Source organism: Flavobacterium pokkalii, from assembly GCF_014596575.1.
In the GTDB taxonomy this organism is placed as follows: Bacteria; Bacteroidota; Bacteroidia; order Flavobacteriales; family Flavobacteriaceae; genus Flavobacterium; species Flavobacterium pokkalii.
The window spans coordinates 1-57,671 of the sequence record NZ_NASZ01000010.1 but is presented as its reverse complement, the minus strand read 5'-3'; the positions used below and the strand labels follow the sequence as shown (position 1 = coordinate 57,671).

General features: G+C 37.2%; 39 protein-coding genes (1 of these 39 running past the window's edge). 21 read left to right on the top strand and 18 right to left on the bottom strand.

The features are described from left to right. The 16 genes from B6A10_RS08215 to B6A10_RS08140 form a co-directional block, all read left to right on the top strand. Window positions 1–1,840: the 3' portion of a DUF6298 domain-containing protein gene (locus B6A10_RS08215; protein WP_188220494.1), read on the top strand. It extends 1,313 nt beyond the left edge of the window; the window shows 1,840 of its 3,153 coding nt (coding positions 1,314–3,153); the start codon falls outside the window, past its left edge; it ends in the stop codon at window positions 1,838–1,840. A gap of 18 nt (window positions 1,841–1,858) precedes the next feature. Next, a complete protein-coding gene (locus B6A10_RS08210) occupies window positions 1,859–3,265 on the top strand; it encodes a glycoside hydrolase family 140 protein (protein WP_188220493.1) in 1,407 nt (468 codons plus the stop codon). Between the two features lie 33 nt (window positions 3,266–3,298). Next, complete coding sequence (locus B6A10_RS08205; protein ID WP_188220492.1) at window positions 3,299–4,876, top strand: glycoside hydrolase family 28 protein; 1,578 nt, start codon at window positions 3,299–3,301, stop codon at window positions 4,874–4,876. An 18-nt stretch (window positions 4,877–4,894) separates the two neighbouring features. Next, entirely contained in the window at window positions 4,895–5,818 is a 924-nt protein-coding gene (locus B6A10_RS08200) for a glycoside hydrolase family 43 protein (protein ID WP_188220491.1), read from the top strand. Between the two features lie 137 nt (window positions 5,819–5,955). Then, the gene (locus B6A10_RS08195) at window positions 5,956–7,830 is read left to right on the top strand and encodes an exo-alpha-sialidase (protein ID WP_188220490.1); all 1,875 of its coding nucleotides are present in this window, start codon (window positions 5,956–5,958) and stop codon (window positions 7,828–7,830) included. 61 nt (window positions 7,831–7,891) lie between these two features. Further along, complete coding sequence (locus B6A10_RS08190) at window positions 7,892–10,678, top strand: glycoside hydrolase family 78 protein (RefSeq protein ID WP_317172014.1); 2,787 nt, start codon at window positions 7,892–7,894, stop codon at window positions 10,676–10,678. 41 nt (window positions 10,679–10,719) lie between these two features. After that, a complete protein-coding gene (locus tag B6A10_RS08185) occupies window positions 10,720–12,132 on the top strand; it encodes a prolyl oligopeptidase family serine peptidase (RefSeq protein ID WP_188220489.1) in 1,413 nt (470 codons plus the stop codon). Between the two features lie 150 nt (window positions 12,133–12,282). After that, on the top strand, window positions 12,283–14,745 hold the full coding sequence (locus B6A10_RS08180) for a glycoside hydrolase family 95 protein (RefSeq protein ID WP_188220488.1): 2,463 nt from the start codon (window positions 12,283–12,285) through the stop codon (window positions 14,743–14,745). Window positions 14,746–14,851: 106 nt separating this feature from the next. Then, the gene (locus B6A10_RS08175) at window positions 14,852–16,417 is read left to right on the top strand and encodes an MGH1-like glycoside hydrolase domain-containing protein (protein WP_188220487.1); all 1,566 of its coding nucleotides are present in this window, start codon (window positions 14,852–14,854) and stop codon (window positions 16,415–16,417) included. Window positions 16,418–16,562: 145 nt separating this feature from the next. Then, complete coding sequence (locus B6A10_RS08170) at window positions 16,563–19,316, top strand: glycoside hydrolase family 78 protein (protein WP_188220486.1); 2,754 nt, start codon at window positions 16,563–16,565, stop codon at window positions 19,314–19,316. Between the two features lie 25 nt (window positions 19,317–19,341). Continuing rightward, complete coding sequence (locus tag B6A10_RS08165; RefSeq protein WP_188220485.1) at window positions 19,342–20,487, top strand: sialidase family protein; 1,146 nt, start codon at window positions 19,342–19,344, stop codon at window positions 20,485–20,487. 76 nt (window positions 20,488–20,563) lie between these two features. Beyond that, window positions 20,564–21,457 carry a sugar phosphate isomerase/epimerase family protein gene (locus tag B6A10_RS08160; RefSeq protein WP_188220484.1) on the top strand — a complete coding sequence of 298 codons (894 nt, stop codon included), beginning with the start codon at window positions 20,564–20,566 and terminating at the stop codon, window positions 21,455–21,457. 148 nt (window positions 21,458–21,605) lie between these two features. Further along, window positions 21,606–24,338, top strand: a complete 2,733-nt coding sequence (locus B6A10_RS08155) for an alpha-d-galacturonidase (RefSeq protein WP_188220483.1) — start codon at window positions 21,606–21,608, stop codon at window positions 24,336–24,338. Between the two features lie 221 nt (window positions 24,339–24,559). Continuing rightward, entirely contained in the window at window positions 24,560–28,051 is a 3,492-nt protein-coding gene (locus B6A10_RS08150) for a malectin domain-containing carbohydrate-binding protein (protein WP_188220482.1), read from the top strand. Window positions 28,052–28,160: 109 nt separating this feature from the next. Then, window positions 28,161–30,599: a beta-galactosidase GalB gene (gene galB / locus B6A10_RS08145; RefSeq protein WP_188220481.1), complete on the top strand. Its 2,439-nt coding sequence runs from the start codon at window positions 28,161–28,163 to the stop codon at window positions 30,597–30,599. A gap of 294 nt (window positions 30,600–30,893) precedes the next feature. Next, window positions 30,894–32,786, top strand: a complete 1,893-nt coding sequence (locus tag B6A10_RS08140; RefSeq protein WP_188220480.1) for a peptidase U32 family protein — start codon at window positions 30,894–30,896, stop codon at window positions 32,784–32,786. 198 nt (window positions 32,787–32,984) lie between these two features. On the opposite strand, the gene B6A10_RS08135 is transcribed toward B6A10_RS08140, so the two are convergent. The 5 genes from B6A10_RS08135 to B6A10_RS08115 all read right to left on the bottom strand — a co-directional run bounded on the left by B6A10_RS08135 (window position 32,985) and on the right by B6A10_RS08115 (window position 37,995). Then, window positions 32,985–33,317 carry a 2Fe-2S iron-sulfur cluster-binding family protein gene (locus B6A10_RS08135; protein WP_188220479.1) on the bottom strand — a complete coding sequence of 111 codons (333 nt, stop codon included), beginning with the start codon at window positions 33,315–33,317 and terminating at the stop codon, window positions 32,985–32,987. 257 nt (window positions 33,318–33,574) lie between these two features. Continuing rightward, a complete protein-coding gene (locus tag B6A10_RS08130) occupies window positions 33,575–33,985 on the bottom strand; it encodes a BrxA/BrxB family bacilliredoxin (RefSeq protein WP_188220478.1) in 411 nt (136 codons plus the stop codon). A gap of 112 nt (window positions 33,986–34,097) precedes the next feature. Beyond that, complete coding sequence (locus tag B6A10_RS08125; protein WP_188220477.1) at window positions 34,098–35,243, bottom strand: lycopene cyclase family protein; 1,146 nt, start codon at window positions 35,241–35,243, stop codon at window positions 34,098–34,100. Continuing rightward, a complete protein-coding gene (locus tag B6A10_RS08120; protein WP_188220476.1) occupies window positions 35,240–35,743 on the bottom strand; it encodes a thioredoxin family protein in 504 nt (167 codons plus the stop codon). Before B6A10_RS08120 ends, B6A10_RS08125 begins: the two co-directional genes overlap by 4 nt. Continuing rightward, a complete protein-coding gene (locus tag B6A10_RS08115; RefSeq protein WP_188220475.1) occupies window positions 35,743–37,995 on the bottom strand; it encodes a TonB-dependent receptor in 2,253 nt (750 codons plus the stop codon). Before B6A10_RS08115 ends, B6A10_RS08120 begins: the two co-directional genes overlap by 1 nt. Window positions 37,996–38,103: 108 nt before the next feature. Here B6A10_RS08115 and B6A10_RS08110 point away from each other — a divergent pair, with 108 nt between their 5' ends. Beyond that, complete coding sequence (locus tag B6A10_RS08110; RefSeq protein ID WP_188220474.1) at window positions 38,104–39,975, top strand: Nramp family divalent metal transporter; 1,872 nt, start codon at window positions 38,104–38,106, stop codon at window positions 39,973–39,975. Window positions 39,976–40,053: 78 nt separating this feature from the next. Continuing rightward, the gene (locus B6A10_RS08105; RefSeq protein ID WP_026713993.1) at window positions 40,054–40,707 is read left to right on the top strand and encodes a metal-dependent transcriptional regulator; all 654 of its coding nucleotides are present in this window, start codon (window positions 40,054–40,056) and stop codon (window positions 40,705–40,707) included. 108 nt (window positions 40,708–40,815) lie between these two features. Here B6A10_RS08105 and B6A10_RS08100 read toward each other — a convergent pair whose 3' ends face one another. The 8 genes from B6A10_RS08100 to B6A10_RS08065 form a co-directional block, all read right to left on the bottom strand. Next, window positions 40,816–40,941: a FeoB-associated Cys-rich membrane protein gene (locus B6A10_RS08100; RefSeq protein WP_155960768.1), complete on the bottom strand. Its 126-nt coding sequence runs from the start codon at window positions 40,939–40,941 to the stop codon at window positions 40,816–40,818. A 6-nt stretch (window positions 40,942–40,947) separates the two neighbouring features. After that, window positions 40,948–43,047 (bottom strand): ferrous iron transport protein B, encoded by a 2,100-nt coding sequence (gene feoB, locus B6A10_RS08095; protein ID WP_188220473.1) that lies wholly within the window; start codon window positions 43,045–43,047, stop codon window positions 40,948–40,950. After that, on the bottom strand, window positions 43,047–43,286 hold the full coding sequence (locus B6A10_RS08090; protein ID WP_026713995.1) for a FeoA family protein: 240 nt from the start codon (window positions 43,284–43,286) through the stop codon (window positions 43,047–43,049). Before B6A10_RS08090 ends, feoB begins: the two co-directional genes overlap by 1 nt. A gap of 131 nt (window positions 43,287–43,417) precedes the next feature. Beyond that, window positions 43,418–44,095, bottom strand: coding sequence for an SCO family protein (locus tag B6A10_RS08085; RefSeq protein ID WP_055094940.1), 678 nt, complete (start codon window positions 44,093–44,095; stop codon window positions 43,418–43,420). A gap of 48 nt (window positions 44,096–44,143) precedes the next feature. Continuing rightward, a complete protein-coding gene (locus B6A10_RS08080) occupies window positions 44,144–45,088 on the bottom strand; it encodes a DMT family transporter (protein ID WP_188220472.1) in 945 nt (314 codons plus the stop codon). Then, complete coding sequence (locus B6A10_RS08075; protein WP_188220471.1) at window positions 45,088–45,912, bottom strand: SDR family oxidoreductase; 825 nt, start codon at window positions 45,910–45,912, stop codon at window positions 45,088–45,090. The genes B6A10_RS08080 and B6A10_RS08075 overlap by 1 nt, the downstream gene beginning before the upstream one ends. A gap of 158 nt (window positions 45,913–46,070) precedes the next feature. After that, window positions 46,071–46,439, bottom strand: coding sequence for a hypothetical protein (locus tag B6A10_RS08070; RefSeq protein WP_055094944.1), 369 nt, complete (start codon window positions 46,437–46,439; stop codon window positions 46,071–46,073). Between the two features lie 161 nt (window positions 46,440–46,600). Continuing rightward, the gene (locus tag B6A10_RS08065) at window positions 46,601–47,173 is read right to left on the bottom strand and encodes a porin family protein (RefSeq protein ID WP_188220470.1); all 573 of its coding nucleotides are present in this window, start codon (window positions 47,171–47,173) and stop codon (window positions 46,601–46,603) included. Between the two features lie 270 nt (window positions 47,174–47,443). On the opposite strand from B6A10_RS08065, the gene B6A10_RS08060 reads away from it, so the two are divergent. Next, window positions 47,444–49,405 carry a transglycosylase domain-containing protein gene (locus B6A10_RS08060; protein WP_188220469.1) on the top strand — a complete coding sequence of 654 codons (1,962 nt, stop codon included), beginning with the start codon at window positions 47,444–47,446 and terminating at the stop codon, window positions 49,403–49,405. Between the two features lie 125 nt (window positions 49,406–49,530). On the opposite strand, the gene B6A10_RS08055 is transcribed toward B6A10_RS08060, so the two are convergent. From B6A10_RS08055 to B6A10_RS08045, 3 genes are all read right to left on the bottom strand, one after another. After that, complete coding sequence (locus B6A10_RS08055) at window positions 49,531–50,568, bottom strand: NADP(H)-dependent aldo-keto reductase (RefSeq protein ID WP_188220468.1); 1,038 nt, start codon at window positions 50,566–50,568, stop codon at window positions 49,531–49,533. 111 nt (window positions 50,569–50,679) lie between these two features. Next, the gene (locus B6A10_RS08050) at window positions 50,680–51,621 is read right to left on the bottom strand and encodes an OmpA/MotB family protein (protein ID WP_188220467.1); all 942 of its coding nucleotides are present in this window, start codon (window positions 51,619–51,621) and stop codon (window positions 50,680–50,682) included. Between the two features lie 24 nt (window positions 51,622–51,645). Beyond that, window positions 51,646–52,410, bottom strand: a complete 765-nt coding sequence (locus B6A10_RS08045) for an exodeoxyribonuclease III (RefSeq protein ID WP_188220466.1) — start codon at window positions 52,408–52,410, stop codon at window positions 51,646–51,648. 138 nt (window positions 52,411–52,548) lie between these two features. On the opposite strand from B6A10_RS08045, the gene B6A10_RS08040 reads away from it, so the two are divergent. Next, window positions 52,549–54,351 (top strand): GNAT family N-acyltransferase, encoded by a 1,803-nt coding sequence (locus tag B6A10_RS08040; protein WP_188220465.1) that lies wholly within the window; start codon window positions 52,549–52,551, stop codon window positions 54,349–54,351. 90 nt (window positions 54,352–54,441) lie between these two features. Here B6A10_RS08040 and B6A10_RS08035 read toward each other — a convergent pair whose 3' ends face one another. Next, complete coding sequence (locus tag B6A10_RS08035; protein WP_188220464.1) at window positions 54,442–54,723, bottom strand: TM2 domain-containing protein; 282 nt, start codon at window positions 54,721–54,723, stop codon at window positions 54,442–54,444. A gap of 93 nt (window positions 54,724–54,816) precedes the next feature. Continuing rightward, window positions 54,817–55,764, bottom strand: a complete 948-nt coding sequence (locus B6A10_RS08030) for a 2-hydroxyacid dehydrogenase (protein ID WP_188220463.1) — start codon at window positions 55,762–55,764, stop codon at window positions 54,817–54,819. Window positions 55,765–56,376: 612 nt separating this feature from the next. Between B6A10_RS08030 and B6A10_RS08025 the strand changes: the two genes are divergently transcribed. Continuing rightward, entirely contained in the window at window positions 56,377–57,414 is a 1,038-nt protein-coding gene (locus B6A10_RS08025; protein ID WP_188220462.1) for a glycoside hydrolase family 43 protein, read from the top strand. Window positions 57,415–57,671 lie beyond the last annotated feature (257 nt).

Genomic DNA, 57,671 nt, shown 5'->3' with positions numbered 1-57,671 from the left:
CGGTGCCGGATGGACTGCCGCTAACAGTGTGATTTGGGAAACTTCGGCTTCTAAAATAGATTGTTATAGTCCGCCAACAGCTCAAAACTGGGCTTTTGGAGTTTGGGGCGGTATCATGGGCGGTAACGGACATTGGAAAGATGTTAACAATCATATTGCGCCAAGAAGTTTGTTTTATGCGCAATTGGAAAACAGATTAGGCAAATTGCCAATGAATCCTTTTGTTTTCGATTTAGGTTCTGAGCCTTCTTCGAGTCCGACAGTTGAAGTCGCTCAGGAGTTAACTAAAACAGCCTTGAACCTAACGGAAAGTTTGCCGGAATGGATTGCGGAAGTATCCAAACAAAATCCGATAAACAGCAATACAAAAGGACTTAAAAACGCCAATGATTTAAAAATTGAAGCTCAAAATACGACTTCCAATTCGATTAAAGTAATGGCTAAAAATGGCTGGCTGACTTTTGATGGCAAATTAATTGCCGGAAACAGACTGAGCGTTCCCTGGTGGAGAGGAAGTTTGAGAGACAGTGATTTGGCTAAAGCCGTTCCTGATATTACAAGATTTGTTCCGGGCAGAAGAGGTACCGGTTTGACCGATAATATCAACGAAGTCGTTTCTTATTTAGGAACGAAAAACATGATTGCAGTAGAACATAACTACGGATTATGGTATGAGCGTCGTATGGATGATCATGAGCGTGTACGTCGTTTTGATCCGGATGTTTGGCCTCCGTTTTATGAGCAGCCTTTTGCCCGTTCGGGTGAAGGCCTGGCCTGGGATCAGTTGAGTAAATACGATTTGACTAAATTCAATACCTGGTATTGGGATCGTTTGGCTCGTTTTGCAAATTTGGCCGAAGCCAATGGACAATTGTTGGTGAATCAGCAATATTTTCAGCATAATATTATCGAAGCGGGAGCACACTGGTCGAGTTCGCCTTGGCGTTCGGCTAATAATGTGAACCAAACCGGATTTCCGGAGCCACCTCCTTATGCGGGTGACAAACGTATTTTTATGGCGGAACAATTTTATGATGTTAGCAATCCGGTGAGAAGAAAATTGCACCAGGGTTTCATTCGTAAAAGTTTAGAAAATTTTGAAAATAATTCTAATGTTATTCAGCTAACCAGCGCCGAATATACCGGACCTTTACATTTTATGCAGTTTTGGATTGATGAAGTTCAAAAATGGAAAGACGAAACGGGTAAAAAAGAAATTATCGGTTTAAGTGCGACGAAAGATGTGCAGGACGCCATTTTGAATGATGCTAATCGAGCTAAAACCGTTGATGCGATTGATATTCGTTATTGGTATTACAAAGACGACGGAACGGCTTATGCTCCGGAAGGCGGAAAAAATTTAGCTCCGAGACAACACGCCCGCCAAATGAAAGTGGGTAAAGAAACCGATGAGCAGGTGTATCGCGCCGTTAGAGAATACCGCGAAAAATATCCGGAAAAAGTAGTTTTGTATTCTACGGACGGATCGCCACGTTTTGGTTGGGCTGCTTTAATGGGGGGTGCTTCTTTGCCGGCACTTCCTAAAATTGCTTTACCTGAATTTTACCAATCGGTTGCTGATATGAAACTGGTTTCCGAAAACAGCTATACTGATGCGGTTTGGAAATTGGAAAACAAAGGAAAGAGTTATCTTTTTTATTTTAATAAAAATCAGGATCTTTCTCTTGATTTAAGTTCTTTTAAAGGTGTTTTTGAGGTTTACGCCATCAATGCACAAACGGGAGAAATTGTTAAAAAAGAAGCCGTTCAGGGTGGAAAGTCGGTATTGTTTGCCGCTCAGGATAGCAAGGAAAAAGTATTATTTGTTGTAAAAAAATAAAAATTAAATCTATTAAGCATGAATCTAAAGTCAAATTTTTCAGTTGCCTTTTTTATGTCTTTTTTGTTGTTGTTAGTAACGGCAAAAGGAAATTCGCAATCTAAAGCCTTACTCAAATTAGAAGTATCCAAAGAAAATCCGCATTATTTTCAAACCGAAGACGGCAAACCATTTTTCTGGTTGGGAGATACGGGTTGGCTGACTTTCGGAAAATTAAGTCGTGAGGAATTAAACACCTATTTCCAGGACAGAAAGAAAAAGGGATACAATGTGGTTCAGGTGATGGTTTTACACACTTTGACCGTAAAAAATGTATACGGCGATTATGCTTTAGAAAACGGAGATGTTTCAAAACCATTAACGACTCCGGGAAATGATTTTAAAAATCCGGCAGAATATGATTTTTGGGATCATGTGGATTATGCTTTAGAAGTAGCGCAAAAAAACGGAATTTACGTTGCTATGGTTCCGGTTTGGGGAACTAATGTGAGCAGTAAAGACAGCAAAGTTACTAAGGCTGATGTGGAAAAATATGCAAAATTCTTAGCCGAAAGATATAAAAACCGTACCAATGTGATTTGGCTGAACGGTGGCGATACCCGTGGAAATGAATTTATGGATATCTGGAACGCTATTGGAAGTACTTTGAAAAATAATACCGACCAATTAGTGACTTTCCATCCTTTTGGTCGTACGGATTCTTCTGAAAATTATCACAATGCCAAGTGGTTGGATTTTAATATGTTCCAATCCGGTCACCGAAGATACGATCAGGATAGTACCGAAGGCGCTTTCAAAGAAGACAATTACAAATTTGTATTGAGAGATTATGCTTTGAAACCAACGAAACCAACATTAGACGGAGAGCCATCTTATGAAGGAATTCCGCATGGTTTACACGATACTTTGCAACCAAAATGGAAAGATAGTGATGTAAGAAGATATGCTTACTGGTCTGTTTTTGCTGGAGGTGCCGGTTTTACTTACGGAAATAACGCGGTAATGCAAATGTTTCATAAAGGTGAAAAGAAAGGAGCTTACGGAAACAAAGACATTTGGAGTGATGCTTTAAACGATCCGGGAGCGGGACAAATGCAGTATGTGAAAAATTTGATTTTAAAATTCAATTATTTTAATCGTATTCCCGATGCTTCTATGGTGGTCAATCAGGGTGAAAAATACGATTATCTGGCGGCTACAAGAGGTGAGGATTATGCCTTGATTTATACTTACAATGGCAAAACAATGTCGTTGAATATGGGGAAAATAAAAGGAGATAAGGTAAAAGCTTCTTGGTATAACCCGAGAAATGGCAAACTAAAAACAATTGGTACTTTTAATAACAAAGGAGTTCAGGAATTTAATCCTCCGGGAGAAAAAATGGATGGAAATGATTGGGTTTTAGTTTTAACATCAAAAAAATAAATCTGGAATTTGCTTTGACTTAAAATAATAACTATGAAAATTAAAAATATAATACTGCTACTTTGTTTTCTTATTGGATTCAATCATTTGAATGCCAAGAACGATGGTTGGATTAATATTTTGAATGAAGGCGGAAACAACAAAGGAATTTTGTGTACGCAGGCCATTCAAAAATCAATCGATAAAGCTTCCAAACAGGGTGGAGGAACAATTTTTTTTCCGGCTGGAAATTATTTAACCGGTCCGATAAAATTAAAAAGTAACATCACAATTTATCTGGATGCCGGAGCGCTTTTAAAGTTTTCAAATAATTTTGACGATTATCTGCCTTATGTAGAAATGCGTTATGAAGGTTTGATGATGAAAACGTTTTCTCCTTTATTTTATGCTAAAGATGCCGAGAATATCAGTATCAAAGGAAGAGGAGTTATCGACGGTCAGGGAGAAGCCTGGTGGAATGAAGTGTATCGAATTGAAACGGCTAAAGGCCCAATTCCGCCAACTAAATATCAAACCATGTGGGTAGAGCAAAACAAAGGAATTGTCTATTCACCTTATTACCAAAGAACGATCGATAAGCATTTTTTCAGACCGGCTTTTTTTCAAACTATTAGCTGTAAGAATATTTTAATCGAAGGGGTTACGTTCCAAAATTCTCCTTTTTGGACGATTAATCCTGTTTTTTGCGATAATATAACGGTTACCGGAATTACTATTTTTAATCCGCATTCTCCTAATACGGATGGAATCAATCCTTCTTCCTGCAAAAATGTACATATTTCAAATTGTCACATTAGCGTAGGCGATGATTGTATTACTATTAAATCCGGTCGTGATGAAGACGGTCGTAAATATGGCGTTCCTACGGAGAATGTTACCATTACTAATTGTACCATGTTAAGTGGTCACGGCGGTGTGGTTATTGGAAGCGAAATGTCCGGGGGAATTAAAAAAATCACGATTTCAAACTGTGTTTTTGACGGAACCGACAGAGGAATTCGTATCAAATCAGCACGTGGTCGTGGAGGTGTGGTTGAAGATATCCGCGTAGATAATGTAGTGATGAAAAACATCAAAGAAGAGGCTTTTATGATGAATCTTTTTTATGATAAAAACACGGTTGAAGAGCCTGTTTCGGAGCGAACTCCTATTTTCAGAAATATTCATATCAGTAATGTGACCGGTACTGATGTCAAGAAAGCAGGAACAGTTTTAGGAATTACTGAAATGCCGGTACAAAACATTTCCTTTTCTAATATTAATATCCAATCTACAGAAGGATTTACTTTGAATACTACGGATAATGTTGAGTTTCATGATGCCAAAATTACAACAACACTTGGCGCTTCGTTCAAAATTGAAAATTCAAACAATTTGATTTTGGATAATGTGGCAACTATGAAACCAATTGCCAATACGCCATTGATTAAATTGAAAGATGTTTCCAATATGGCTGTAACTAACAACTTTCCAATGTTTGCAACAGATGTTTTCTTAGAAGCTGATGGTGCCAAAACCAAAGCGGTGTATTTGAAAAATAATATTTTTAATAATGTTACCAAGGTTTTGAAAAAAGGAAATGATTTAGATAAAAATGCTATTATCGAATAACCTAAAAATGATTTATTGATGAAAAAAATCGTACTCATTATTATTGTTGCTTTCTCGGTATTAAGTTGTTCCGGTTCAAAGGATGCTTATTTGTTTACTTCTTTCCGGGAACCGGCTACTGATGGTTTACGCTTGGCTTATAGTTATGACGGTTACCATTGGAACGGATTAGAAGGTTCGTTTTTAAAACCGGAAATTGGGAAAAGTGAAACCAAAATTATGCGTGACCCTTCTATTGTACAAGGCAAAGACGGCGTTTTTCATTTGGTTTGGACTACCGATTGGAAAGGCGGAAACGGTTTTGGTTGTGCCAGCTCTACTGATTTGATTCATTGGTCTAAACAGGAATATGTTCCGGTGATGAAAAACGAATCGGAAGTAGTGAATGTTTGGGCACCTGAAATTTTTTATGATGACGAGCAGGAGCAGTACCTGATTATCTGGGCATCGACTATCCCGTTTCGTTATCCAAAAGGACAGGAAGAAGAAAGAAACAATCATAGAATGTATTATGTGACTACGAAAGATTTTAAGACTTTTTCGGATGCTAAATTGTTCTTTGAACCCGGATTTTCGGTAATTGATTGTGTGTTGTTAAAAAGAGCCAAAAACGATTATGTTTTAGTTTTAAAAGACAATACCCGACCAATGCGAAATATTAAAGTGGCTTTTGGAAAAACAGCTTTGGGACCTTTTGAAAACATCTCAAAACCTTTTACCGATTTCTTGTCCGAAGGGCCAACCGTGTTGAAGAAAGATAATTATTGGTTGATTTATTATGACAATTACGGAGCCAAAAATTATCAGGCTGTTAAAACCTATGATTTTAAAAATTTTGAAAATGTTTCTTCGCAAATTCAATTGCCGGAAGGACACAAACACGGTACGATTACAACTATTTCAAAGAAAAAGTTGAAAGCTTTAATTGAAAGAAAACAATAGTATGAAGATAAATTTTAAATTATTTATCTGCGTAAATCTGCAAAATCTACGTGAAAAATTAGGCACGCAGATTTAAGCAGATTCTACAGATTTTTAAATTAATCTGTGGCTAAGAATAATTATAAAAAAATAAGAAAATGATTTTATTTCAAAACATAAAGAGCAATATTGCAGCGGCAACAACAATTTTGTTGACTTGCGGAGCGATTCAATCGACAGTTGCCCAAAAAGACACCATCAGATATGTTGGAAAAACACTTTCCAATATCGATTACCACCACGGACAGTTGAGTCCGGCTGTGGGTGTTCACGCGACACAAATTATGCGTGCCAGCCGGGAGCATCCTGAAAAAGCAGATGGTTTTGGCTGGACTTACAACCACCAACCGATGATGGCTTATTGGAATAATACTTTTTACCTGCATTATTTAAGTGATCCTGCCGGAGAACATATTCCGCCAAGTCACACTTTGTTAATGACTTCCAAAGACGGGCAAAACTGGACAAAACCAAAAGTAATTTTCCCAATTTACCGCGTTCCGGACGGAACAACTAAAGAAGGTGTGGATGGTGTTGCTAAAAATTTGGATGCCATTATGCACCAGCGTATGGGATTCTATGTTTCTTCGGATAACCGATTACTTTCATTGGGCTATTACGGAATTGCCTTAGACCGAAAAGATGATCCGAATGACGGAAAAGGAATCGGTCGTGTGGTGAGGGAAATCTATAAAGACGGAAGTTTTGGACCTATTTATTTTATTCGTTTCAATAAAAGTTTTGACCAGTCTAAAGCGGCTTATCCGTTTTACAAAAAGAGTAAAGACAAAAAATTCATCAAAGCCTGTGACGAATTATTGTCTAAACCTTTGATGATGCAACAATGGGTGGAAGAATCTGATCGAGACGATGTTTTGATTCCGTTGAAAAAAGAGTACAAAGCCTTTTCTTATTACCATTTGCCAAACGGAAACGTAATTGGTTTGTGGAAACACGCCCTGACTTCGATGAGTAAAGACAACGGAAAAACCTGGGAATACAATGCGCTGAGAGCTCCGGGATTTGTAAACAGTAATGCGAAAATCTGGGGACAAAAAATGTCTGATAACCGTTATGCTACCGTTTATAATCCATCAGAATACCGTTGGCCATTGGCAATTTCTACCAGTGATGACGGATTGACTTACAAAGATCTGCTTTTGGTTCACGGAGAAATTTCCCCAATGCGTTATGGAGGGAATTACAAATCTGCCGGACCACAATATGTTCGCGGAATTTTAGAAGGAAACGGAACACCTCCTGACGGAAAACTTTGGGTAAGTTACAGTGTCAACAAAGAAGATATCTGGACGGCTTCGATTCCGGTTCCGGTAACCAGTGAAGTGAAAGAAGATGTAAATGATGTTTTTAATAATTTACCAAATGGTGAGGAATTAAAATTGTGGAATACTTATGATTTGGCTTGGGCTTCAGCCAAAATTGAAAAGAAAGCCGATGGAAAAAAATACCTGACTCTTCGTGATCACGATGCTTTTGATTATTGTCGCGTGGAACGTGTGTTGCCTTTTGCCCAAAAAATGGAAGCTACTTTTACTGTAATTCCGGAGCAAAATGACAAAGGATTATTGCAAGCTGAGTTTTTAAATAAACAAGGTTTGCCAGCCATTAGAATCATCTTTGATGCCGACGGACAAATTAAAGTAAAGCATGGTGCCCGTTTGGGAGGAATGGGATCTTATGAAGCTGGAAAAGAATATACGATTAATGTAAAATTAGACGTTACCAGCCGTTCTTATTACATCAAAGTAAATGACAGCAAAGAAACTTACAAAATTTTCTATGCGCCGGTGGATGGAATTTCGAGAATCATGTTCCGTACCGGAGAGCAACGTTATACACCAAATCCGGATACCGCTCCTGATACGCCGGAATATGTTGACTTGCCAAATACGGGTGTAGAAATTCCGGAAGCAGTATTTAATATCAAATCTTTGGTAACTAAAAAATTATAATGTTTTTGCCATTAAGAAATTAAGGGAATTTAGCTTAATGGTTTAATTAAAAATTTACAAAGTGAATATTTCAAAATCCATATTGTTGTTCTTTTGTCTATTAGTTGCAATGAGTGCTAATGCGCAAATTGCTGTGCAAAATTTGAGTTGCAATAGCGCTGTAAATCCTTTGGCGATTGATAAAAATCCGGGTTTTAGCTGGCAATTGATTTCCAAAAAATCCAATGTTTTACAGACAGCATATCAAATTTTAGTGGCTTCTTCAGAAGAAAAACTAAAACATAACGAGGCGGATGTTTGGGATAGTGGAAAAGTAGTTTCTGCTACAAGTCAGGATCTTGCTTTTGAGGGAAAAAAATTAAAAGAAGAAACCAGATATTTCTGGAAAGTTCGAGTTTGGTCGAATGTTAAAAAGGCTTCCAAATGGAGTGAAATCAGTACTTTCAGAACCCAACCTTCCGATTTGAATCCAATTTGGATTGGAGCCATTACCAAGGCCGACAGTCATTTGCCGGAAGGCAGAAATTACCATACGGCAACTTTCAACAGACAGAAAAAAGATGCATTAATTAACGCTTCCGATTCGTTGTCACGCAGAAGTATCATGCTTCGTAAACCATTTTCGGTAAATAAAGAAATTAAAGAAGCGGTGGTTTACATTTCAGGATTGGGGCATTATGAACTGACCATTAATAGCAAAAAAATCGGAAACAGTGAGTTTGCACCGTTGTGGACCGATTACGACAAAACCGTAAATTACAACGTTTACGAATTAAATACCGAAGAATTACAAAAAGGAGAAAACGTAATTGGAGTTTTGCTGGGCAACGGTATGTACAATACGCTGGCCGAAAGGTATTCGAAATTTTACGTGAGTTTTGGTCCGCCGACTTTGTTTTTCAAAATGAAAATTACTTACAAAGATGGCTCTTCAGCAATTGTAAAATCCGATGCAAGCTGGAAATACAGCAAAAGTCCGATTACTTACAACAGTATTTTTGGAGGCGAAGATTACAATGCTAATTTGGAACAAAAAGGCTGGAATTCTAAAGGATTTAATGATACTAACTGGAAAAAAGTAGTGGTTCAGGAAGCGCCAAAAGGCGTTTTGAGACCGCAGACTACAACACCAATTACAATCCAGAAAAGATACGAAGTTAAGGAAGTTAAAGAGCTGAAGCCTAATTTTTACATTTTCAATATGGGGCAAAATCTTTCGGGATTTACTACCATAAAGGTCAAAGGAAAAAAAGGACAAACAGTTCGTGTTTGGGTTGGCGAAAGCCTGAATGATGACGGAACAGTCGGACAGGGTAAAACCGGAAAGCCGTACTATTACGACTATACGCTGAAAGGCGAAGGCATTGAAGAATGGCAACCAAAATTTAGTTATTACGGTTTTCAATACGTTCAGATTGAGAACATCAATTACAAAGAAACTAAGAATGAAAATTTGCCAACATTGGTTGATTTAAAATCGAATTTTATTTACAATTCGGCTGGTGAAGTCGGAACTTTTGAATGTTCCAACGATATTTTCAACAAAACACATTGGCTGATTAATAACGCCATAAAAAGTAATTTTCAAAGTGTTTTTACCGATTGTCCGCAACGCGAAAAATTGGGTTGGATTGAGGAAATTCAGCTAAACGGTCCCGGATTGTTGTTCAATTATAATCTTGAAAGTTTCATTCCTGCAACAATGCAGAATATTGCCGATTCACAACGTGATAGCGGTTTAGTTCCATCAATTGTTCCTGAATATGTAGTTTTCGGTGGCGATTTTACGGATTCGCCAGAATGGGGAGTGACCGCTGTGATTTTGCCTTGGATGTATTATGATTATTACGGTGACGACTCATTGTTGAGAAAATATTATCCGGTAATGAAAAAATATGTGGATTATTTGACATCAAAATCAAAAGATGGAATTGTTTCTCATGGTTTGGGCGACTGGTACGATTACGGGGAACATGCAGCGGGTTATTCTAAAAACAGCCCTATTGCACTTTCGGCAACTTCACATTATTATTTCGGAATTGATTTATTAGCCAAAGCGGCGAAGCATTTAAACAAGCAAGAAGATGTTTTTTTCTATGAAAATTTAGCAAAAAGTGTAAAAAATGCATTTAATGGCAAGTTCTTTGATGCCAAGACGAAACAATACGGAACCGGAAGTCAGTTTAGCAATGCCGTTCCGTTGTTTTTAAACATGGTTGCTCCGGAAGACAGACAGGCGGTTTTAGACAATTTGGTTAACGATATCAAAGCCAGAAATTATCGTTTAACAACCGGTGATGTTGGGAATCGTTATTTGTTTCAGGTTTTAGCCGATAATGGTTTGAACGAAGTCATGTACAAAATGCACAATCATTATGACGCGCCGGGTTATGGTTTCCAAATCAAATTTGGTTTAACCACCTTAACCGAGCAATGGGATCCGCGAAAAGGAAATTCATGGAATCATTTTATGCTGGGGCAAATTGAAGAATGGTTTTATAAAAGTTTGGCAGGAATTGTTCCGGATGAAAAACAACCGGGATTTAAACATTTCTTTTTGCAGCCGGAAATAGTGGGAGATATGACTTTTGCTAAAGGAACTTATCGTTCGGTTTATGGCGAAATCAAATCGGAATGGGAGAAAAAAGACGGGAAAATGTATTTCAGATGCAGTATTCCGGCTAATACCACAGCCACGATAAAATTGCCGGTTTCTAAGAATGCGGCGATTGAAGTAAACGGTAAAAAAATAAGTGAAGCAAAAGCAGTGCTGAATGTTTTAGAAAATGAACAAAAACCGTCATTTGTCTTAGGTTCAGGAAATTATGTTATAGAAGCTGCTTTGTAAATCAAAATAAAATGATAAATTTAAAGATGATAAGGGATTTCATGAAAAAGGGATTTTTGCTGCTAATGTTGCTGTTGTTGGTACCAAAAGCGGAAGCACAAACTTCGGATGATAATTACAGAATGCCAATTGCTGAAACCATCCAAAAAATAGCTTCGGTTTTTAATGTTACCATCAATGACAAAAACGGATTGCTTAAAGAAAAAGAACTGGATTATGCCGATTGGCGCATTCGTCAGGGCAATTTAGAGCTTTCGTTAACAGCGGTTTTAGCGCCTTTTGATTTGACTTATTTCAAAGAAAATGATTCGACTTATGTGATTCGAAAGTTTGAATACGCCCGAAATTCGGATGCGGTTGGGGCTGAACGTTTGACTTATTTAGCGAATTTGTATCCCAATTTAAAAAACTGGGAAACCAGAAAAGCCGATTTGAAATCCTGTATTATTAGTTCGATTGGTTTAGACAAAGCGCCGGCGATGCCAAAAGGAAAACCAATTTTGACTCCAAAAAGGAAGTACAAAGATTATACGGTGGAAAATATTGGTTTGGAAATTATGCCGGGCGTTTATGCTACGGGTTCCATTTACAAACCTTATCCGTTAAAAGGAAAAGCGCCGGTGGTGATTACACCAAACGGACATTTTGGTGACGGCAGATATCGAAAAGACGAGCAATTGCGTTGCGCGATTTTGGCCAAAATGGGAGCGGTTGTGGTTAGTTTTGATTTGTTTGCCTGGGGCGAATCGACTTTACAGTTTGAATCGACTTTACACAGACAAAGTATTGCCCAAACCATTCAGGTTTTGAGTGCCGAAAGATTATTAGATTATATGCTTTCGCAGAAGTATATCGATAAAAACCGCGTGGGAGTTACCGGTGGTTCCGGTGGAGGTTCCATGACGATGTTTTTGGCAGCGATTGATGACCGAATTACGGTTTCGGTGCCGGTGGTGATGACTTCTTCTCATTTTTCGGGTGGTTGTCCCTGTGAAAGTGGCCGCGGTTTGCACCTTTGCGGAAACGGAACGAATAATGCCGAAATTGCAGCGATGGCAGCACCAAAACCTCAATTAGTAGTTTCTGATGGCGGTGATTGGACAGCGACTGTGCCAGAATTAGAATTTCCGTTTATCCAAAAAACCTATAATTTGTATGGAAAAAAGGAATTAGTAGAAAATGCTCATTTTGCTAAAGAAGGACATAATTATGGCGAATCGAAACGCATGGCGATGTATCCTTTTATGGCTAAATATTTAGGTTTGAATTTGAAAAAAGTACAAAATAAAAAAGGAGAAATTGACGAATCATCTTGTGTGATAGAACCTTATGAAAAAATGTATGTTTTTGGTGCAAAAGGAGAAAATTTACCTAAAAATGCTTTGAAGGACATCAATAAATTATATGAATTGTTCGGAGAAAAAAATCTTAGGATAATTGAGCTTAAGAAGTAAAATTGATAGCCACGAATTCACGAATTTAGATTATTAAATATTAAAAAATCCAAATAATCCGTTTAATCTGTGGTAAATAAATTTGAGAAATTGAATACGATTCCGAATTATATCTAATTCGTGAATTCGTGGCTAAAAAATAATAACTATATGAACTTAAAAAATAAAATTATCGCAATCTGTTTTGGAATTTATTCGCTGACTGTCACAGCTCAGTCCAAATCGGATTTAAAATTATGGTACGATAAACCCGCTGCCATCTGGAACGAAGCTTTGCCTTTGGGTAACGGACGTTTGGGCGCCATGGTTTTTGGTAATCCATCCATTGAAAGATTACAGTTGAACGAAGAAACCATTTGGGCCGGTTCGCCAAATTCCAATGCGCATACTAAATCTTTAGCAGCTTTGCCAACGGTTAGAAAATTAATTTTCGAAAGAAAATACGATGAAGCGCAGGCTTTAGCAGATTCGGATATTATGTCGCAAACTAATAACGGAATGCCGTATCAAACTTTTGGAAGTTTGTATATTTCGTTTTCAGGTCATGATCAATTTACGAATTATTACCGTGATTTGAATATTGAAAACGCGACGGCTACGGTAAAATATACGGTGAATGGTGTAGAATACAAAAGAGAAATTTTGACTGCTTTTGCCGATCAGGTGGTGGCGGTTCGACTGACAGCCAGCAAACCGGGAATGATTAGCTGTAATATGATGATGAACAGCCCTTTTGATAAAACCGATCCCTATTCAGATGGAAACCAAAGTGTACTTTCGGGAGTGGGAAGCACGGTGGAAGGGCAAAAAGGGAAAATTAAATTTCAGGGACGCACTGCTGTTAAAAATATCGGCGGAACTGTAACTTCTAAAAACGGAATTATCAGCATTGATGGCGCTGACGAAGCGACGATTTATGTTTCTATTGCAACTAATTTTGTGGATTACAAAACTTTAGATGAAAATCAGGAGCAAAAATGTAAACGTTTTCTTGAGGCAGCTTTGACTAAAAATTTTGAGGATATTAAAAAAGCGCACGTGGCTTATTATCAAAAATTCTTCAACAGAGCGAGTTTGGATTTAGGTTCGAATTCGGCTATGAATGCCCCAACTGATGAGCGTATCAAAAATTTTGCAAAACAATATGACCCGCAACTGGTTTCCCTTTATTTTCAATTTGGACGCTACTTATTGATTTCCTGTTCTCAACCTGGTGGGCAACCTGCTAATTTACAGGGGATTTGGAACGATATGCTTGCACCGCCATGGGAAAGTAAATACACCATGAACATCAATGCCGAAATGAATTACTGGCCAGCTGAACTGACTAATCTTTCGGAAATGCACGAACCTTTTATCCAAATGGCAAAAGAATTGGCTGTTACCGGTGCCGAAACGGCTAAAACCATGTACAATTGTGGCGGCTGGGTGTTGCATCATAATACGGATATATGGCGTATAACAGGACCTATCGACCATGCTACTTCGGGGATGTGGATGACTGGTGGTGCCTGGGTTTGTCAGGATTTATGGGAGCGTTATTTATATACCGGAGATAAAAAATATCTGGCTGAAATTTTCCCAATTATGAAAGGAGCAGCGCAGTTCTTTTTAGATTTTATGGTCATCGATCCGAATACCAATTATTTGGTGGTAGTTCCGGCGAGTTCTCCGGAAAATGCACACGCTGGAGGTTCGGGAAAAGCCACGATTGCGTCGGGAACTACGATGGACAATCAGCTATTGTTTGATTTATTTACCAATGTGATTAAGGCTACTGATATACTTTCAGAAGATACGGCTTTTGCCAAAAAAGTACAGGAAGCTCTGGCTAAAATGCCTCCGATGAAAATTGGACAACACAATCAATTACAGGAATGGCAGGACGATTGGGATAATCCTAAAGACAATCACCGCCATGTATCACATTTGTATGGTTTGTTTCCATCTAATCAAATTTCCGCTTTTAGAACGCCGGAATTATTCGAAGCAGCTAAGCAATCTTTGATTTACAGAACCGATGAATCTACCGGATGGTCGATGGGTTGGAAAGTGAATTTATGGGCGCGACTTTTAGACGGAAATCATGCGTACAAATTAATTCAGGATCAGTTGCATTTAGTAACTCCGGAACAAAGAAAAGGCGGCGGAACGTATCCGAATATGTTAGACGCGCATCAACCTTTCCAAATTGATGGAAACTTTGGTTGTACAGCCGGAATTATTGAAATGCTGATTCAAAGTCAGGAAGGTGCTATTCAGTTGTTGCCTGCTTTGCCATCGCTTTGGAAAAACGGTTCGGTAAAAGGAATTGTAACCCGTGGAGGTTTTGTGGTCGATTTGGAATGGAAAAATAATAAAGTTTCTAAGTTGCAAATTCACGCCAAATTAGACGGTAACTGCCGATTGAGATTGGAAAATTCGTTAAAAGCAAACGGATTTGTAATGAAAAAAGCCAAAGGACAAAATCCGAATCCTTTGTTTCAGAATGCGAATGTGAAGAAACCAATTGTATCTGAAAAAGCCAAATTACCTAAATTGCATTTGCCTAAATACAATGAATACGATATTGCCATGAAAGCTGGCGAAACCTATACTTTTTACGGGAATTAATAGTCATTGCGAGGAACGAAGCAATCTCATAACGTGAGCAACTACTGTGATTGCTTCGTTCCTCGCAATGACAAACAAACTGAATTAAAAAACAAATTAAATTGAAATGTTGACAAATTTTAAATACAAAATAATCGCTTTTACAATTCTGATAGTTGCTTTCAGTAGTTGTAAATCAGTGGGAACAAGTGGAAAAACAGCTAAAGGAGTTGTTTTACAAAAAGAAAACTTCAAACATTATGTTGATTATTTTAACCACATGGAGGATGAAAACCTAAAGTTTGCCATTCCGAATGACAGTGCGTGGACTTGGATGGAAAAGAACATTCCGTTGTTCGAATGTCCGCAGCAGAATTTTGAGGAAATCTATTATTTCCGTTGGTGGACAGCACGTAAACATATCAAAAATACCCCTCAAGGTTATGCTATTACGGAGTTTTTGGTGGATCGTTCCTATGCCGATAAATACAATATGATTGCTTGTGCTTTAGGACATCATATTAACGAATTTAGATGGGTTCACGACCCAAAATACATTGAGCAGGATATACATTTATGGTACCGTGGCAATGAGGGAAAACCAATGAACAAATTGTATAAATTTAGCAGTTGGACTGCCAGTGCTTTGTACAATCGTTATTTGGTAAATAAGGATGAAAAATTCTTATTGGATATGATGCCGGATATGGTGACGGATTATGCCGTTTGGGAAAAAGACCGTCAGCGCAAAGATGGTTTGTTTTGGCAACATGATGTAAAGGACGGAATGGAAGAGTCTTTGAGTGGTGGTCGTCGTGTACAAAATGCACGTCCAACAATCAACAGCTACATGTATGGAAATGCTATAGCAATTGCTAAAATGGCTGCGATGAAAGGGGATAAGGCTTTGGAAGAAAAATTCGAAGCAAAAGCCGGGTATTTGCAAGAGTTGATTGAAACAAAATTATGGAATCCTAAATCGGATTTCTTTGAAACCTTTACCGAGAAAGATACTTTGGCACAGGTAAGAGAAGCCATTGGTTTTATTCCTTGGTATTTTAATCTGCCACAGAAAGACAAAGGTTTTGAGAAAGCCTGGGAACAAATTAAGGACGAAAAAGGATTTTCGGCGCCTTTTGGGTTGACAACGGCCGAGCGAAGAAGTCCGCGTTTCAGATCGCACGGAACCGGAACTTGTGAGTGGGATGGTGCTATCTGGCCTTTTGCCACATCGCAAACGCTAACCGCTATGGCTAATTTGCTAAATGATTATGAGCAAAAAGTAGTAGATGCAAATGATTATTTCAAACAGATGAATTTGTACGTGGAATCACAATATTATCGTGGCAGACCTTATATTGGGGAATATCTGGACGAAACAACGGGTTATTGGTTAATGGGAGACAGAGAACGCAGCCGTTATTACAATCACTCTACTTTCAATGATTTGATGATTACGGGATTAGTTGGTTTACGTCCAAGAGCTGATGATAAAATTGAAGTGAATCCGTTGATTCCGCAGGAAAAATGGGATTGGTTTTGTTTAGATAATGTATTGTATCACGGAAATATCATTACGATTCTTTGGGACAAAACAGGGGAGAAATATGGTAAAGGAAAAGGGTTTAGAATTTTCAAAAATGGAAAAGAAATCGCCGTTTCGGAGAAGTTGGAGAGATTAGTGGCGGAATAAAAAGAATTTACGTTCGGCTTGTCATTCCGACGAAGGAGGAATCTCAGTAAGCTGAATCGACAAAGATTGGTCTATTTTAAGGCGTTTCATTTGGAGATCCCTCCTTCGTCGGGATGACAAAAATGAGAGCAAAAAAATAAAATTTATGAAAAAAATAATTCTACATACATTCATTCTCTTTGCATCACTATGTTTTTCTTTGGCGCAAGCCCAAACAAAAATTAGTGTTGTGAATCTGCAATGCGAAATGCTAAACAATCCGGAAGGAATTGACGTAATCAAGCCAAGATTGAGTTGGCAGATAAAGTCGGATGTGAATGATGTGAAACAAACCGCTTATCAAGTATTGGTGGCTTCGACTGTAGAAAATTTGAATGCCAATAAAGCCGATTTATGGGATAGCGGAAAAGTAAGTAGTAACGAATCAGTCAATATCGTTTATAAAGGAAAAAAGTTGGGTGACCGACAAAATGCTTTTTGGAAAGTAATTGTTTGGACTAATAAAGGCGAAATTAAATCGGATGAAAAGGCACATTTCAGCATCGGGATTTTGACCTATGCCGACTGGAAATCGACACGATGGATTGGGTATGAAAAATTATCCAAAGACGATAGTGTTTCTCAGTATTCCAGACTTTCAGCCCGTTATTTGCGAAAAGGAATTGATTTGAAAAAACAAGTTAAAAGCGCCAAGGTTTATATTATGGGTATGGGCTTGTATGAGCTGTACATCAACGGAAATAAAATTGGTAATCAGGTCCTAGCTCCCGTTCCAACAGATTATACCAAAAATGTAAAATACAATGTTTTTGATGTGACTGCGCAATTGAAAGAAGGTAAAAACATGCTGGGGACTATTTTAGGAAACGGACGTTTTTTTGCGATGCGTCAGGATTACAAACCCTATAAAATAAAATCTTTTGGTTTTCCAAAAATGGCTTTGCAATTGTTTGTTGAATATGCCGATGGTACTAACGAAATAATTCGAACTGACGATAGCTGGAGGTTGACTACCGATGGACCAATTTTGGCAAACAACGAATATGATGGTGAAGAATACGATGCCCGTAAGGAAATGAAAGGGTGGAACACAACTAATTTTGATGATTCTACTTGGATAAATGCCAGATATGTCCAGGAACCGGGCGGTTTTTATGAAGCCCAGATGACGCCGAATATGAAAATAATGGGTGAGGTAAAACCCATTTCTATCAAAGCGACTCCAAGAGGAACTTACATCTTAGACATGGGTCAGAATATGGTGGGCTGGTTGCAATTGAAAGTAAAAGGAAAATCTGGTGACCAAATCACAATGAAATTCGCCGAATCCTTACAGGAAGATGGGTCGCTGTACATTGCCAATTTGCGTGATGCGAAAACTACCGATGTTTATACACTAAAAGGCGGAGGAGAAGAAATCTGGGAACCACGATTTGTATTTCACGGTTTCCGTTTTGTAGAAATTTCAGGTTTCCCGACCAAGCCAACTTTGGATAATTTCATTGGGAAAGTGGTATATGACGACATTAATACAACAGGAACTTTCGAATCTTCGGATGCAACGATGAACCAGATTTTTAAAAATGCCTGGTGGGGAATCAGCGGAAACTACAAAGGAATGCCTATCGATTGCCCACAGCGAAACGAGCGCCAACCTTGGTTGGGTGATAGAACAACAGGTGCTTATGGTGAAAGTTTTTTATTCGATAATCAGACTTTGTATGCCAAATGGCTCGACGATATCAAATATTCCCAAACTCAGGACGGTGGATTGCCAGATGTAGCGCCGGCATTCTGGCGCTATTATGGAGATAATGTAACCTGGCCGGGCACTTATATTACCGTTGCGGATATGTTGTATCAGCAATTTGCAGATGCTGAAGTAATTAAAAAACAATATCCGTCGATGAAAAAGTGGATGACGTATATGGAAGAAAATTATCTGAAAAACGATTTGATGAACAAAGATAAATATGGAGATTGGTGTGTTCCACCGGAATCCTTAGAGTTGATTCGTTCTAAAGATCCTGCCCGTTTAACGGATGGTGAAGTTTTATCAAGTGCGTTTTATTACCAGTTATTAAACATCATGAAAAAGTTTGCAGTCATTGCCAAAGCAGAATCTGATATTGCACATTATGATGATTTAACTACAAGAATTAAAAAAGCATTCAATGCCAAATATTTGAATACAGCTACAAACAGTTACGCTAACAATACCGTAACAGCGAATGTTTTGCCTTTGGCTTTTAGGATGGTTCCTGAAAATCAGAAAGAGAAAGTATTCCAGAACATGGTGCACGAAGTAGAGGTGACTAAAAACGGTCATATCAGCACGGGAGTTATCGGAACACAATTTTTGATGCGAACGCTAACCAATTTTGGAAGAGGGGATTTGGCTTATAAATTAGCTTCCAATAAAACCTATCCAAGTTGGGGTTATATGGTCGAAAATGGAGCGACAACCATTTGGGAATTATGGAACGGAAACACAGCCGACCCCACGATGAATTCTCAAAATCACGTGATGCTTTTAGGTGATTTAATGATTTGGTATTATGAAAATATGGCGGGAATCAAGAGCAATCCTGAAATGCCGGGCTTTAAACAAATCATTATGAAACCCGATTTCAATGCCGGACTCACTTTTGTAAATGCTTCTTATGAATCCATTCACGGACTGATAAAAAGCAATTGGAAGAAAGACAAAAAAGGGCTGAATTGGACTATTAGCATTCCTGCCAATACTTCGGCTTTGGTTTATTTACCAACAACTGATTCGAAAAAAATTACTGTAAATAAAGGAAAATTAGAAAAAACAGGAATTGAACATAAAACGGAAGGAAACCAGCAAGTTTTAAGCTTACCATCAGGGGTTTATACCATAAACTTAAAATAAATTACAATAATAAATAACAAATAAAATGAGAGGATTAAAAATAGCATTATTGCTTTTCGGATTGATAACATTAGGGAGTTGCAGCTCTGCTTTGAAAAATAAAACCTGGAAAGAAGGGATTTTGGTAGATGAATTTATTTATGACAAAGCCCCTTATCCTTCTTGTCATGCCGTAACTATTGTAGAAGCTACCAATGGTGACTTAGTGGCTTCCTGGTTTGGTGGAACTCACGAAAGACATCCGGATGTTTGTATTTATGTGGCTCGAAAACCAAAAGGAACTGATAAATGGACAGAAGGAATTCAGGTTGCTGATGGGGTGATGAAAGAAGGCCCAAGATTGCCAACATGGAATCCGGTTTTGTATCAAATTCCGGGTGGCGATTTGATGTTGTTTTACAAAATTGGACCAAAACCTTCCGAGTGGTGGGGAATGCTAAGAAGATCTAAGGATGGTGGAAAAACCTGGTCGGAAGCCGAAAAATTACCGGAAGGATTTTTAGGGCCAATCAAGAACAAACCGGTATTGTTGAGTAACGGAACTTTGTTACTACCGTCAAGTATTGAAGGCGATGGTTGGAGATTACGCATGGAATCGACTCCAGATTTTGGAAAAACATGGGTGATGGGCGATACTTTGCCAAGAGGGAAACAAAAAATTAACGCCATACAGCCAAGTATTTTGTTCCACAAAGACGGTAGCATTCAGGCAATTGGAAGAACCAGAAACAGAGCTTTGTTCAGCACTTTTTCTAAGGATAATGGAAAAACCTGGTCGGATTTAGAATTGTTAGACATGCCAAATAATAATTCCGGAACCGATGCGGTGACTTTGCAAGATGGTAGACATTTATTGGTGTATAACCACGTTTTACCTCCTGGAACAGAAGCCAAAGGACCTAGAACCCCTTTAAATGTTTCGATTTCAAAAGACGGAATCCACTGGAATGCTGCTTTGGTTTTGGAAGATTCAAAAATCAGCCAGTATTCTTATCCTTCTGTAATCCAGAGTAAAGATGGCATGGTTCATATCGTTTATACTTGGAGAAGAGAACGTTTGAAATATGTAAAAATCGATCCGTCAAAATTAGTCACTTTGCCAATCAAAAAAGGAATTTGGCCAGGTGAAAAAGGAAAAGTAGTCACAGCTGTTAAGGCCGAAGAAGAATAAGAATTTAAAATGAACCATTGAGAAATTAAGCAAAAAACTTAATTAGCTTAATTTCTTAATGGTAAAAAAAAAATTTATGAGCAAAGTGAATTTTAATAAAAACTTAATTTTTATAATGTTGCTGCTAATTGCAGGAACATCTAATAATTTGGTTTTTGGACAAGTAAAAAACAAGCAAAAATACAAGGTCGCTGTATGCGATTGGATGATTCTGAAAAGACAAAAGTTAGGTTCGTTCGAATTAGCCAGTCAAATAAAAGCTGACGGTATCGAACTCGACATGGGCGGATTGGGAAACCGAGAAACTTTTGATAGCAAATTAGCTGATCCTGTTGAGGTAAAGAAATTCAAGGACAAGGCAAAAGAATTCAATGTGGGCATTTCATCTATTGCGATGTCCGGATTTTACGGGCAATCTTTTGCAAAGCGTCAAACTGTAAAACTAATGGTTCAGGATTGTATTGATGCTATGAAAACCATGAATGTAAAAGTGGCTTATTTGCCGTTAGGTAATCAATGTGATTTGAAAAAATTTCCTGAATTGCGTCCGGTTATAATCGAAAGGTTGCGTTGGGCAGGAAAACAAGTTGCCAAAGTAGGTGGTGTAATTGCTGTAGAAACAACCTTGGATGCCACAGCCGAAAAAGCCTTTTTGAAGGAGGTAAACTGTAAACGAATTAAGAGTTCGTTTAACTTTTCAAATGCTATAGAAAACGGAAAAGATATTGCATCTGAATTACAAATTTTAGGAAAAAAGAATATTGCCCAAATCCACGCTTCCAATACCGATGGGTTTTGGTTAGAAAATGACAAAGCTATTAATATGCCAAAAATAAAAAGCGCTTTGGATAAAATGAATTGGAAAGGCTGGTTGATTGTGGAGCGTTCCCGCGACACTACAGACGTGCATAATGTAAAAAGAAATTACGGAGCCAATGTGGCCTATTTGAAGAAAATTTTTCAGAATTAAAAAAATGGTTTCTCATTTTTGTCATCCCGAGGAACGAGGGATCTCCACAAAGTGAGTTAAGTATTGTGGATTCTGCGTATGGAGATTTCTCCTTCGTCGAAATGACAAACTAGACAGGATGAGATTTCTAAAACGAAATTATATTAGAATGAAATATTTAAGTTTACTTTTTTTAAGTTTTTGTGTCTCTATTGCGACAGCGCAAAACCTTACTATTGTTCGAGATAGTCAGTCGCCACGAGCAACATTTGGTACCGAAAAGCTATCAGAAGTGGCAAAAACAAAAGGATATAATGTGATTTTTGCAGATAAAGCACCAAAAAAATCAAAAGATAAAGTTATCGTTATTGGCGAAAAAGGAACTGCTTTTTGGAAGCAAAATACAGCCAAGTTCACTTTAGACGAAAGTCAATTAACTAAAAAAGAAGGCTTCCAAATCTCCAGTCAAAAGAATTTTATTTTTATCGAAGGATTTGACGCTTCAGGAGCTTTGTACGGCGCTTTAGAATTGGCAGATAGAATCAAAGAAAGCGGGCAATTACCAGCTGAAATTAATGTAAAGGACAGCCCCGAAATGGTGTTGAGAGGCACCTGCATTGGGATGCAAAAAACCACCTATCTCGAAGGACGTGGTGTTTACGAATACCCTTATACACCCAAAAGTTTTCCTTGGTTTTACGACAAGGCCCTTTGGATAAAATACTTGGATATGATGGTCGAAAACCGCATGAATTCCTTGTATTTATGGAACGGACATCCATTTGCTTCATTGGTGAAATTGAAAGATTATCCTTTTGCAGTTGAAGTTAGCGATGAGGATTTTAAGAAAAACGAAGAAGTTTTTAAATTCCTGACCGAAGAAGCCAATAAAAGAGGAATTTGGGTAATTCAGATGTTTTACAACATTATTCTTTCCAAACCTTTTGCAGATCATTACAACCTAAAAACGCAGGAAAGAGAGCGGGTTATTACTCCTGTTATTGCCGATTATACCCGAAAATCAATTACTGCTTTTATTGAAAAATATCCAAATGTGGGATTGCTGGTTTGTTTGGGAGAAGCCATGAATACAGTTGAGGATGATGTAAATTGGTTTACGCAAACAATCATTCCAGGCGTTCAGGACGGAATGAAAGCCTTGGGAAAAACTCAGGAACCGCCTATTATTTTGCGTTCACACGATACCGATGCGCCTGCTGTTATGGCCAAAGCTTTGCCTTTGTATAAAAATTTATACACGATGAGCAAATATACAGGTGAATCTTTGACGACTTATACGCCGGGCGGACCATGGGGAGAAACGCACAAACAATTGAGTTCGCTGGGTTCAATTCATATCGAAAATGTACATATTCTGGCCAATCTGGAGCCTTTTAGATATGGTTCTCCCGATTTTATCCAGAAAACAGTAAAAGCCATGCACAATATTCATGGTGCCAACGCCCTGCATTTATATCCGCAGGCTTCCTATTGGGACTGGCCTTACTCTGCCGATAAAACAAAAACGGGAGAACGATTACTGGAAATGGATCGCGACTGGATTTGGTACAAAGCCTGGGCTCGTTATGCTTGGGACAGCCAGAGAGACCGCAGTCAGGAAATCAATTATTGGGACAAGCAGTTTGTAGCAAGATTTGGAGTAGATGCCGAAGCCGGAAAAAATATTCTCGAAGCCTATGAGCAAATTGGCGAAATAGCTCCTAAAACACTTAGGAAATTCGGAATTACCGAAGGAAACCGTCAAACCTTATTGCTGGGAATGTTCGAAAGCCAATTGGTGAATCCAGCCAAATGGCGTGTGTATCCGGGCTTTCATGAATCTTGTGGCCCTCCGGGAGAATTGCTTCAGGAATATGCAAAGAAAGAATGGAACCATGAAGCTCATTCCGGGGAAATACCTCCGCAGTTGATTAGCGAAATTGTACAACATGGTAAAATTGCCGTAGCAGCCATCGAAAAAGCAGCGCCAAAGGTGACCAAAGACAAAGAGGAATTCAATCGTCTTAAAAATGATGTGTATTGTTATGATGCTTTTGCTAATTGTTTTTCTGAAAAAGTAAAAGCCGCCATGTTGGTTTTAAGATACAGTTATTCGAATGACATCGCCGATTTAGACAAGGCCGTTCCTCATTTGGAAAAAGCCCTGACTTATTATGAGGAATTGGTGAAGTTGACTAAAGATTCGTATTTGTATGCCAATAGTATGCAAACGGCGCAACGTAGAATTCCAATAGGTGGTGATGATGGAAACAACAAAACCTGGGAGGAATTATTACCGCATTACGAACGAGAATTAGCCAATTTTAAACGAAATATCAGTCTTTTGAAAGAGGCAAAAAATGGTAAAATACAAACCAAAGTCGTGCCAGCCTGGAAAACAGCTCAGGTAACAATGTTGAGCCCAAAAGCAGCAAGCTATGCGGTGAAAGAAGGTACAAAAGTCTATGGAACCGATATTTCTGAATTGATAAAAGTTGCTCCAGAACTTAAAAATTTAAAAGGAATTTCATTGGTGGAAGACCAGCAAAATACAGAAGGAACAACCCTGAAATTCAAGAATGACAAGGATGTAAAATTGGTAGTTGGTTATTTTAATTCCGATCAGAAAAGATTTTTGTTTCCGCCAAGTTTGGAAACCAATGCGGCTGGAAATGAAATGGGAGAAGCCGAAGTAATTTTGGCGAATGCCATCAATTTGAAAGATTTGCCAAGAATTAACATTCATACCTACCGATTCAAAGCAGGGGAAAACCAACTGACTTTAGGAAAAGGAAGAGTGCTGATTTTAGGTTTTATTGATGCCAACCAAAAGATCGAGCCTCGTGATGTGGGTTATATTGGAAAAGACGAAAAAGAAGCCGTAGATTGGTTGTTTTATTAAGATAATTTTGGCGTGCCCTCGTCTCTCCGAAAAAGTCGAGACGAGGTCGGGCTGTATGCTCCCGCTTTCCGATGAAAAATCGGGAGAGCTCCACTTCCATCCCTCACGCAGGCGAATGGTCAAACAAGAGCGTTTCCTGCAAGGTTTTAAAAACCTTGCAGGATTATATCAATATAAGCCAACTTCAATGAACTTATATGCCTTATATGGTTTAAAAAAAAATGAAGAAATTACTATACATACTATTTTTAATCAGCACTTTTTCGTGGTCTCAAACCCGTGAAGAATTTTCACTGAATGCCAATTGGAAAACCACAATGGTAGAAACCAATTCCAAACAGGATTTCGTAAACGAAGTAAATGCAGATGCAAATTGGAAATCGGTCGATGTTCCTCATAACTGGGATCAATACGAGGGCTTTCGCCAAATGAAACATGGCAATTTGCACGGGACGGCTTGGTATTCGAGAAATCTGAAAATTGGCAAACAGCAAAAAGACAAACGTTATTTTCTTTTTTTTGAAGGCGTTAGTAGCTATGCAACGGTATGGCTTAACGGCAAAAAGGTGGGCGAACACAAAGGCGGAAGAACTACTTTTACTTTGGATATTACCCAAGCTTTACGTTTTAATTTCGAAAATAAACTGCTTGTCAAAGCAGCACATCCGGCTTTTATTGCCGATTTGCCTTGGGTATGCGGCGGTTGTTCCGGCGAATGGGGATTCTCAGAAGGTTCCCAACCAATGGGGATTTTTCGTCCAGTAACTTTGGTTGTAACCAATGAAGTTCGTGTGGCTCCTTTTGGCGTTCATATTTGGAATGACAAAACTACTTCCAAGGAAAAAGCAGTTTTACATACCACAACAGAAGTTCAAAATTACAACGGATTGGATAGAACAATTACAGTTGTCAATTCGCTTTTGGACAAAAATGGAAAAGAAGTGGCTTCGGCTAAGAGTTCCGTTTTGATTTCGAAAGAAACCAAAGAGATTCCGCAAACTTTACCAGCAATCAAAAATCCAAATTTATGGTCGCCAGAAAGTCCGTATTTGTATACGCTTTCGACTACTATTTTGGAAAAAAACAAAGTTCTGGATAAAATTACTACGCCTTATGGAATTCGTTGGATTTCTTGGCCAGTTGGAAGAGAAGGAGATGATAAACGCTTTTTTATCAATGATACGCCCGTATTTATTAATGGAACTTGTGAATACGAACACCAATTAGGTCAAAGTCATGCTTTTTCGGATACGCAAATCAAAGCCAGAATAGAACAAATAAAAGCAGCAGGATTCAATTCGTTCCGAGAAGCACATCAACCACATAATTTAAAATATCAGGAATTGCTAGACGAAAGTGGAATCTTGTTTTGGAGTCAGTTTTCGGCGCATATTTGGTATGATACGCCAGAATTTAAAGAAAATTTCAAAACCCTTTTGCGCGAATGGATTAAAGAAAGACGCAACAATCCTTCGGTGGTTTTGTGGGGATTACAAAACGAAAGTACCATTCCAAAGGAATTTGCGCAGGAATGTACCCAAATCATTCGCGAAATGGATCAAACGGCTTCATCCCAACGAAAAGTAACCACTTGCAATGGTGGTGAAGGAACCGACTGGAATGTGGTACAAAACTGGTCGGGAACCTATGGTGGTAATCCGTTTAATTATGCTGAAGAAATGACCACTCAATTATTAAACGGTGAATATGGAGCTTGGCGTAGTATCGATTTGCATAGCGAAGGCGAATTTGACCAAAAAGGAGTTTTGAGCGAAAACCGTTTTTCGCAATTAATGGAAATCAAAGTGCGAGAAGCCGAAGCAGTAAAAGATAAAGTGGCAGGACAATTCAATTGGTTGTTTGCTTCGCATGAAAATCCAGGGCGTGATCAAAACGGTGAAGGATTTAGAGCCATTGACCAAGTGGGACCAGTCAATTATAAAGGATTGTTCAGCATTTGGGGTGAACCGCTGGATGCCTATTATCTATATCGAGCTAATTATGCGTCAAACAAAACCAATCCGATGGTCTATATTGTTTCGCACACTTGGCCAAACCGATGGGAAACAACAGGAGTCAAAAACGGCATAGACGTCTATTCCAATTGTGATGAGGTCGAATTATTCAATGATGTGAACAATCATTCGTTGGGGAAATTGAAAAAACCAGGAAAAGGCCAGCATTTTCAATGGAATACAGCGGATATAGCCTATAATGTATTGTACGCAGTGGGCTATGTAGATGGTAAAAAAGTGGCTCAGGATTATATAGTTTTGAACAATTTGCCTAAATCGCCTTATTTTGATTTGTTAAGTACAAAAGAAGAAGTGGTTTTGGCAAAATCCAATTACAATTACCTCTATCGTGTGAATTGTGGAGGTGATGATTTTGTAGATGCAAAAGGAAACAAATGGGCAGCCGACGTACATAAATCCGAAGACAATACTTGGGGTTCGTTGTCTTGGACGGATGATTTTAAAAATCTGCCGGCTTATTTTGCCAGTCAGCGCTCATCTTATGATTTGGTTGATGGCACTCAAAATGATGCCTTATTTCAGGATTATCGTTATGGTATGGATAAATTGAAATACGAATTTCCAGTTCCTGATGGTGAATATTTGGTCGATTTGTATTTCTCGGAACCTTGGTACGGTACCGGTGGCGGATTGGATTGCAAAGACTGGCGCGTTTTTGATGTTGCCATTAATGATAACATTGTTCTCAAAGATTTCGATATTTGGAGCGAAGTTGGTTTTGCCAAAGCAGTAAAGAAAACGGTTACAGCCAAAAGCAAGAACGGAAAATTAGTAATTGATTTTCCAAAGGTAACTTCGGGTGAAGGAATAATTTCGGCCATTGCCATTGCTTCCAAAGACAAATCGGTAAAAGCAGCAGCGGCTTCGCCAAAGAATATTGTAAATGTAAACACAAATAATGCTTTTGAAATTGGAAGTTGGTTGAAATTAAATTCGAAACAATATCAGGATTCAGAAACCGTATTTACGCAATTGCCGGCTCATTTATATACTGCTGATTATATTCGTTTTTCGAATAAAAATAATACTTCGGGTTCTTTTGTTTCTAAAGAAGAGGCTGCGGTTTCGGTTTTGGTTGATTCCAAAATAAAAGAAAGTTTGCCTTGGCTTTCAGATTATAAAAAAACCGAAGCAACAGCTAAAAACAGTAACGGAATTGTTTTTAGTATTTTCGAAAAAGAGGTTAAAAAAGGAGAGAAAGTTAGTTTTGGAAAAAATGCCGAAAATGCAGCAATGTATGCTGTTGTCTTGGTTCCGACCTCTGATTTGGGGAAAGTGAAAGACGATCGTCCGACTTTGAAACTAGAAGCAGAATCAGCAAAAATTGTTGGTGAAGGGCTTGAAAAAGATAATTTCAAATCCAGCGATTATGTGGAGTTTACTAAAAACACCCAAAACAGTATCGAATTTGAAGTAAATCCTGGTGTTGCCAATGTATATTTGATGCGTTTCAGGTATATGAATATGACTCCCGAACCGATAAAAGTAAAACTAATTATAGAAGATGCTTACGGCATTTTATTGCGAAATGATACAATCGAATTTCCGGCGCCTACAGAGAAATGGAAGATTTTAAATACCACTTCGGGAGGTTACATCAATGCCGGAAAATATAAAATCCGACTGGAATCGGATAATATGAAAGGATTGCGTTTGGAATCTTTTGAGTTTCAATAATAGTCATTGCGAGTTCCGATAGCCATCGGAACGAAGCAATCTCATTACGAGATTAACAAATGTGATAGGCCCGTTTCTCACAATGCCAGATAACATAATAAATAATATAATGATAAAAAAGCAAAAAAACCTTTTACAAAAAATGGGAACTGTGGCGGTTTTGTTGTTCCTGGTTGCCTGCGCAACAACAAAAAATGAAAGCCGAATAGTTGCCGATTTCAATCCCGATTGGAATTTTAAACTGGGAGATTATCCCACGGCTATTCAGGCTGATTTTGATGCGAATAATTGGCGTGTATTAGACTTGCCGCACGATTGGAGTATCGAAGGTGCTTTCAGTAAAGAGCATCCAACCAAACCACAAGGAGGAGCTTTACCCGCCGGAATGGGGTGGTATCGCAAAAGTTTTACTTTGCCTGAATCGGCAAAAAATAAAAGCATTGCTATCGAATTTGACGGGGTATTTTGCAATAGCGAGGTTTGGATTAACGGGCATTATTTGGGGAAAAGACCTTTTGGATACATCTCTTTTTCTTATGATTTGACGCCTTATTTGAAATTTGGCAACCAAAAAAATTACATTGCAGTCAAAGTTGATAATTCGGCTCAGCCAAGTTCGCGCTGGTACACCGGTTCGGGGATTTACCGCAATGTACGTTTGGTGACGACGGCTAAAGTGCATGTGGCCCAAAGGGGAACCTATGTAACTACGCCAGAAGTTTCCAAAGATAAGGCAAAGGTAAATTATGAAGTAAAGATTCAAAATGATGCCAATGTGGCCAAACAAATTAATGTGGTGACACGTATTTTGGATGCTTCAAATAATTTGGTTGTTCGATCTGAATCGACAGAATCGATTGAGGCAAAATCCATTTTGAAAAAAGAACAAAGTTTCGATGTACAAAATCCAAAATTGTGGGATACCAAAAATCCAAATTTGTATAAAGTAGTAACAAAAATCTACGATAATAAAACTTTAGTGGATGAATATGAAACTCCACTTGGGTTTAGATATTTTGCTTTCGATGCCGAAAAAGGTTTTTCGTTGAACGGAGTTCCAACCAAAATTTACGGGGTTTGCCTGCATCATGATAATGGTGCTCTGGGAGCGGTAGCGAATTATCATGCCATTAAAAGAAAGTTGCAAATCATGAAAGAAATGGGTGCTAATGCCATCAGAACGGCTCATAATCCGCCCTCTTTGGAGTTGCTGCAATTGTGTGACGAAATGGGTTTGATTGTGCAAGATGAGATTTTTGATGTGTGGAAAAAGAAAAAAGTTTCCAATGATTACAACAAATATTTTGACGAATGGCACAAGCGTGATTTGGAAGATTTTATCAAGCGTGACCGCAACCATCCATCGGTGATGATGTGGAGTATTGGGAACGAAATCAGAGAGCAATTTGACAGTACTGGAGTTTCCATTACAAAAGAATTAGCTCAAATTGTAAAGTCTTTGGACAAAACCAGACCGGTTACTTCTGCCTTGACGGAGAATGTTCCTGAGAAGAATTTTATCTATCAATCGGGTGCTTTAGATCTTTTAGGTTTTAATTATAAACATGCCGATTACGCTACATTTCCAGAGCGTTTTAAAGGGCAAAAAATTCTTGCTTCCGAGAGTGTTTCGGCTTATGCTACGCGCGGACATTATGATATGCCAACCGATACGATTCGTTTTTGGCCAAAAAAATACGGAGAAACTTTCGATGGAAATCCTGATTTAACCGTTACGGCTTATGATAACATTGCTTCGTATTGGGGAACTACCCATGAGGAAAACTGGAAAGCGGCTAAGAAATATGATTTTATAGCGGGAACATTCGTTTGGACTGGTTTTGATTATATTGGCGAACCTGATCCGTATCCTTATCCGGCGCGCAGTTCGTATTTTGGGATTGTGGATTTAGCGGGTTTCCCAAAAGATGTGTATTATATGTACCAAAGCGAATGGAGTGATAAAAACGTTTTGCATTTGTTGCCGCATTGGAACTGGAAAGCAGGGCAGCTAATCGACGTTTGGGCCTATTACAACAATGCCGATGAAGTAGAATTATTCCTAAACGGAAAATCTTTAGGTTCGAAATCCAAAAAAGGTGACGAATTGCATATTGCCTGGAAAGTGCCTTTTGAAGCAGGAACCTTGAAAGCGGTTTCCAGAAAAGCAGGCGAAGTAGTCAAAGAAACTGAAATACATACCGCAGGCGAAGCGGCTAATATCAATTTGCAAGCCGATAAAACATCAATTAAAAAGGATGGTTATGAATTAGTTTATGTCACTGTTTCATTGCAAGACAAAAACGGAAACGCATTACCCACAGCCGATAATCTAATTAATTTTAAAGTTTCAGGTGGTGCTAAGATTGTAGGAGTGGATAATGGTTATCAGGCCAGTTTAGAGCCTTTTAAAGCCAATTATCGCAAATTATACAACGGAAAGTGCTTAGTGATTTTACAATCGAATAAAAAAGCCGAAAATATTACTTTGGAAGCTTCAACTGCAGGAAATATTACGGCTGCGACTTCGAATATTAAAGTGGAATAAGCTGATTCAATATGTTTAGTTTTTAAAAGCACGGATTTATATTCGTGCTTTTTTATTGAATGAAGTATGGAAATAACCACAAACTTGTCATTCCGAGGTACGAGGAATCTCCGTTGGGTGAGTCACTTGATGAGATTCCTCGTACCTCGGAATGACATACTATGTGTGAAGGGTTTTGTAAATATCTGTTTTTCAAATGATTTAAATCTTAATTCTTCTGAAACCCTAATTTTTTGAGAACAATTTTATACTTTTGCAGCCTGATTCCGGAAAATGAGGAATTGAGGTTAAGGTATGACGAAAAAGAAAGTTGAAATTCTGGCTCCGGCTAAGAATCTAGTTCAGGGAATTGCCGCTATCAATGCGGGTGCAGATGCTGTTTATATTGGAGCACCACATTATGGAGCACGTACCAATGCGACCAATTCTGTTGAAGATATTGCCGAAATGGTGAAATACGCCCATTTGTTTAAGGCACAGGTTTTTGTGGTAATCAATACCATTTTATACGACAACGAATTGGAAGATTGCAAAAAGTTAATCTATCAATTATACGATATTGGGGTTGATGCACTTATTGTACAGGACATGGCGATTATGGAAATGGATTTGCCTCCAATTGTCATTCATGCCAGTACACAAGCGAATAATCGTGATCCAAAACACGTAAAATTCCTAAAAGATGCCGGAATGCAACGAGTGGTTTTAGCTCGTGAGTTGAATTTGGATCAGGTGAGAGACATTGCTGCTGCAACAGATGTAGAATTGGAGTTCTTCGTTTCGGGAGCACTTTGTGTGTCTTTTAGTGGAAATTGCTATATGAGTATTGCCGGCGGAGAACGTAGTGCTAACCGCGGTTCTTGTGCTCAAAACTGCCGTTTGCCATACAATCTGATTGACGGAAACGGAACGACTTTGTTAACCGAAAGTCATTTGCTTTCGATTAAAGATTTGGATTTAAGTGACCAATTACCGGCTTTGATTGAAGCGGGAATCACTTCTTTCAAAATAGAAGGTCGTTTAAAAGACATTGTTTACGTTAAGAACAATACTTCCTTTTTAAGAAAGAAATTAGATGCTTTCTTAGAAAATAATGATAAGTTCCAAAAGGCTTCTTCGGGTAGAACCTTCTATAATTTCGAACCGGAAATGGACCGCAGTTTCAACCGTGGCTATACCGATTATTTTGTGAATCACAGAAAAGAAAAGATTGGTAACTGGGAAAGTCCAAAATCACAAGGGCAGCATATTGGTAAAGTGACTGAAATCAAAGCCAATGGTTATGTGATTGAAAACTATGAAAAACTGAACAACGGTGACGGACTTTATTTTATTAATGCTGAAGGAGTAGCTGATGGTGTACAAATCAATATTATTGTGAATGATATCGTGGTGCCAAATACCTTCAAAAATATTCCGGTTGGAACGATGATTTATCGTAATTCAGATGCGGAATTCAACCGAATTGTGGAAAAAGAAAACGCTGCAGTTCGTAAGATTGGCGTTGAAATGCGATTTGTGGAAACTGCTGAAGGCTTCCAATTGATTGTAACCGATGAAGATGGACATCAAAGTGTTGCTAGTTTAGAAACGGCAAAAGAATTAGCAAAAAGCGAAGAATCGGTCATTCCGAATATCAAAAAGAATCTGGCTAAGACTGGAAATACGCCTTTTATCGTGGATGCGTTAGAAGTGGAATTTTCTAATAATTGGTTTTTACCAATTTCGAAAGTAAATGAAGTACGTAGAATCGCTTTGGAACAATTGATTGATATTCGAATCAACGAATACCATAGAGAAGAATTCCAAATTGTTCCTACCGATCATCCTTATCCAACAGAAAAATTGGATTTTACTTTTAATGTTTCGAATAAATTAGCTCGCGCTTTCTACAAAAGACATGGCGTAACCGAGATTGAAAAAGCATTCGAATTGCAATGGGATCCAGGAAAAGCCCGTGTAATGACGACCAAATATTGCGTGAAATACGAATTAGGTAAATGTGCCCGTTTCCAGCGTGAAACCATGGGAGAAAAAGTGGCTGAACCGCTGACTTTGAAACATGGTGAAAACGAATACAAACTGAAATTCAACTGCAAGCCTTGTGAGATGGAAATTTGGGAAAAAGATGCCGAATTTGAAATCATCGATCAGGACGTACAATTGGATTATGTGAAAAGAAGATAAGACGCTCCAATTGTCATTGCGAGTTCCGATAGCTATCGGAACGAAGCAATCACACGAAGTAATGTGGGTATTTATAGATAATAAGCTGCAACTGATGTTGTGGCTTTTTTTTAACACGGATTACACAGATTTTTTGAAACCATTAAGATATTAAGTTTAGTTAAGAAAGCTTTGTGTTCTTTGTGTTTAAACAAAAATCTAAATTTCCAAAATCTCAATTTCAGCTCCATTCAAATCAGCAGTAATGTATATTTGGCAGGAAAGACGAATATTGGTTTCGTGAAATCCTAATTTGGATAAGGTTGCGGGCTCATTGCGGTCTTTTATAGCTGAATTACCCCTTATTTCTTTGGTTTTTACCACGCAGGTTGCACAGCGTCCCACGCCGCCACATTCTCCAAAACTCTCAAGCATTAATTCGTCTTTGAGCAAAAACATTAAATTAGGATAACGACCATGACGGGTTGAAATGGGAATTTTGATTCCGTTTTCTATAACGGTGAAGTGGATATTTATGCGGTCTTTTTTCATATTTTATTAACGCAAAGATGCAAAGGTTTTTCGCAAAGTTTATAAAGTTTTTAATAACCATTAAGAAATTAAGTTTAGTTAAGAATGCTTTGAAAATTCTTTGCGTAAAACTTAGTGTCCTTTGCGTTTAAACCAATATCTAATTTCCTTAATTCTTAATTGTTTAAAACAAAAAACCGCAATCCTGAAAGCTATCGGGACTGCGGTAAATATTCTTTGTGCACTTTGTGTAAAACTTGATGCCCTTTGCGTTTAAATTAGCAAAATTCGTTGTAAGCATCTTGTAAGTTCTCAGCAATCATTTCAGCAGGACGTCCTTCGATATGGTGACGCTCTAACATGTGAACTAATTCTCCGTTTTTAAACAAAGCCATAGAAGGCGAAGATGGAGGAAATGGGAACATGTGTTGTCTGGCAGCATCAACCGCTTCTTTGTCAACACCTGCAAAAACAGTGATTAAATGATCTGGTTTTTTAGCTCCTTCTAAACTCATTTTTGCTCCCGGACGTGCATTTCTAGCCGCGCAACCGCAAACAGAATTTACAATTACCAATGTAGTTCCTTCTGCTTTGATAGCGTTGTCAACTTCCTGAGCACTATGTAAATCTTGAAATCCTGCTGCTGTTAATTCAGCTTGCATAGGGATTACCATTTCTTGTGGATACATATCTTTTGTGTTTTAATTTGTAAAATTGTTTTGCAAAGTTACAAAGAATCTATCGAACTAATGATCCTGAATTATAAAGTTTTGTTATAGTTTGATAGTTGTTTTTTACCAACTAGAAATAACGAACCGAATGGAATAAGGCTTTAATGAAAAGTGTTTTTGGACATTTTAAAATAACCTGAATATCTTCCACTAATGAAGTTTTTTCGTCCAGAAATTTAAAAATTAATGCCGGATTTCCTTTTTTAAACATGGAAGAGAAAATTCGGGAACCTTTTTCGTTTTCTTTGTCCAATATGTCTAATAACAACAAATCGTAAAACCAGAATTTGCTTTTGCGGTGGAATTTTCTAAAATCGGTTTCCGTTTCAATAAAATGGATTAGTCTGGAAGATAATTTGTCCGAATTTTTAAAAGTATAGCCTGTACTGGCTTTGGTCCATCCGCCTGCAGTGCCTATATTCAGTACTCTTCTGGTATTTTTTTTCCAAAAAGGATAACAACTCATCGGGATACTGCCTTGCTCTTTTTCGATAATTTTATAATTGCTAATGCCGAGTTTTTGAATGTAATTTACAATCTCATTTTCGTATTCTGAATTTTCTAATAACGAATGTGAAAACAAAGTATATTCCAGTAAAGCTTCATTTTCAGAAAAAGGCAAAACATACATAAACCGCGTATTGCCTTTTTGAGCAACCGAAAAATCCATGAAAGTGGGTACTTCAGCTTGAAATACGGCTTCTTTGGATTGAATTTGCCATCCAATAAAATGCTGTTGCAAAACCGGAAATTTGCTTTGCTGTTCCAAAGCTGCTTTATTGTAAATGCTGTTAAAAACCTGGTCACAAGTAAAAGCTTTATTTTCGGTCGAAACATAGACATGAGTTTCCAATTCGTTAATGTTGGTTACTTTTTCATTTAGAAAACTGATGTTTTTTGCTTTCGAAAGGGCTTCAAAAACAAATTGATAGAAATCAATTCCTTTAATTTTGCAATATTGATAAGGTTCTAAGTTTAAATTGCGTCTGAAATTTTCATTGGCAAACAAAGCATAATCCCATTTTTGAGTAATGACTTCTTCCCAAATACTTGGTTCTTTTTTCCAAAAACACCAGGTGCGATCATTGTTTTTTTTTGAAGATTCATCAACTAGCAAAATGCTTTTGTTGGTGAATTTTCCCGAAAGGGTCATTTTATAGACCGTCATCAAAGCCGCCAGACCAGTTCCTGTAAAAATGTAGTTGTAGTGTTTCATGGATTTGGGAATGAATTCTTTCCAAAAATAGTTATTTCTTGTGTTTTTTCCAGTATCGTAATCAGTTCTGCCGCTTTTAAATAAGAGTGTTTTTGAAACAAAATTGAATAATCACTGTCTAAGATAGTGAGGGTAGGATAAACCACTTGTCCGTCTATTGTTGCTAAAGCGGTTGCGAGTTCATGTATTCCCGTGTTTTGTCCCGTAGGTTGGAATTTAAAAGTATGATTTTCAAAGCTGATATCCGTTTTGGTTTCGGCATCTAATGTAACAAAATAAAAGTTGTCGTTGAGAATGGAGATAATTTCAGGGTTTTTAAAAGTGGAATTCTCCATCATTTTGCAGTATTTACACCAATTGGTATGAATGAAAACGACAATACGTTTTGGGTTTTCTTTGGTTAATTGTTCTGCTTCCTCAAAAGTATAGCTTTTCAGTTGGGCAAAACCGGATGGAATTGCCCAGAAGAAAAGTAGTACTATGAAGATTTGTTTTTTCATTATTTTAAAGTGTAACGAAGTCCAAAAAAGCCTCTGATTCCCTGATTTGGTCCGTAAACATAACCAGGATCGAAAGTTAAAGCATAAGGATTATCCGGAGTTGCCTGAACATTTCCGTTAGTGTCATATTGTACATTTTTGTCAAATGGATCGTTGGCTCTGGCAATAATAAATGGATTTCCTTTGTTTGGCGTCCAGTTCAACAGGTTTTTCACGCCGGCGTAAATTTCAATATTTTTAAATTTATTGAAAGTAAACTGAATGTTTTGAATACTCCAGGTAGGTGAATAATCTTTTCTGGGGTCTAAATCGCCTAAAGTCGGCAAACGCATGGGACCATAGAGATTTCCGGTGTAATCTACATCAAGAAATAATTTATTGATACGATAAGAAATTGCCCATGTTCCGGTGAATTTTTCCGTTAGCATTTGACGGGTTTTAATTCCGTCTTCTGTTTTGGAAACATCCATATAAGTTGCTCCAAAAATAAGTTTCAAACCAGAATTGAAAACCATATCGATATTGGTACTGATTCCTTTAGTAACCGCATAACCATTTAAATTTTTATAGATAATCTGATTTGGATTGGTATCATAGTCCGGAATAATCGAATTAGTAAAATAAGTATACCAGGCTGTGGTTTCCAGTCCGATGAAGTTACCGTTTCTAGTGAATATTTTTTTCAAATAATTGATGTTGGCATTGTATGAACGTTCCGGTTTTAATTCTTCTTTAACAATTACTTCACGTGAACCCGTTAAGGCGGCGTGTTCTTCGGTAAAAAGATTCACAATTCTAAAACCGGTTCCGGTGTTGAAACGTAAAATGTTATTGTCGTTTATTTTTAATTTATAAGCAAGTCTCGGCGTGAAAATATTTCCGTGATTTTTGTTGTAATCATAGCGCGCGCCTAAAAGTAATTTATGTTTTTCGCTGAGGTTTATTTCATCCTGTACAAATAAACTCGGGATCCAGTTTTGGTCTTTTTCAGGAGTTGCCGGAGTGTTGTCGTTGTAATATTGGTAACGAATGGCTGTTCCGAAAAGTAAATCATGATTGTTGATTTTTTTGTCCCAGCTTAGTTGTCCAAAACCAATGCGTTGTTGCGCCAGATAAGGAATGTTTCCATAAACGGAGTTTTGGTCGTGATCCGTATAAGAGAATGAAAACAGCATTTTTTCGGCAATAGGAAGTTCGTAAGCTCCTAATAATTCCCAGCGTTTGGTATAAATGCTTTCCCCATATATTTCATCTCCGCCGCGGTATTTCTTTTCCCATTGCATTTCGCCTCCCCAACGGTCTTCATAGAAAAATCGTCCCGCCATTGAGAATAGTTTGTTGTTTTTTCGGTTGAAATTCCATTTTTGAAAAACGGAGATTCGATCCTGCAAAGTAACATCGGTAAAATTGTCGTGGTTGTTGTCAATGGGATTGCTGTAATTAAAGTAGTTGACTCCGGTTAATACCGAAGCTGTTTTACCAATATTTCCTTTGAAACCTAAATCAACATTGAGTTCGCCCCAACTATTAGCAAATGCATCTGCTGAAAATACAGGAGCATTATTTGGATTTTTGGTAATAATATTAATCAGCCCACCCACAGCTTCACTTCCGTAGAGCGATGAAGCTGGGCCTTTGACAATTTCTATTCTTTCCAGTAAAGAATTTGGAATTCCGGACAATCCGTAAACAGTTGAAAGTCCGCTAACAATAGGCATTCCGTCTATTAAAACCAAGGTGTAAGGTCCTTCTAATCCGTTGATGTGGATGTCTCCTGTGTTGCAGACATTGCAGTTTAACTGTGGTCTAACACCGTTTACATTTTGTAGCGCTTCAAAAATATTGGCTGTTGGATTTTTTTTGAAAAAAGCAGGTTTGTACACTTCAACCGGAACAGGGCTTTCCAGTCGGTTGACTGCTTTGAGGGTTCCGGTAACCACCACTTCGTCGAGTGTATTGTTCTCTTTTAAATTAAAATCTAAGGTGATAATAGTGCTGTCGGCAACGTTTATTTTCTGGATTTCAGTTTTTAATCCGGTATAAGAAACTATGATTTCGTGGTTTCCGGGCTTGAATTTTTCGAGTAAAAAATTACCGTTTGCATCACTTATGGTGGCAATTTTGGTGTTTTTAAGCGAAATGTTGGCAAAAGTCAATGGTTGACCGCCGGAAGTTATGCTTCCTTTGATGCCTGTTTGAGCAAACGTTAATAGGCTCCATAATATGCAAATAAATAAAATTAGCTTTTTCACAATTTATTTTTAGATTGATTTATTTTAAAAATTTAGACAAAGCTAAAAATTATATTTTAAGTAACAAAAAAATATAATTATATTTGCCTTAATCACTTAAGTTTCATTATGGGAAAATCACTTGAAGAAGTACATCAGTCCGTTTCGACACAAAATAAAAAATCAGTTTTTAGGAAAATAATGGCCTTTTTTGGCCCGGCTTATTTGATAAGTGTGGGTTATATGGATCCGGGAAACTGGGCTACCGACATTGCCGGTGGTAGCCAGTTTGGTTATTCCCTACTTTGGGTTTTGTTGATGAGTAATCTCATGGCTTTGTTGTTGCAAAGTTTAAGTGCCCGATTAGGAATTGTGACCCAGCGTGATTTGGCACAGGCTTCACGCGAAACCTATTCGCCCTTTATCAATTACATATTGTATTTTCTGGCGGAGATTGCCATTGCAGCCTGTGATTTGGCTGAGGTTTTAGGGATGGCAATCGGGATTAATTTATTGTTCGGAATTCCGCTTATTGAAGCCGTACTTATTACGGTTTTAGATACTTTTTTGTTATTGTTTTTAATCAATAAAGGCATCCGAAAAATGGAGGCTTTTATCATTACATTGGTTAGTGTGATTGGAGTTTCTTTTATTTTCGAAATGATTTTTGCCCAGCCGGAAATGGATAAAGTAGTTCTGGGATTAATTCCTTCGATGCCAACTGATACGGCTTTGTATATTGCTATTGGAATTATTGGTGCTACGGTGATGCCGCACAATTTGTATTTGCATTCTTCTTTAGTACAAACCCGAAAATTCGACCGTACTCCCATGGGAATCAGGCAGGCTTTGAAATATAATTTTATTGATTCGACGATTGCATTGAATCTGGCCTTTTTTGTTAATGCGGCGATTTTAATTTTGGCTGCAGCCACTTTTTATAAAAGCGGAATGCATGAAGTAGCCGAAATTCAGGATGCGCATAAGTTTTTGCAACCTTTATTAGGGACAAAATGGGCACCTATTTTATTTGCTGTTGCATTAATTGCTGCCGGACAAAGTTCAACCGTTACCGGAACTTTGGCGGGACAAATTGTAATGGAAGGTTATTTGAATTTACGAATCCAGCCTTGGGTACGTCGTATTTTAACCCGATTGATAGCGATAGTTCCGGCGGTGATTGTAATCAGTATTTTTGGCGAAGAAGTTACAGGAGAGTTGTTAATCTTTAGTCAGGTGGTGTTGAGTTTACAATTAGGATTTGCGATTATTCCGCTGATTCATTTTGTAAGTGATGCACAAAAAATGAAAGGGTTCCAGATTGGAAAAATCACACAAATAGCTTCCTGGATTATTGCGACTATTATTGTTTCGTTAAATGCCAAATTAGTTTTTGATGAAATTCAGGGTTGGTTGGAAGTGTCTGAAAATCCAATTGTTCTGTGGTTGACGGTGGTGCCTTTGGCTTTTGGTTTTCTGATTTTGTTGCTTTACATTGTGTTTAAACCGTTTATTGCGAAATCCAGAATTGCTTTTCAAAATCATTCACCTCACCATTTAAAACTGCATTTTTCCAAATCAGAAAGTTATACCAAAAAGAATATTGCGGTTTCTGTTGATTTTTCTTCAGCTGATGAAATTGCATTGAACAGTGCTTTTGAATTAGGAGGAATAGAAGCCAATTATACTTTAATTCACGTAGTAGAAACTGTTGGAGCCATGGTGTATGGCGAACATATTGACGACCACGAAACTTTAGTTGACGAGAAATTATTAAAAGAATATCAGAAAATGCTTTTTGAAAACGGCTTCAAGGTAAATATTCAGTTAGGTTTTGGTAAACCTACAAAGGTAATTCCGAAAATCGTGAACAGCGGTGGTTTTGATATTTTGGTGATGGGAACACACGGGCATACCGGTTTTAAAGATTTAATCTTAGGGACTACGGTAGATAAATTAAGACATAAAATTTCGATACCTTTGTTGATTGTTAAAAAATAAAAGTATTAAGTAAGTTGTATCAAGTATTAAGATATTTATTTCAGCTTATGAAATCTGCAATCTAAAATCTGCAATCCAATGACTTTTTCAGAAGAAAATTACCTTAAAGCAATTTATCATTTAACTGTTGTTTCTACTTCCGGAGTGAGTACCAATGCAATTTCGGAAGCGATGGAAACCAAAGCTTCTTCGGTAACGGATATGTTGAAGAAACTGTCTGAAAAAGACTTGGTGAATTATAAAAAATATCAGGGCGTTAGCCTTACCGAAAAAGGAAAATTAGAAGCCAAAATGATTGTGCGTAAGCATCGTTTGTGGGAGGTTTTTCTGGTTGAAAAACTGGATTTTTCCTGGGATGAGGTGCATGATATTGCCGAACAATTGGAACATATCAAATCCGAGAAACTAATTAATAAACTGGACGATTTTTTAGGAAATCCTACCGAAGATCCGCATGGTGACCCGATTCCAAATGCTCAGGGATTTTTGCCAAAAATGGAAAAGCAATTATTGTCAGAGTTGGCCGAGGGGCAAAAAGGAATTTGCGTAGGCGTAAAAGATACTTCTTCGGAGTTTTTAAAATACCTGGACAAACAGGGAATTGCTCTGGGTTCTGCTATTGAAATTATGGGAAAAGAAAGTTTCGATTTGTCACTTCGAATCAAAGTGGGAGAGCAACTTTTAAATATTTCGAATAAAATTGCCAGTAATCTTTTTGTGAAACTGAGTTAGATTAAAAAAATACTACCGCAAATTCGCAAATTTAAAAGCATCGTTTGATGAAATAATTTGTGAATTTGCGGTAAATAATTTTGAAGAATTTTTCCTGTGCGGAAAATATTAATGACATCCGCAATCATCGCCTCCGCAGTTTTTATCTTTTTTCTTTTTCTTCAAAAAGAACTTTTTGAAAAGATACACAACGGCAATCCCAAGGATTAAATAGGCTATGATTTCCTGAAACATCTTGTTTTATTTTAAAATTTGATAAGCGATTAAAGCAGTAAGATACGCAAAACTACTCATAAAAACCAGCTGTCCCAACGGCCATTTCCAGCTGTTGGTTTCTTTTTTGATAATCGCCAAAGTACTGGCACATTGCATCGCGAAAGCATAGAATAACAACAGGGAAATCCCTGTGGCTAAATTGAAAACTTTATTGCCATTTTCCGGATGAATTTCCGATTCCATTTTGGTTTTAATAGTTGCTTCGTTATCGCTGTTTCCTACGCTGTAAATGGTAGCCAGTGTTCCTACGAATACTTCACGGGCAGCAAACGAACTGATGATAGCAATACCAATTTTCCAATCGTATCCTAAAGGTGAAATGACCGGTTCGATACTTTTTCCCATAATACCGATATAGGAATTTTCAAGTTTGAAAGCGGTAACTTTATTGTCTAATTCTGTTGCTGAAATCGTTTTGTTTTCAATTTTATTGCTTACGATGGTTTCGGCATTTTTAAAATTTTCTCCCGGTCCGTAAGAAGCTAAAAACCACAAAATAATAGAAATTGCCAAAATGATTTTTCCGGCACCGCTAATGAAAGCTTTGGTTTTTTCCACTACATTGATAGCTACATTTTTTAACAAAGGCAATTTGTAATTGGGCATTTCGACCACAAAAAATGTTTTATTGCTTGTTCTCATGACTTTGTTAAGTATATAAGCGGACAAAATAGCCATTCCAAAACCTAAAAGATACAATAACATTAGTGTAAGTCCCTGAAGGTTTAAAAAGCCCAAAATGCGATGATTTGGAATGACCAGCGCAATAATAATCGCATAAACCGGTAATCGGGCTGAACAGGTGGTAAATGGTGTTACTAAAATAGTAATTAAACGTTCTTTCCAGCTTTCGATATTTCTCGTTGCCATAATTGCCGGAATGGCGCAGGCAGTTCCCGAAATTAAGGGAACGACACTTTTTCCGGATAATCCAAATCGACGCATGATTTTGTCCATTATAAATACCACACGACTCATATAACCGCTTTCTTCGAGTATGGAAATAAAGAGAAATAAAAAGGCAATTTGAGGAATGAAAATTAAAATTCCGCCAATTCCAGGAATGATTCCCTGCGAAATTAAATCGGTTAAAATACCGGCAGGAAGTTCCTCGGCAGCCAAAGTGCTTAAAGAGGCAAAAGTACTGTCGATGAAATCCATTGGTACGGATGACCAGTCAAAAATGGATTGGAATATCACAAAAAGAATTACAAAAAAGATGATGTATCCCCAGAATTTGTGGGTTAAAACACGGTCTAATTTGGAACGGAAATCTTTAGCAATGCTTGAATCTACGGTCAAACCTTCTTTCAGGACTTCGTTGATAAATTGGTAGCGCTTGATGGTTTCTTTTTGTTGCAAACGCTTTAATTCGGTGTGCGATTTGGTAAAAGAACTCTGGATTTCTTTTCGTTCCAAATTCAAAAAGTTTACGTCCTGCGTAATTACCAGCCAAAGTTTGTATAATAATTGGTCAGGAAAAGCTTTTTGCAGGTTATCGAAGTATTCTTTGTCAATTACCGAGGCATTCAGGCAAGGCTCGGTAGTGAGCGCTTTGTAATTGATAATTAATTCTTTGAGTTCTTCAATTCCCTGTGCTTTTCTTGAGCTGATTAAGGCAATTTTAGTTTTTAATTGTTCTTCTAAAAACGGAATGTCTAATGAAATTCCTTTGCTTTCCATTCTGTCGGCCATGTTGATGACTAAAATGGTTGGAATTTCTAAGTCTTTAATTTGGGTAAAAAGTAATAAGTTACGCTTTAGATTTTCCACATCGGTAACTACCAAAGCGACATCCGGATATAACTTGTCGTTTTTGTTTAATAACAGTTCAATAACTACATTTTCGTCAATAGAACTGGCATTCAGACTGTAAGTTCCCGGTAAATCCAGAATATTGGCTTTGATATTGTGGTTTAATTTGCAAAAACCAATTTTTTTCTCCACCGTAATTCCGGGATAGTTTCCCACTTGTTGGTTTAGCCCTGTTAATTGATTAAATACAGAGGTTTTCCCAACGTTAGGATTTCCAATTAAAGCTACGTTTATATTTTGATGCATCATTAAAGTGCCGTATTGATTAGTTCTACTTCAATTTCTTTAGCGGTTTCCACGCGAATAGCCACGTGCGAACCGTTGACATCCAGATACAATGGATCGCCAAAAGGAGCAATTTGAAGTAATTCGACAGTGTTTCCGGGTAAGCAACCCATTTCCAGAAGTTTTAAAGGAATAATATCAATATCAAAATCTTTGATAATGGCTTTTTCGCTTTTTTTTAAGGAGTGTATAGTGGTACGCAAGGTCTTATTTAGATTGAATTAAGATTGCAAAAATACATATTAAATTATTAACTGAAATGATTATTATCAGTTTTATGATTTAATTAGACGGATTGAAGTCTAAAAAAGATATTTTTTGTTTTTTGGGGTTTCTAATTGTCGTTTTTGTCCTGACAAAGAAAGTTAATGTCCTCAATTAAACGTTTAATTTCCTCTTTTTTAGTGCCGTCATAAAAACCGCGAACTCTTCTTTTAGCATCCACCAATACAAAATTTTCGGTGTGAACCATATCGTATAACTGGCTTGGTTTTCCCAGTTTTACCGCCAGATAGGATTTTCGGGCTAGGGTATAAATTTCTTTTTTATCGCCGGTTACCAAGTTCCATTTGCGGTCATCAACTCCGTTTTTTAGAGCATAGGCTTTCAAAGCTTCTACGGTATCGACTTCGGGGAAAACGGTGTGCGAAAGCAACATTACTTTGGGATTGTTGATGATGGCTTTTTGTACTTCGACCAAGTTAGTGGTCATTTTTGGGCAAATAGAACCGCAGGTGGTAAAGAAAAAATCGGCAACATAAATTTTGCCTTCATAATCTTTTTGGGTGATGGTTTTTCCGTTTTGGTTTGTAAAGGAAAAATCGGCAATTGTATGGTATTTGCTCACATACTGTACGGTGCTGTCCACCAGTTCCGGATTTACATCGGCAGGATTGTAAATGGGAAGTGTTTTTTGAGGTTTTAATGCATTATAAAAAAGAGAAAGCGTAATAACCGAAAAAATAAAAAAGATACCAATGAAGATTCGGTATTTGTATAAAACAGATTTCATGAATTTTTTTTGCAAAAATACAAAAACCCTTTTGGAAATCAGGAAGTTTTACTTGATTAAAATGTTCGTTTTTTTACGGCTTTTACGTAAAGATTTATTGACTAAATACAAACCAAAAAGTGTTACCGTGCCTCCAATGGCTATCGAAATGCTTAAGGATTCATCAAAAATAACAGCTCCCAATAAAACCGCTACAACTGGATTCATATAAGCATAAAGACTACTCAATTCCGGTGGAAGATGTTGTAAAGAATAGATGAAAATGGTAAAAGTAATTAGTGAACCAACTACGACCAGATAGGCAATGGCAAGCCAGGTATTCATTGGGATTTCGCTTAAATTTATTGAAATTCCGGTAGCTCCGTTGTAAGCAAATAACAGAATGCTGGAAATGAACATTTGGAATCCCAAACTAAAATAAGGATTGTACGAAGCTGCTTTTTTCTTAGTGTATAAAGTTCCAAAAGCCCAGGTAATTGTTGCTAAAACCGAAAGCAAAATTCCGAGACGAAAATCCGGTTTAAAAAAATCGCCCAAATATTCGTAAAAAATAATGCAAACCCCAGAGAAACTTAAAAGTACTCCAGTTACCGCTAATTTGGCAATTTTTTCACCTTTAAAGTAAGAAATGATTACTACCCAAATAGGGAAAATGGCTGCAATAATAGCGCCCAGTCCGCTACTGATGTATTTTACTCCTGCAGTACTGAGTCCGTTGCTTAAGGTGAAATTCAGGATGGCAAGAATGATAATGGTGTTCCATTGTTTTCCTTTGGGCCAGGGCAATTTGGTAAACAGGAAAAAGAGAATGTAAAGTGCTCCGGCTAAAAATTGACGAATGGCGGCCATTTGAATTCCGGGAATATAACGAACACCCTCTTTGGAAGCAATCCAAGTGGTGCCCCAGAAAAAACCAACCCAAAGCAATGCTAAAATAGGAAGACCAATAGCATTAACTTTTGTTGAAACAGCAGTTTTAACTTTTGTTATCACTATAATTCAGTTTGGATGAATATGTAATCTAATAATTGAACTGATTTTTCTGATAAAATCGTTTTCCCAATAGAAGGATTTTCATTGTTGAATGTTGGCGGAATTAGATTTTGTTCCAAAGCTTTTTGAGTGTAATAGTCTTTTCGGCTTGGATGAAAAGGTGTCACAGCATTAAGTATTTCGTTCCAAACGTTATTCTCAATAATTTTTTTGATTATACCAATACAATCGTCCAAATGAATCAAATTCACCGGCGCATCCGGATTAGGGACATTTTCTTTTCCGGCTAAAAAACGAGCTGGATTTCTGTCGGGACCAATTAATCCGCCAAAACGGAGAATGGTTGTTTTAAAATGTGTATTGGCTACTAATAATTGTTCAATTTCCAGTAATTGTTTGCCGCTTTCGGTAACAGGAACAGTCGGACTGTTTTCGTCAATTATCGCATTAGCTTCGCCATAAACCGCTGTCGAACTGATAAAAAGCAGTTTTTCTACCGAAGATTTTTCAATAAAAGGTAGCAGGTTTTTTATTTTTTGAACAAAAGAATTGTTCTGAGCATCCGAGTGATCCTTATTTTTTCCTCTTAATTTTGGAGGAATAGCAATGATTAAAATGGGACTTCCGGCTAAAAAATCAGCTACAGGAGCAGAGAAATTTTCGGTTTCGAGAGTAATCGGATAATGTGAAATTCCGGCATTTTCCAGTAATTCTTTTTTGTCTGTTGTGGTTGTAGAACCTTTTACCGAATAGTTTTCTTTAATGAAGGCTTTCGCTAATGGAAGTCCGAGCCAGCCGCAACCCAGAATGCTAATTTGTGTCATTTTACTTCTGATTTTTCAAGAAGCAAATTTCTGTATAATTATTTGACTTTTACGGTAACAGATTGTTCTTTTTTTTGAAACAAAATGGTATTAAAAAAACTTTGTGAAAGGTTTCAAATAAAAAACCACTCTTTTTAACTGTAGAGTGGTTTGTAGATTTATTTTTTGGTGAGTGTCAGTTTCATTTTGTCGCTGACTAAGATTACTTCATCATCGCTGATATCGCTTTCAAAAGGGTAGGGAGTACCGGTTTCATCTTTAATGACCAGATTTTTTCCTTTTTTGGTTAAGGCATAGGTACCGTCATTTATTTCGCTTTCCAAAAATCCGTTTACATGTCCGTCTTTAGTAAAGGTCAAAGTGCCTTTCGTTAGGATTTCGTTTTTTACTGAATCGGATAAAGTGGTTTTGGCTTCAACAGCGGTAATTTTCCAGGAATCAACCAGTTCGTTTCGCTTTTCATGGCAGGCCATCATTAGCATAGCGATTACTAAAAAGCTATAGCTAAAAAGTTTTAATTTTTTCATAATTTGAGACTATTGGGTTAGATAGCTGTAAGTTACGAAAAAATATATTAAAATTTTTAAGAGCTGTTACATGTGTTTTTTGGATGTTAGGTTAGTTAGGTTTGGGTATAAAAAAACCACGCAGTTTACGTGGTTTTTCGGATTATTTCTGAAAATGGATATTAGAATTTGTAACCTACAGAAGCCTGGATTCCAAAACGATTGTTTCCTGCTGGTCCGTATGCTAAGTCTAAGAAATTATAAACGTATCTAGCTTGAACAAATGCTCCGGAGTTAAAGTCATAAGCTAAGCCCGAAACGGATGCGATGTTATATTTTCTCAAATTGGTGTTAGCATAAATTCCTTTTGCTTCAGAGTCAATAATGGCACTTGCTTGTGGACCAACTTCTATTGATAAACCTTTAACTAAGTGAAATTTAGCTAAAACAGGGATTGCTATTTCGCTAATTTTTAAATTGCTGCCACTTGTGTTTCCGTTTCCGTCAAATTTAAAGCTGGAATGAGAATACAAAGCTTCAGCTTGGAATGAAAATTCATCACACATTTTGAATTCGGCTACTAAACCAGCGTGGTATCCTACTTCAGGACGTAAATCGTAAACAGATGCGTCACCTGTTGCTAACCAATCGTAATTAGCTCCGGCTTTAACACCAAATTTTACTGTTTTTGATTCTTGTGCATTTGCAAACGCAAATGATAGTACGGCAATAACCGATAAAATAACTTTTTTCATTTTTAATTTTATTTTTTTTGTACTGCAAATTTAACCTAAAACATTCGGAAAGCCCAGTGTTTACGGGCTTTTTAACGTTTTTGTTTAGTGTCTTGTTTTACAGTGATTTAGGAGTGTTTTGGTTGGCTCAGTGTAAAATAATAAGATAAGTTGTGGTTTTTTTCATGCTATTCTGCTGGAAAAGTGAAGTATTTATTAAAGTTTAAAGGAAGATTCTTAATCAACGTAAAAAGTTATTATTTTAGCTCGCGACCAAAAAAAGACTGATTTATGAGAACCCGAAAACAAAAAATATTCTTAGTTGCAAAAATTGTAGTAGCATTTGCATTACTTGCAATTATTGGAATTTTTAGTTTTAGAGAGGCGCTTTTGCAACAAATCATTGCTAAAACGGCTAACAAAATGGAAGCGGATTATGACAGTAGATTTGTGGTGAAAAAAGCTGCTTTTGAAGGATTTTCCGGAGTGCATCTGGCTGATATTAGTTTGGTTCCTAATCATGCGGATACTTTATTTAATATTCATGAAATTAAAACGACTGTAAATGTATGGCGCTTAATGTTGGGTGAAGTGCAACTGGGAACTTTAGAAATCAAAAAAGGATATATTCAGCTGACTAAAAAAGGCGAGGTGAAAAACTTTGCTGCCTTTTTAAAAAGAAATAAAGATGAAGAAAATACTTCTGATAAAAAAGATTATGCTGCTTTTGCCTATCGGATTATTTCAAGAGTATTGAATTTGATTCCGACTGATATGAAAGTTGAGAATCTGACTTTCAAACTCGATGATAATGGAAAGAAAGCCACGATTGGAATTCAAAAATTGGTTTTGGCCAATAAAGAACTGGAGACTTCCATTGATGTTCAAACCAATACTTTTGCACAACGATGGAAAATAAAAGGTTTTACTGATCCTAGAAACAAAAAAGCGGATATCCGGTTTTTTAATATTGATACCGGTGCGATTAAAGTTCCTTATTTTGACGAACGTTACAATCTGGTTTCGAGCTTTGATTCCATTCGTTTGAATGTTGAAAATATTGATAAAAGCGGAGGAGAACTTCATATTGACGGTTTTTCTTCGATTGCCAATTTGAAAATTAATCATCGAAGAATTGCTCAAAAAGATGTTTTAATTAAAAATGCCCGATTGGATTACCGATTGCTGTTAGGGGCTGATTTTATGGCTGTGGACAGCAGTTCGACAGCGCAGTTTAATAAGGTGAAATTCCATCCGTATCTGGCTTATGAAACCGAAGAAGATACTGTTTATAAACTTAAGGTTAAGATACCTAAAATGAAAGCGCAGGATTTTATCACTTCGCTTCCGGATGGATTGTTTACGCATTTTCAGGGCATGGAAGCCGAAGGAACTTTTGATTATTATTTGGATTTTGCATACAATAAAAACAAACCAAACGATTTGGTGTTTAACAGTAATCTGAAAAAAGAAAACCTGAGAATTACCAAATACGGCGAAGCTAATTTGAATAAACTTAATGGCGAGTTTATTTATCGCGCTATCATTAATGGGGTGTTGCAGCGTCCGGTTTTGGTGGGAACTTCGAATGTGAACTATACTCCTTTAGATCAAATTTCGCCTTATTTGCAAAAATGTGTCTTAACTACCGAAGATCCTTCGTTCTTTTCGCATCATGGTTTTATCAATGAAGCGTTCAAACAATCTATTGCTAAGAATATCCGTACCCGAAAATTTTCCCGTGGTGCCAGTACTATCAGCATGCAATTGATTAAGAATGTTTTCCTGACCCGCGAGAAAACTTTGTCCCGAAAACTGGAAGAAATTTTGTTGGTTTATATTTTGGAAAACAACCGCATTGTGAGTAAAGAACGCATGCTGGAAGTGTATTTTAATATTATCGAATGGGGACCAAATGTGTATGGAATTGGCGAAGCAGCTCAGTATTATTTCCAGAAAACCCCAGCCGAATTGACTTTTAACGAATGTTTGTATCTGGCGCGCATTATTCCAAGCCCGAAGAAATTTATGTATCAGTTTAATGATGAAGGAATGTTGAAAGAATCGGCGATGAAACAGGTTTCTTTTTTAACCAATTTAATGATTAGAAGAGGATTGCTGACTGTAGATGATACGATTTTTAAAAAGGAGCAAACTATTTTAACCGGACCTGCAAAATCCCTTTTACGCATTAAAGAAAAGGATACAACCGTTGTTGACTCATTGAAAATCGATGAAGAATTTGAGTTTTAATTTTTTTATCTGAAACATTAAAAACGTGTGAGAAAATAAAACCATTAAGAAATTAAGAATATGAAGAGAAATTCTTCTTAATTAAACTTAAATTCTTAATGGTTAATTTAAATTTTTGGGGTAAATTAAGGAGCAGGATCAGGAATTACCGCATGAACGGCATTGATTTCAGCGATGATTTCATCTGATAAATGCAAGTCGATCGAACTGATGTTTTCTTTTAATTGTTCCAAAGTTGTCGCGCCAATAATATTACTCGTAACAAAAGGCTGTTGGTTAACGAAAGCTAAAGCCATTTGAGCCATTGAAATACCGTGTTTTTGAGCAATTTCCTGATAACGTTTGGCAGCTTCCGTACATTCGGTGCTGTTGTATCTGGAAAATTGCGGGAATAGTTTGATTCGGGCGTTAGGATGATTTTCTTCGTTTAAAAATTTCCCGGAAAGCACTCCAAAAGCCAATGGAGAATAAGCAAATAAACCAACATTTTCTTTCATGCATATTTCGGCTGAACCTACTTCAAATTGGCGATTTAACAACGAATACGGATTTTGAACGGTACTAATTTTTGGTAAATTGTTGTATTTACTTTCTTCCAGAAAACGCATGATTCCCCAGGGAGTTTCGTTAGAAAGTCCGATGTGTTTGATTTTTCCTTCTTTGATAAAACCGTCTAAAGTTTCTAATACTAATCGGATGTTGTCTTCCCAGGCATCGTGTTCTACGATAAAACCTCTTTTGCCAAAGAAATTGGTTTTACGTTCCGGCCAGTGCAATTGGTACAAATCAATATAATCGGTTTGCAGACGTTGCAAACTGTTTTCTAAAGCATATTTAATACTGGCTGGTGAAAAATCATTCTTTTCACGCATGTAGCCAAAATTTGGATTGGGTCCGGCAATTTTAGTAGCCAAAACAATTTCGTCTCTTTTGCCGGATTTTTTAAACCATGTTCCCAGAATTTTTTCGGTACTTCCGTAGGTTTCTTTGCGTGCGGGAACCGAATACATTTCGGCAGTATCAAAAAAGTTTACCCCATTGGCTACGGCATAATCCATTTGCGCATGACCATCGGCTTCGGTGTTTTGTTGGCCAAAAGTCATGGTGCCCAGGCATATTTTACTTACTTGAATATCAGTATTGGGTAAAGTTGTATATTTCATGTAGATTTTAAATTTTAGAAAAGCAAATTTACAAAGCTTTGAAGAACTCTTGAAATCAAAAAAGCTCCGAAGTACTGCTTCGAAGCTTTTTTAACTTTTATTTAATGAAAGCTAGTTGATTTCATTCAACATCTCGGCGATTTCATCTAATCTTGGTGTTAAGATAATTTCAATACGACGGTTTTTAGCTTTGCCTTCAGCAGTATCATTAGTGGCAATTGGCGAGAATTCGCCTCTTCCGGCTGCGGTTAAGTTCTTTTTGTTGATGGCTCTGTTTTCGCTCAAAATCCCTACAATGGCTGTAGCTCTTTTGGTTGATAAATCCCAGTTGTCAGCAATAGGTCCGGAACCACCATAAGGGTCGTTATCCGTATGACCTTCAATCAAAACGGCAATATCCGGGTTTTCACCCAATACTTTTCCTAGTTCCACTACAGCTTTTTTACCTTCCGAACTCACGGCCCAGCTTCCGGAATTGAAAAGCAATTTGTTTTCCATAGATACATATACTTTTCCGTTTTTTTGTTCTACGGTTAAGCCTTTGCCTTCAAATCCGTTAAGAGCTTTGGATAAAGTTTCTTTTAATTTTCGCATGGAAGCTTCGTTAGCGGCTATTTTATCTTCCAGTTCTTTCAGGCGTTGTGCATTTTTACTTAAACGTTCTTGTTCAATAGATAAGGCTTTTTGCTTGGCTTCCAATTCGGCTAATAAATCACGATTCTTTTTCATGTTGGCCTGCAAAGCATCGTTGCTGTTTTTCTCCAAAGCATTGTATGAATCTTCCAAACGGGCTATTTTTTCGTTTAGCGCTTTTTGGTCAGCCGTTAGTTTGTCGCGTTCCGATTTTATTTTGCTTAATTCATTTTGCAAAGTCTCGCGGTCAGATTCTAATTTGTTTTTGGCTTTTAAAAGCGCCTCATTTTCGTCGGTTAAGCTTCTGTTTTCTTTCTTTAAATCGGTGTATTTGTTTTCTAAGTCTGTATATATTTTCTTGGAAACACAAGAAGTTGAAAGTGCCAGAACTAACAGACTTAAGGAGATTTTTTTGATCATTTTTAAGAGTTTAAAATGTTTATATTATTCGATATCTACCAGAACGGGACAGTGATCAGAATGTTTGGCCTCGGGTAAAATAAGTGCTTTTTTGATTTTGTCTTTCAAAGGTTCGCTTACCAGACAATAATCAATACGCCAGCCTTTATTGTCAGTTCGGGCTGTTTTTACACGAACGGTCCACCAGGAATAATTACCCGGTTCTTTGTTTAAAAAGCGGAAACTGTCAATGAATCCGTTTTTTAAGAAAGCATCCAGCCAGGCACGTTCTTCGGGAAGGAATCCGGAAACTTTCGCATTTCGTATCGGATCATGAATATCGATGGCTTCGTGACAAATATTGTAATCGCCACAAATAATTAAATTAGGGATTTCCTTTTTTAATTCGTTGATGTAACTTTGGAAATCATCCATAAACATGAATTTATGATTGAGTCTTTCGATGTTGGTGCCTGAAGGCAAATACAAACTCATGACCGAAAAATCATCAAAATCGATGCGTAAATTTCGTCCTTCGTGGTCCATGTGCTCAATTCCCGTGCCATAAACTACGTTTTTAGGTTTAATTTTTGATAAAATTGCAACACCGCTATAACCTTTCTTGGTTGCCGGAAACCAATAGTGATAAGGGTAGCCTGCCATTTCAAAATCCATTAACGGAAGCTGATCCGGAGTAGCTTTAATTTCCTGAAGACAAACTACATCAGGCTTAGCTTGTTCTAACCAATTGATAAAACCTTTTGAAATGGCTGCCCGAATTCCGTTGACATTATATGATAAAATCCTCATTTTTTTAAATTTTTTGATTTCCAAAAATACTAAAAAATAACTGGGAGCGGTTATAAAATTTTAAAATCAAAGTAGGCTCATAGTCGGATAATGGAGTTTTTTTCTATCTTTGTTTTTCGCTCAAAAAAGAAAAATTAAATGGGTTTAGTTACAGCCAAAGAAGTTGCAAAAGCAATAAATGTTGATAAATACGGGGTCTTAGGGACTTTTTCGGGTTGGCTATTAATGAAGGCGTTGAGAATTTCTACACTCAATAAATATTACAATCGCAATAAACATTTGAAAGAAATTGATTTTTTAAATGGTATTGTGGACGACTTACAGATAAAATTTGAAATTCCGGAAGAAGATTTTAAACGTCTGCCTAAAGACGGCGCTTATATTACTATCTCCAATCATCCGCTGGGAGGAATTGACGGAATTTTATTGTTGAAACTGATGTTGGAAAAAGAGCCTAATTTTAAAATTATTGCTAATTTTCTTTTGCATCGCATTGAGCCATTAAAGCAATACATTATGCCGGTAAATCCTTTTGAAAATCATAAGGATGTAAAATCGAGTGTTTTAGGGATTAAAGAAACTTTGCGTCATTTAAGTGACGGAAAACCTTTGGGGATGTTTCCTGCCGGGGAGGTTTCCAGTTATAAAGACGGGCAGCTTGTGGTGGATAAACCTTGGGAAGAAGGGGCTATAAAAGTAATTAGAAAAGCTCAGGTTCCGGTAGTCCCTATTTATTTTCATGCTAAAAACAGTCGTTTGTTTTATTTTCTGTCCAAAATCAGTAGTACGTTGCGTACAGCTAAATTGCCTTCGGAATTGTTTAGTCAAAAAAACCGCGTGATTAAAGTTAGAATTGGAAAACCAATTTCGGTGGCGGAACAAAACGAATACGAAAGTATTGAAGCCTATTCGGAATTTTTGAGAAAGAAAACCTATATGCTGGCGAATCCTTTTGAAAAGGAAAGCAAATTATTGACAACGCCTAATTTAAAATTGCCTAAAAATCCAAAGGAAATTGCCACTCCGGCTAACGAAGAAAAAATCATTGCCGAAGTTAGTGCCTTAAGAAATACCGATTGCCGCTTGTTACAAAGCAAAAATTATGAAGTGTTTTTTGCCGGAGCCGAAAAGATCCCGAGTATTTTACATGAAATTGGCCGTTTGCGCGAAATTACTTTTAGAGAAGTTGGCGAAGGAACGAATGAATCTATCGATTTAGATAAATTTGACCAATATTACCATCATTTGTTTTTGTGGGATGATGAAGCGCAAAAAATCGCCGGAGCTTACCGAATGGGATTGGGTGGTGAAATCTATCCAAAATACGGAATTGAAGGTTTTTATTTGAATGAATTATTCCGTTTCGAACCGGAATTGTTTGAAACCATGCATCAGTCAATTGAGATGGGACGCGCTTTCATTATTAAAGAATACCAACAAAAACCGATGCCGTTATTCCTGCTTTGGAAAGGAATTATTCATACTACCTTGCGTTTTCCGGAACATAAATATCTTATTGGTGGGGTGAGTATCAGTAATCAGTTTTCTGATTTTTCTAAATCACTGATGATTGAGTTTATGAAATCCAATTATTACGATCCATACATAGCACAATATATTCATCCGAAAAAGGCTTATAAAGTAAAATTAAAGGATGCTGACAAAGATTTTATCTTCAATGAAACGGAAGCCGATTTGAATAAATTTGATAAAATTATTGACGAATTGGAGCCTGGAATTTTGCGTTTGCCGGTATTGATTAAAAAATACATTAAACAAAATGCAAAAGTAGTCGCTTTTAATGTCGATCCTTTGTTTAATAATGCCATTGATGGTTTAATGTACATTAGAATTGCCGATATTCCGGAAAGTACGATGAAACCGGTTATGGAGGAATTTCAGGCTGAATTGGAAAAGAAATTTAATGAAAAAGGGGAGTAGTATTTTTATACTTTTTTTAAAATTTACCGCAGATTCACAGATTGTAAATTATTAAATCTGCGAATCTGCGGTTTTTTTGGGTCTGAATATTTAGAACCAAAGTTTTCGGCCTAATTGATAAGTTCTGTAAAATTCATCATCTGATTTTGTCAGATAGATAATGCCTTCTATAAGTCCGAGTAATCCAGTTATAGCGCCAAAACTGATGAGACTAAGAAAAAGCCAAATAATCCCCGTTTTAGTATAGCCTAAGAGAAATTTATGGATTCCAAAAGGCCCCAGAATTATTGCTAATAAACCCGCAGCAATTCTTTTATTGTCTTCTTCATAAGGCTGAGGTTGGTTCCAGTGTTCGTATTTTGAATTTTCCATAATCCCATAATTTAGTGATTATCAATCTATAAATTTATGAAATTATCCTGAAAAAAGGAAATTCTTTGGTTTTACAAAAAGCTGGTTTTCATTTTATTGAGCATACAAAGCTTTAATTTTATCAACTATAGTTTGTGCCAGGCGCTCGTGACTTTCAAAAGTCCATCCGGCAACATGTGGAGACAATAAAACATTATCCGCGTTTAATAAATATTGAAATGCCTCCGGAGTTGTTTTATCCTGAAATAAGGTTTCAAAAGAGAGTTTTTCATACTCCAAAACATCCAAACCTGCTCCTGAGATTTTCTTGGATTGTAAGGCTTCAACTAAATCAGCTGTAACAATGTTTTTTCCTCTTGAAGTGTTGAGTATCCAGAATGATTTTGTGAAAGCATTAATAAAGTTGGTATTAACCATTTTATCCGTGTCCGGAGTCCATGGCAGGTGCAGACTCAAAACATCTGTTTTTTGCTGTAATTCGGCTAAAGAAACCTGTTGGGCATTTTCGTCGCCTACATTTTCTTTGATGTCATAACAAAGTACTTTTACATCAAAACCTCGCAGCTTTTTAGCAAACCATTTTCCCATGTTCCCATAACCGATAATTCCTACGGTTTTGCCGTCTAGTTCATGCCCACGGTTGCTTTCTCTGTTCCAATGTCCGGAACGAATTTCTCTGTCGGCGCGATTTAAGTTGTTAAAAAGCGATAAAATCATACCCAAAGAATGTTCGGCAACGGCATTTCGGTTGCCTTCCGGAGCAGCAATTAATGCGATATTTTTTGAAGTAGCATATTCGCAATCGATGCTTTCCAAACCGGCTCCTACACGGGCAATAAACTGCAAATTGGTTGCTTTGTCTAAAAAAGTTTTGTCAATTTTAAAACGACTGCGAATTACAATGCCGTGATATTCCTGGATTTTTGCTTCTATAGCTTCTTTGGAAGAGGTAAAATCTTCATGGTTTTCAAAACCAGCCTCTTGTAATTGTTGCATCAGGATGGGATGATTGCTATCGATGTGTAGAATTTTGATTTGCATAATTATGATATTGAGCTTTCAAAATTAGCAAAAAATATCTGCTTTTGGCTGACTGATAATTTAGGGAAGCATTGATGTTTTAATTCATAAAAACAAAAAACCATTTCTAAATCAGTATAAATTTAGAAATGGTTCATCGTTGAATTAATCAAACCTAAAGTAATTTTTTTACATACGCGCTTCTTTTACGATTTGTTGTTAGTATCTCACCATCGTTTCGTCTCCGAATAGAAAACGGGAAATTTTGTCGTAAATCATGTTGAATAACTTTTTCATAATAATGTTTATTTAATGTTAGTAACAAATTAAACCATTAACCAGAAAAGTTAGAGTAGACGGGGTTCACTTCCATAAAATTACGGCAATTTTTAGTTTTATAAAAACAACTTTTCTTTTTTTCGATGTAAAGCTCTTTTTTCGGATAAACTACATGATTATCAGATATTTGCATTATTATTTTTACAAATAAAAGTTTGGGTTTTAATAAGTTAGCTGTCAGTTTTTAAATTTTAGAATGAGTAAACCAGAAATCAATTATATTTACACTTTATAAATGTTGATTTAACATTTAAAAATTGAAATTTGTAATTATAATTGAAAATAAATAAGACCATGAATTTTTCACGCTTCAGTATTTTTATTAGTATGCTTCTTTTTGGAGTGAGTATGCAGGCTCAAAAATTAAAGAAAAATCAATTTGATAATCCTTTGGCTTTGCAACGTGCCGATCCGTTTGTAACCAAAGCGGCTAATGGAAATTATTATTTCATTGCCACGGCTCCCGAATACGACCGAATTGAAATTAGAAGTTCTAAAACGATTAACGGAATAAAAACGGCACAGCCTGTTGTGGTGTGGCGCAAACATGATAAAGGACCAATGGGTAATCATATCTGGGCACCGGAATTGCACCGAATTGAAGGAAAATGGTACATTTATTTTGCCGCCGGTTCAGCAGAAAATAAATGGAGCATTCACAAATATGCTTTATCCAATCCATCGGAAGATCCAACCAAAGGTGAATGGAAAGAAGAAGGACAAATTGTAACCAAAGGAGATATTTTTTCCCTTGACGCGACAACTTTTGAAATGAACGGGCAACGTTATATGATTTGGGTGGACAGAGGTCCCGGAAAAGTGGTGAACACGAGTTTGTATATTGCCAAAATGACCAGTCCTACAACGCTTGATGAGAAACAAGTGGTGATTAGCCAACCGGATTACGACTGGGAAATGCATACTTATAAAGTAAATGAAGGGCCAGCGGTTTTGGTTAAAAACGGCAAAGTATTCCTGGCTTTTTCGGCCAGTGCTACCGATGCGACGTATTGTATTGGATTGCTTTGGGCTAAAGAAGGAGCGGATTTATTGGATCCAAAATCCTGGACGAAATTGGATAAACCGGTTTTTTATACGAATGAAAAATTCAAACGTTACGGGCCGGGACACAATAGTTTTACCATAGCTGAAGATGGAAAAACCGATATTATGATTTACCATGCCCGTGATTATGAAAAAATTAAAGGAGATGCCTTATCCGATCCGAATCGTCATACAAGAGCCAGAGTTTTAAAATGGACTAAAGACGGTATGCCGGATTTTGGTCAGGAATATGATGATAATGAAATGGCTTTGAAGAATAAAAAATAGTTTTCATTTTGATTTACTATTAAGGAATCTAGTTCTTTGTTTAAACGCGAAGAGCGCAAAGAATACGCCAAGTGCACTAAGTCTCTTAACTAAGCTTAATTCCTTGATGGTAAAATCTATTTTATAATGCTGATAAAAAAAAGGACCAATTGTACAAATTGAACTGCCCCCAAAAAGTTAGACGCTATTTGGGGGCATTTTTATGGAAAGAAAAGTCAAATACAATTATGAATTTAAACTTCGTTGTGTACAAGAAG

Excerpts from the sequence above, each read along its gene's own strand:
- B6A10_RS08210 (WP_188220493.1), top strand. The coding sequence starts at position 1,859 with ATGAATCTAAAGTCAAATTTTTCAGTTGCCTTTTTTATGTCTTTTTTG.
- B6A10_RS08205 (WP_188220492.1), top strand. The coding sequence starts at position 3,299 with ATGAAAATTAAAAATATAATACTGCTACTTTGTTTTCTTATTGGATTC.
- B6A10_RS08200 (WP_188220491.1), top strand. The coding sequence starts at position 4,895 with ATGAAAAAAATCGTACTCATTATTATTGTTGCTTTCTCGGTATTAAGT.
- B6A10_RS08195 (WP_188220490.1), top strand. The coding sequence starts at position 5,956 with ATGATTTTATTTCAAAACATAAAGAGCAATATTGCAGCGGCAACAACA.
- B6A10_RS08185 (WP_188220489.1), top strand. The coding sequence starts at position 10,720 with ATGAAAAAGGGATTTTTGCTGCTAATGTTGCTGTTGTTGGTACCAAAA.
- B6A10_RS08180 (WP_188220488.1), top strand. The coding sequence starts at position 12,283 with ATGAACTTAAAAAATAAAATTATCGCAATCTGTTTTGGAATTTATTCG.
- B6A10_RS08175 (WP_188220487.1), top strand. The coding sequence starts at position 14,852 with ATGTTGACAAATTTTAAATACAAAATAATCGCTTTTACAATTCTGATA.
- B6A10_RS08170 (WP_188220486.1), top strand. The coding sequence starts at position 16,563 with ATGAAAAAAATAATTCTACATACATTCATTCTCTTTGCATCACTATGT.
- B6A10_RS08165 (WP_188220485.1), top strand. The coding sequence starts at position 19,342 with ATGAGAGGATTAAAAATAGCATTATTGCTTTTCGGATTGATAACATTA.
- B6A10_RS08160 (WP_188220484.1), top strand. The coding sequence starts at position 20,564 with ATGAGCAAAGTGAATTTTAATAAAAACTTAATTTTTATAATGTTGCTG.
- B6A10_RS08155 (WP_188220483.1), top strand. The coding sequence starts at position 21,606 with ATGAAATATTTAAGTTTACTTTTTTTAAGTTTTTGTGTCTCTATTGCG.
- B6A10_RS08150 (WP_188220482.1), top strand. The coding sequence starts at position 24,560 with ATGAAGAAATTACTATACATACTATTTTTAATCAGCACTTTTTCGTGG.
- galB (WP_188220481.1), top strand. The coding sequence starts at position 28,161 with ATGATAAAAAAGCAAAAAAACCTTTTACAAAAAATGGGAACTGTGGCG.
- B6A10_RS08140 (WP_188220480.1), top strand. The coding sequence starts at position 30,894 with ATGACGAAAAAGAAAGTTGAAATTCTGGCTCCGGCTAAGAATCTAGTT.
- B6A10_RS08135 (WP_188220479.1), bottom strand. The coding sequence starts at position 33,317 with ATGAAAAAAGACCGCATAAATATCCACTTCACCGTTATAGAAAACGGA.
- B6A10_RS08130 (WP_188220478.1), bottom strand. The coding sequence starts at position 33,985 with ATGTATCCACAAGAAATGGTAATCCCTATGCAAGCTGAATTAACAGCA.
- B6A10_RS08125 (WP_188220477.1), bottom strand. The coding sequence starts at position 35,243 with ATGAAACACTACAACTACATTTTTACAGGAACTGGTCTGGCGGCTTTG.
- B6A10_RS08120 (WP_188220476.1), bottom strand. The coding sequence starts at position 35,743 with ATGAAAAAACAAATCTTCATAGTACTACTTTTCTTCTGGGCAATTCCA.
- B6A10_RS08110 (WP_188220474.1), top strand. The coding sequence starts at position 38,104 with ATGGGAAAATCACTTGAAGAAGTACATCAGTCCGTTTCGACACAAAAT.
- B6A10_RS08105 (WP_026713993.1), top strand. The coding sequence starts at position 40,054 with ATGACTTTTTCAGAAGAAAATTACCTTAAAGCAATTTATCATTTAACT.
- B6A10_RS08100 (WP_155960768.1), bottom strand. The coding sequence starts at position 40,941 with ATGTTTCAGGAAATCATAGCCTATTTAATCCTTGGGATTGCCGTTGTG.
- feoB (WP_188220473.1), bottom strand. The coding sequence starts at position 43,047 with ATGATGCATCAAAATATAAACGTAGCTTTAATTGGAAATCCTAACGTT.
- B6A10_RS08085 (WP_055094940.1), bottom strand. The coding sequence starts at position 44,095 with ATGAAATCTGTTTTATACAAATACCGAATCTTCATTGGTATCTTTTTT.
- B6A10_RS08075 (WP_188220471.1), bottom strand. The coding sequence starts at position 45,912 with ATGACACAAATTAGCATTCTGGGTTGCGGCTGGCTCGGACTTCCATTA.
- B6A10_RS08070 (WP_055094944.1), bottom strand. The coding sequence starts at position 46,439 with ATGAAAAAATTAAAACTTTTTAGCTATAGCTTTTTAGTAATCGCTATG.
- B6A10_RS08065 (WP_188220470.1), bottom strand. The coding sequence starts at position 47,173 with ATGAAAAAAGTTATTTTATCGGTTATTGCCGTACTATCATTTGCGTTT.
- B6A10_RS08060 (WP_188220469.1), top strand. The coding sequence starts at position 47,444 with ATGAGAACCCGAAAACAAAAAATATTCTTAGTTGCAAAAATTGTAGTA.
- B6A10_RS08055 (WP_188220468.1), bottom strand. The coding sequence starts at position 50,568 with ATGAAATATACAACTTTACCCAATACTGATATTCAAGTAAGTAAAATA.
- B6A10_RS08050 (WP_188220467.1), bottom strand. The coding sequence starts at position 51,621 with ATGATCAAAAAAATCTCCTTAAGTCTGTTAGTTCTGGCACTTTCAACT.
- B6A10_RS08045 (WP_188220466.1), bottom strand. The coding sequence starts at position 52,410 with ATGAGGATTTTATCATATAATGTCAACGGAATTCGGGCAGCCATTTCA.
- B6A10_RS08040 (WP_188220465.1), top strand. The coding sequence starts at position 52,549 with ATGGGTTTAGTTACAGCCAAAGAAGTTGCAAAAGCAATAAATGTTGAT.
- B6A10_RS08035 (WP_188220464.1), bottom strand. The coding sequence starts at position 54,723 with ATGGAAAATTCAAAATACGAACACTGGAACCAACCTCAGCCTTATGAA.
- B6A10_RS08030 (WP_188220463.1), bottom strand. The coding sequence starts at position 55,764 with ATGCAAATCAAAATTCTACACATCGATAGCAATCATCCCATCCTGATG.
- B6A10_RS08025 (WP_188220462.1), top strand. The coding sequence starts at position 56,377 with ATGAATTTTTCACGCTTCAGTATTTTTATTAGTATGCTTCTTTTTGGA.